The following is a 57052-nucleotide window of genomic DNA, read 5'->3' on the forward strand; positions in this document are numbered from 1 at the left end:
CCGGATGATTTGACCCAGCTCGGCGAGATCGAACCGGAGAGCGAGATCGATGGATAGAGCTGTGCTTCGGCAGCACCGATATCGGCAACGGCCGCCGCCAGCTCGCGTTCAGCCTTGCGGATATCGGGACGGTTGCGGATGAGGTCGGCCGGAATGCCGGCCCGAATGTCGCCGCGGAAAACCGGCTGGCCGGCGCTTTTCTGCAGTTCGCCCATCAGCGAGGCCGCCGGCATCCCGAGCAGCGTGGCAATGTGATGGGCCGATTCGGCAAAACTCTGTTCTAGGCCAGGAATGTCGGACTTTGTCGACTGTACCAGGCCCTCTGCCTGAACGACGTCAAGGCGGGAGGCCCCACCTGCCTTGAGCTGCAGCTGCGTGAGTTCGTAGGTCTGTTGGCGGGATTTCAAATTCGCCCGCGAAAGCGCGATGCGCTGCTGGTAATAGCGAGCGTCGATGTAGCTCTCGACCAGGTCTTTCAGGAAGGTGAGCTTTGCATTGTCGGCCGTTGCATAGGCGGCCTCAAGCGAAGCAATCGCACTCTCCTTGGAGCGGCGGTACTGGCCGAAGAAGTCGAGCAGCCAGGAAAGGCTGGCCTCGCTGCCTGTCGTGTTGGTCGTGCCGATGGTCGTACGCTCAGAACCCTTCTCACCGGACACGGTGTGCGATGCGCCGACATCGAGGCTCGGCAGGCCACCAGCCCCGGCGACCGTTACGTTGGCGGAAGCCGAGTTGATGCTCTCGATAGCCTGCAGCACATCAAGGTTCTCGCTGAGGCCATGAGCCACCAGGCCGTCGAGCTGATTGTCACGATAGGCCGTCCACCAATGCGCCGCCACGACGTCGCCGTTGCTCTTGGTCCCGCCCTCTTGGAATTTGGCAGGAAGCGGTATCTCGGGGGGAACGTGATCCGGGCCGCTGACGCAGCCTGCCAGCAGAAGCGTGACCGCCGATGCGGCGTAGCGGAGCAATGATATTTTCGTGCTGAGCGACGGACTCACTGGCGAGCTTTCTGAACCGGGATCGTGGTTCAGGCTTAACGGCGCCAACGTTAATGGCGGTAAAGACACTGTAAAGTTACGTAAAACCGCGGGGAGCCGGATCAGGCTTGGTCGTCCGCCGAACCATAGGGCTTCGGTTTCCTGGGAAGCTCCAGGGTGATTGCCAGGCCACCCGTATCCGGCAAGGACGCATGCACACGCCCGCCATGGCGTTCGATGGCCTGCCTGGTGATTGCCAGACCCAGGCCATATCCGCCTCTTGGCACAGCCTCGTTCCCGCGTGAGAACGGCTGAAAGATCCGTTCGAGTTCGTCCCGCCTGACACCTGGCCCTTGATCGGTGACACAGATTTTGAGGCGCTCGTCCGTCGCCTCGCAAGATACTGATATGCGCGAATGCTCGGCCGTGTACTTGACGGCGTTGCGGACGACGTTTTCGAGCGCCCTGTAGATCAGTTCGCCTTCGACCTCTGCGCGGAAGACACCCTCGACACTGGTCGTGATCGAGACGTCCCGCGCCTGGGCTTCGAATGCCGCATCGCCGAGAATTTCGTTCAGCAGCTCGATGACATCGAGAGTGTGCGTTTTCAACGGCCGGCTGGGTCCCGCCGTCAACCTGGCAAGCGTCAGAACTTCGCCGACCAGAGCATCCAGCCGTTCGACCTCCCGGTCCATGCGGTCCAGCATAGAGCCGAGTTTGGCCGGGCTCTGCCGCAGCACGCCGACGGCGGCCTGCAGGCGGGACAAGGGCGAACGCAGCTCGTGGGAGACATCATGGAATAACCTCTGCTGCGCATCCTGCAGCTCCTGAAGCCGGGCGGCGCTGGAATCGAAGTCATGTGCAAGCGCGGTGACTTCATCCTTGCGTCCGGCCATCTTGTCACCGATGCGGAAGTCGAAGCGGCCATGGGCGAGCGCGCTCAAGCCATCACGCAGATGCACGACGGGACGAATGAGGTACCGGGCGAGTGCACCTGCCGATATCGTGCTCGAAATCAGGATCGTGAGCCAGGGCAAGAACGGGCCGAAGTTCTCGAAGGTGAACGTCGCCTGGGCCGGCAGGGAAATCTGATAGCAAACCCCGTCCTTCTGGACGGGTCTCGTATCGACGGTCTTTGGAACCGCACAGGCATCGGCTTTCGCAGCTTTGGAAATCGTCAGACCAGACGGTAGCGTCTCTTCGCTTGTGCGCACGAAATACGCGGCGGCATCTTCGCCATTTTTGGCGAGCACGTTTGCGGTCAGGTTCAGGGCGATCGCTCGCCGCTCTTCCTCAAGTTCGCGCGCAAAAGGAACCCCCTGGAGAAAATTGACGAGCAGGAATATCACGCCGACTGTCGCCGCCATCGTCAGCCAGATCGTCGTGAAGAATTTCCAGAAAAGTCGGGGCATGGTCAGTCCACGAGAAGTTGATAGCCCTGGCCGCGAACGGACTGGATCCAGGATTGCCCATCCTCTCTCAGTCCGAGCTTCTGACGAACGCTGCTGATATGGACGTCGATCCGCCGATCGAACGGGGTCAACGGCTTGCCGAAGGCCCGCTTCGAAATATCCTGCTTCGACACGAGCTGGCCTGCGCTGCGAGCAAGCACCTCGAGGAGGCTGAATTCCGTGCCGGTCAGTTCCAAGCTTTCGCCGCGCCATTCGGCGATCCTGCTGCCCGGATGGATCACGAGTTTTCCCGCCCTTATCGTGTCGGTCGAAGTACCGGCCGCCGGCTGACCTGCCCGACGGAGGATGGCGCGCAACCTCGCCGCAAGTTCGCCCGGCGAGCATGGCTTCGGCACATAGTCGTCGGCGCCCAGATTGAGACCGGATATCCTGTCGACGTCATCGCCCCTTGCGGTCAGCATCAGGACCGGGACCTGGCTGAGCTTCCTGATCCTCTGCAGAACCTCGATCCCGTTCATCCGAGGCATCATGATGTCGAGCACGATGATATCGACCGTATTGCCGGCAGCCGCCGCAATCGCGGCGCGACCGTCCGTATCGGTGACGACGTCATATCCTTCTTCGACCAGATATTCCTGCAGAAGCGTCGTCAGCTCGGCATCGTCGTCGATGAGGAGAACCTTGTTCATTCGCATTATCCGATATCAATTCCGGCAAGCCATACAGCACAAATACAGTCGCGTAGCCAAGTTTTACCTAACTTAACACTAACTTGACCGCACTTAACGTTCGCCCCGTTACTGATCCTGCCATGACATAACACGCGTTGAAACCGGATTGCCGCGAGGTGACCTGCAATCCTTCGTAGAGTTGGCGCGGATCGGGAAAAGGCATCGATGCCTTCGACCACAAGGAGTGTATCGTTGAGAAAACCGTCCAGACCAGTCGCCGCCGCTTTCGTTGCGGCTGCGCTTCTCTTGCCTCTGCGCAACGCCTTGGCGGAACAGGCCGCTGCGACCGCTCTCACCGTCTCTATGATGACACCGGCGCAGCGGAATTGGCCTGAGACCGTTCCCGCAAGCGGATGGCTTAAACCATGGCAGGAAGCGGTCATCGCCTCGGAAACGAGCGGTCTGCGCATTACCGATGTTCTGGTCGATGTCGGCTCCGTGGTTACGAAGGGGCAGACGCTCGTCCGGCTTTCTCAGGAAAGTGTGCTGGCCGACCTCCGCAAGCAGGAGGCGGCGATCGAGACCGCCAAGGCAAATCTTTCGAAGGCCAAGGCCAACGCCGACCGCGCACGGCAGCTCCGCCCCTCGGGCGCCCTTTCCGACGAGAAGATCGTCGAATATCTGGCCGACGAGCAGACGGCAACGGCCAGCCTTGCATCCGAGCAGGCGGCGCTCGACGGCGAAAAGATCAAGCTTGCGCAGACGACGATCACGGCCGTCGACGACGGCATCGTAACGTCGCGTTCCGCCGACCTCGGCGCTGTCGTCTCTGCGGGCACCGAGCTGTTCCGCATGGTTCGCCAGCAGCGGATCGAATGGCAGGCCGAAGTTTCGGCGCGCTACCTTTCACGCATTTCGGAAGGTTTGAACGTCAAGATCAACGGCCCGGACGACCACGACATCGAAGGCAAGGTGAGACTTGTCGGGCCGTCGGTCAGCACCGATACCAGCCGGGCCATCGTCTATGTCGCGCTTCCGGCTGACGTCCGCCCACGCAGCGGCCTTTATGTAACCGGCAATATCGAACTGCAGACGTCCCCGGCGCTGACCGTTCCCGAAACGGCGATCGTGTTCAGGGACGGGATCAGCTACGTCTTCACCGCCGGCGAGGGCCAGCGGGTGCAAAGGGTTCGGGTGGAAACGGGCCGCCGCAGCAATGGCGAGGTGGAAATCGTCTCCGGCATAGATCGTTCATCGAAGGTCGTGACCTCGGGCGGTGCGTTCCTGTCGGACAACGACCTCGTGAAGATCGCGGAGACAAACTGATGAACTTCTCAGCATGGTCGATCCGCAACCCCGTGCCGGCAATATTGCTGTTCGTGATGCTTGCCGTCGGCGGGCTCCTGGCCTTCAAGCAGCTTGCGGTCCAGAACTTCCCCGATATGGATCTCCCGACCATCACCGTCACAGCGACGCTCGACGGTGCGGCGCCGACCCAGCTCGAAACCGAGGTTGCCCGCACCATCGAGGATAGTTTCGCGGCGCTGAGCTATCTCGACCATATCACCACAACCATCACCGACGGCACCGTCTCGATCAAGGTCTCCTTCAAGCTGGAAAAAGACAGCGAAGCAGCCCTGAACGAAGTCCGCAATGCGGTCGACAGCGTCAAGAGCGATCTGCCGGCGCAGATGGAGACTCCCACTGTCACCAAGGTCACGGTGCAGAGTTCGGCGCTGGTCACCTATGCCATCCGCTCGACCGCTCTCAACGAGACCGAACTTTCCTGGTTTGTCGACAACGACCTGACCAAGGCGCTGCTATCGGTGCCCGGCGTCGGGCAAGTCAACCGCATAGGCGGGATCGACCGCGAGGTTCATGTGGATCTCGATCCCTCAACGATGGCGTCGCTTGGCGTTACCGCGACAACCGTCTCATCACAGCTGAAGGCGGTACAGGCGGATACGTCAGGCGGGCTTGGCGAAATCGGCGGCACCCGTCAGACCTTGCGCACGCTCGGCGCCCTGCCGTCGGTCGAAGCCTTGAAGGCGCTCCGAATCCCGCTGGCCAACGGCCAGCAGGTTCGCCTCGACGACGTCGCATCCGTCACCGACAGTTTCGCCGAGCGGTCCTCGATGGCCTATCTCGACGGCAAACCGGTGATTGCGGTCGAGATCAATCGGTCGAACGGATTTTCGGACAGCGGTGTCGCTGATGACGTCGACAAGGCGATCAAGCAGTTCGCCTCCAAGCATTCCAACGTGCAGATCGAAGATGCCTACAGCACGATCGGGCCGATCATCGAAAATTACGACGGTTCGATGCACATGCTGTACGAGGGCGCGATCCTGGCGATCGTCGTCGTCTGGCTCTTCCTTCGCGACTGGCGTGCGACGATCCTGTCTGCCGTGGCGCTGCCCTTGTCCGTCATACCGACCTTCCTTGTCATGTACCTCTGCGGCTTCAGCCTGAACATGATCACGCTGTTGGCGCTGTCGCTCGTGGTCGGCATCCTCGTCGACGACGCCATCGTCGAGGTCGAGAACATCGCCCGCCATCTGCAGATGGGCAAGCGGCCGATCGACGCCGCTCTCGAGGCCGCCGACGAGATCGGGCTTGCCGTCATCGCAACCACCTTCACGTTGGTCGCCGTCTTCCTGCCGACTGCTTTCATGAGCGGCATCCCGGGACTTCTGTTCCGTCAGTTCGGGATCACCGCCGCCGTCGCCGTCCTCGTCTCGCTCGTCGTCGCACGTCTGCTGACGCCGATGATGGCCGCCTATTTCATGAAGGCCCATCCGGTGGAGCAAAAGGACGGCCGCATCATGCGCGCCTATATGGCGATCGTGAAAGCCGCCATGAACCGCAGGAAAACCACGGTCGCCGTCACCGCGATCGTCGTGGCACTCTCGCTTTCCACCATCCCCTTTTTGAAATCGGGCTTCCTGCCCGCTTCCGACGACGCGCGAGCCCAGATCACGCTCACCCTGCAGCCGGGCGCCACCATCGAGCAGACGGACGCCGCCACCAGGAAAGCCGCCGAAATCGTCGGCAAGCTCACCGACGTGACGCGTGTCTTTTCCTCGGTCGGTTCAGTATCTTCGGGCGGCGGTCCCGACTCGAGCACGACGAGCGATGTCGGATCCGCCACGATCATCGCCGTATTGTCCCCCATCGGCGAGCGCGATCGCAAGCAGTCGGAAATCGAAAACGACATTCGCCAAGCGCTCTCCTTGCTCCCGGGAATGCGTGTGGAGGTCGGCAGCGGTGGTAATGGCACTAAGCTCGATATTACGCTGGCGAGCGACGATGCGAACGTCCTCGACAGCGCAAGCACGGCGCTTGAGGAGCAACTGCGCACGCTGCAAGGCATCGGAGCGGTGACATCGACCGCATCCAGACAGGCACCCGAGATCCAGATCACGCCCGACTTCGCCCGCGCAGCAGCGCTCGGAGTGACGTCGAGTGCCGTCGCCGAGGCCGTGCGCGTGGCAACCGACGGAGAATATTCCGCCGATCTGCCGAAGCTCAACCTGCCCCAGCGCCAGGTTCCGATCGTCGTGCGCTTCAGCCCGGAGGCCCGCACCAGTCTGGACGACATTAAGAATATGCGGGTGGCAGGAACGAACGGCAATGTCGATCTCGGATCGATCGCCAATATCCAGATCGGCGGCAGCCCGTCAGAGATCGACCGCATCGATCGCATGCGCAATATCACCCTTTCCGTCGAACTCAACGGCCGCATCCTCGGCGACGTCAACCGCGAAGCGCAGGCTCTGCCGGCGCTCCAGCACCTGCCGTCGGGCGTCACTCTCGTCGAACAGGGCGAACTTCAGCGCAGTTCGGAGCTGTTCCAGAGCTTCGGCCTCGCCATGGCGATCGGCGTGTTCTGCATCTATGCCGTTCTCGTCCTGCTCTTCCACGACTTCCTGCAGCCGCTCACCCTTCTGATGGCTCTGCCGCTCTCGCTCGGCGGCGCGCTCGTTCCGCTGGTGGTCACCGGAACCAGCTTCTCGATGGCCGCCGTCATCGGGCTGCTCATGCTGATGGGTGTGGTGACGAAGAATTCCATCCTTCTCATCGAATATGCGATCATGTCGCGCCGCCAGGGCATGTCGCGCTTCGATGCCCTCGTGGACGCCTGCCACAAGCGCGCCCGGCCGATCGTCATGACCACCATTGCCATGGCAGCCGGCATGCTTCCCGTCGCTCTCAGCTTGACGGGTGGCGATTCGAGCTTCCGGCAGCCGATGGCGATCGTGGTGATCGGCGGCGTGATGATGTCGACGCTGCTCAGCCTTGTCGTCATCCCTGTCATCTTCACCTTCGTCGACGACCTCAACGACGCGCTCAAGCGCCTCGTTCACCGGACCGGGCCTGCCCGCGAAGCCGGCGAGGAACCGCATGCCTCGAACGATCACGCAGCAATCGCATTGAAGCCGGAGCTTTCAAAGCGAAGGCGTGTTCAGTGACGAACACTTCCTCCGCAAGCGACTGGCAAAATGACCCAGGTGAAGGCGATGCCTGTTGATTTTCGTGGCAACCGCTTCGGTCGCGTTCCTCCCCCGGGAACGAGGCCGCGGGACGTAGACCCCCGCAGGCGGCCCCGTGCCGCCTGCGCGTCCTGCCTCCTCCTGGGTAGCTGCCCGGTCATGGGCGGCGTGCCTTTGAAGAGGGGGCTCATGTCAGCACGTATCGCTGTTATTCCGATCGCCTTCCTCTTGTGGGCATGCACGCAGATCTGGACAGGGCTTTCAGTGCAGAGGCGGCAGTTAATGTTTCGCTCGCGAGATATGGCGAGATCCGCTCTTATCTCGACGTGCGTTCCGACGAAGCTCAAGAAATTCCCACGACTGGGCGCCCGCCGCAAAGCAGAATAGACGCAATTCTCTGATGATTTCGGGCGGTGAAGCGACCCGCCCATCAGAGATCTCGATGATGCGATCGACTTGGGTGGCGGTCCAAGTCAAGAATCGCCAGTGTGGCGAAGCCTTCGGTTCGAAGCTGCTCGATCGCACGCCGGTTTAGCAATCCGGTCAATTGGTCTGTTTCGGACAGGCGTTCGAGCAGATCGGCTCGTTTTGCGCGGTCTGCTCACGCTTCACGCTTACGAAGCGGTCTGCCATGCCAAGCGTTGTAAAGAAGACTTCAAACATGCAACCGAGATAAAACTGGAGCATGGCGTCGATGGCCGCGCGGGTTAACGCCTATTTAACAACAGCCTTTGCCACCCAAGGCTTTGCGCAGGCGTTGCTTCGTCGTACCCAACACATAGGCGTGGGTTCATCCGCCAAGGGCGCTGAACGTGAGCACGGCGGAGAATGCGGCGAGGGTTGCGGATCCACATCGCCTGACCAATGACGATATGCGTTTTTCACGTCCGAGGATGACCCTGCCGACAAACAGCCAGATCGAGGAGACTGCCAGAAGCACGGATGCGAGAATGGCGATGGCGGATGTCGTGGTCACCTCTTGTGTGGGAGGGACCATCGTCAATCCGATGATAAGCGATTTGGGATTTAAAAGCGTCGTCACGGCCAGCTGCCGGACGCTTACGGCTTCGACCCGGCTCGATCCGATGCCCCAGAGCCGAAGCGCCAGGTACAACACCCAGCTCGCCGAAACAAGTTTGACGCCTTGCGAAACCACAGGGTGGTCGTGGAGAAGCGAACCGGCAAAACCCGACGCCAGAAGAACCACAGCGAGATAGGCGGATATGACCGTGGCGAGCAGCCCGATTGCGCGCCCGACGGTGAGGTCCCGAGATGCCATCGCCAATATGGCGTTGGTCGGCCCAGGCAGGACGAGAAGCGTGAAAACGCCCGCTGCGAAAGGCAGAAGATGCATTGCTAAAAGTCTCCGGTTTCCTTCGCTTCTTGCACCACAATTCCCGCCGGTCTTTGACAAAAATCATTTTGCGGACCGGAACAATCCCGTTGCCCGGCTATTTTTAATGGTTAAGTCAGAGGTGATGTCATGCCTTGCATGATCAGGTTCATGTTGACGCGATTGGCCACGGGGTTCGCAATTGGATGCGCCGCGGGGTTCTTCATTTGGCAGAATGGTTTTGCCGTGGCGGGCGCAATTGACGATTATCTCGCGCAGGGCCTGTTCATCTACCTCTTTGCAAGCACGATCGCCATGGGCTATCTCGCGACGGCTCTCCTCCTGGAAGAATAGCGCTTCATGCTCGCAGTTTCGCCCGATCGGTTTCGGCGGGTGCAGGTCATGCAGACCTATCATTGCGGCCGGTTTTATCCTCGGTGCTTGTTTCAATCTTGTCGAGCGGAGACTTATGTCCTTGACCGGCATGGATGGTCGACATCCTCTCATTTGCTCAGGCCACCATCCGCGCGAGCGCGCAGCGCGACCAGAGCGAATGCAGCGCCTCGACCAGATGGGCGATATCGGCGTCGGAATGCAGCGGCGTCGGCGTGATGCGCAGGCGCTCGGTCTTCTTCGGCACAGTGGGATAGTTGATCGGCTGGACGTAGACGCCGCAATTGTCGAGCAGCAGATCGGAGATCCACTTGCATTTCGCCGCATCGCCGACCAGCACCGGCACGATATGGCTCGGATTGGGCATATGCGGAATGCCGCGCTGATCGAGCAGTGCTCTCAGCTTGCGCACACGGTCCTGATGGCGGGCGCGCTCGAACTGGCTGACCTTCAGGTGCTGGATCGAGGCAACCGCGCCGGCAGCAAGTGCCGGCGGCAGCGCCGTGGTGAAGATGAAGCCGGAGGCAAACGAGCGGATGAAATCGCAAAGCGCCGTCGACGCGGCGATGTAGCCGCCCATCACCCCGAAGGCCTTGCCGAGCGTGCCTTCGATCACGGTCAGCCGGTCCATCAGCCCTTCGCGCTCGGCGATGCCGCCGCCGCGCGGGCCGTACATGCCGACGCCATGCACTTCGTCGAGATAGGTCATCGCGCCATATTTGTCGGCGAGGTCGCAGATCTCCTTGATCGGGGCGATATCGCCGTCCATCGAATAGACGCTCTCGAAGGCGATCAGCTTCGGCGCCTTCGGATCGGCGGCCTTGAGCTTGGCTTCGAGATCGGCCACGTCATTGTGCTTCCAGATCACCTTGTCGCACTTGGCATAACGGATGCCCTCGATCATCGAGGCATGGTTCAGTGCGTCGGAGAAGATGATCAGGCCGGGAATCTTGGCGCCGAGCGTGCCAAGTGCTGCCCAGTTGGAAATATAGCCCGACGTGAAGATCAAGGCTGCTTCCTTGCCGTGCAGATCGGCAAGTTCACGCTCGAGCATGACGTGATGGTGGTTGGTACCAGAAATATTCCGGGTGCCTCCCGCACCCGCGCCACAGTGGTCGATGGCGTTCTTCATCGCCTCGATCACCTTCGGATGCTGGCCCATGCCGAGATAGTCGTTGGAGCACCAGACGGTAACTTCTTTTGCGCCATCGGCCGTATGGCGCGTCGCGCGGGGAAAATTGCCGCGGTGACGCTCGAGATCGGCAAAAACGCGGTAACGGCCCTCGGTATGAAGCCCGTCCAGCTCGTTTTTGAAAAACGCTTCGAAATCCATCATATGCTCCAGTATCGCGCGGATGTTCTTGATGACCGGACGTCCGCGCGTCAACCCTTGCACTTTGCTTTAACATCAACTGCGGCANCGGTCTGTACAGCCAAGCGATACATCGGGGGCGGTCCATCGGTATTTGATCTCGGTCAAGTTCGGCGCAAGTTACTTGCTCCGGATTCTTGATCGGATCACTTGCGGGGACGGTTTCAAGAGCTGGCATCATGACATGCTTCCCCGTCTCAAAAGCGGGATCGCCGACCCGTCGCAACCTGCAAAACTCGTGCATTTCGCCGCGCGATCGATCCCAGCCTGACCAGCTTTACCGTCATCAGTTTGGTCGTCGAACTTTACCGAGCTTCACCCGATGTGGACTTTCAGCAAGGCGCGGGCGTCCGAATATGTATAGGCACGTGCCGTGGCGCGCCTCTTGCTCTTTGCTATACGGTGATGACGGCAAATGCCGTCGGTTCGCTGGTCTGGAGACATCCTTCAATCCTGGCTGTGAACTGCCGATACCAGCAGGCAATCCTTATAGCCGGCAATGCCGCCAAGGCCTTCGACGAGAACCTTGATCGCCCTGCGTTTAAGCTCGGATTCCACCTGACCGTCGAGTGTCACCTGGCCGTTCCGGACCGACACCTGCACTTTTTGCGAGGTGAGACCGAGATCTGATCTGAGCCGCGTTCGCACCGCCAGTCTGATGGCATCGTCTCCTCGCGGCAATATTGTTGTTGGCGCTTCGGCGATGACACGCAAAATATCCCGTCGGCTGACGATCCCGACCAGACGTTCGTCTTCGACAATCGGCAGCCGTTTAATGCGATGCACCTGCAGGCTTTCGGCGATATCGGAGACTTCGCTATCTGGCCGTGCGACGATGACATCCTGGGACATGATGTCTGCGACGCACCATCCGTTGCTGCCGATATAGCGTTCGAGATCGATTTCGGAGATCAGTTCCGGCGCGCGCGCGGGACGGGGCGCAAACCGAACCTCCCGGCGTAAAAGCAGATCGCCTTCCGTGACCATGCCGCAGACACGGCCGTGATCGTCAATGACTGGAAGGCCGCTGACGTGGTTTTGCAACATCATCGCGACCGCATGGCGGACGCTGACCACCGGGCTGGTCGAAACCACTTTTATGGTCATGATATCCCTTGCTTGCATGGTCGCGGCCTCACTGATCATGATTAGTCTCAGGGATAGGCTACAGACCTACCGGTCATACCGCTTTGATCTTCATCAACGTCCATAGCCAGCACCTCGTCGAGATTGACGGCGAAGGCCGGCACGGCCATCAGCATCAGGCAAAAGCCAGGAACGGACGCGGGATCACTGCGCCGCCTCCATGGCAGGCACGGCGCCGCCGATAGCCATGATCAGGGCGCATCCCAGATGCAGAGGATGAGCGGTTTCCACCAGATGCGCACCACAACGCCGTCGTCGCTGATGGCATCGCCAAGTGAGACATCGAGTTTGTTGAGGCTGAAGATCAGGATGCCCCGCCTCCGTCGTCGGCGTCCGCCGGGACGCATAGAGGCGCTTGGCCGACCAATTGTCGGCGACGGCGACAACGGCACGCCGTCGACATGCAGCTGTAACCGCCGGCCTCCGTCACCTGCCCCGGCTTAATCTCGACGTCGTCCTCCGTCTCGAACATCGTGACGGCGACGGTGCCGAGCACGCTGACGCCGAGCCCGGCATGGGTAGGGGCGGTGCCGAACGCCGACCGCGGCAAGCCGGTCAGACGGCGCCAGGCGAGACTGCCCGCGACCTTGCCGATGCCGGCACGATACCAGGATCGGCCACCGCAGCGAGGACGATCAACAGCCCTGCCGCTAGCCCGAGCACCGACAGCATCAGCCAGCCAGCGAGCCGACGCTCGCCACATTTATCATCGCCGGGTCACGGCGCCGATCACCGGCACGATCGAGATGTGAGCGCCAGCGCCAGTGCGTAATGACGATCTCGATGATCATGGCGTCGATTTCGCCTCCTGCCTCTGACCCGGATTTGAACCTGCGCCCGGCTCCTGGCTTTGCCCCCCTTGACCTTCCTGCCATAGCCCTTGCTGCTTCAGCCTGTCGGCCACCTCCTTCGGCAGATAGGTCTCGTCATGCTTGGCAAGCACGGTGTCGGCGACGAAAACATTGCTGCCTGAGGCAAACATGCCTTCGGTGACGACACCTTGGCCCTCACGGAACAGATCGGGCAGGATGCCGGTATACTGGACCTTCACGGCATTGGTGCTGCCGTCGGTGACGGCAAATTCCACCGTCGAGCCTGTGCCGCGCACGACGCTACCCGCACTCACCAAGCCGCCGAGCCGAATGCGGGTTTCCGGCGCCACCGGCGTCTTTGCGAGATCGCCCGGCATGTAGAAATAGGCCACCGACTGGCTGAAGGCGAACATCACCAAAAACACCGCCGCAATGATGAAACTCATTCCGCCAGCGATGACCGAAAGGCGCGTCTGCTTGCGCGTCATCCCGAATCTCCTTCATCTGTGAAATTACGGCGGGCTTTCTGGCTCGTGCACGACGTCAGCACGCCTTCCGCAACAGATCGACACTGTCGACCAGCACGATCTTACCCTTGACTGCGACACCCGCGGGAACGAGCGCAGCGAACGCCCGCGACAGAGCTTCGGGTGCAAGTCCCAGCTTGCCGGCTAGAATTCTCTTCCGGTAAGGCAGGCGAAACGTCACCTGCGAGGCCGAAGCCGGGCATCGACTGACGATGTAGTTCGCAACGCGCTGCGCGGCTGTGTGCAGCCGGTCTCCGGCGATGCAATCCAGCGCGCAGAGCAGATGTCGGGTCGTTATGCGCATAACGTTGCGATGCATGATCGGGTACCGGTCGGCGAGCGCCTGCAAGTCCGAAAGTTGGAAAAACGCCACCTCCGCCCCATCGGCGGACCAAGCGCTATAGGCGTAGGCGCCGCCGCCCGACAGAAGATATTCGCCGAAGGTGTCGCCGGGTTCGCAGATACAGATATCTGCCTCGCGCCCGGCGGACTCGGATTTCGAGAGCCGGATGAAACCGCTCATCACGCAGTAGACGAACGCCGCCGGCTGTCCTTCCGTGATGATCCGCTCATCCGGCGCGAAGGTTTGAAACCGGGCCGTGGCGGCGAGTCGCTCTACCGTCGCCTCGTTGAGGCCGTCGAACAATTCAGACCGCAAGAGTACGGGATTTTTCGCAAGCATCGATCTTCCTTTCGTTTTTGCCCTATATGCTTTCAAGGTTTCTTGCGATCGGTTTCGTCGTCGACGAGAATTCGCCAGGCGGCTCCCTCAAGGTCGTCATACTGGCCGCTCCTCAGTGACCAAAGGAACGCCAGGAGACCCATTCCCCCCATCAACAGCGCAATCGGTATCAGATAGATCAGCATGTTCATGCGGGTTTCACCTCGCCGGTGGCTCGCGTCTCATCCCTTATGCGGGAATGCCTGCCGAAGTCGTTCAACCGCAGCGCGTTCGTCACGACGATGATCGATGACGTCGACATGGCCACTGCCGCTATGAGCGGCGTTGCCAGTCCGGCGATCGCGATCGGGACCGCCAGCACATTATAACCAATTGCCAGAACAAAGTTCTGCCGGATCAGTGTGGCAGATCTTCTCGCGACGGCGATCGCTTCCGGAACTGCATCGAGCCGCTCGTTGAGGAAGACAAGATCGGCCGCCTGTCGTCCAATGTCGGATGCGCTGGCGGGGGCCATCGAAACATGCGCGGCGGCAAGAGCCGGAGCGTCGTTGATCCCGTCGCCAACCATCAGAACGCGGCGGCCCTCGCCGCTCAGCCTCTCGCATTCCTCGACCTTCCGCTTCGGCGCCAGGACGCCCTTAGCCGTGTGGATCCCGAGAAGCTGCGCTGTGGTGTCGACGGCGCTTTGCCTGTCGCCGGATATTATAAGCGTTTCAAGGCCGAATTCAGCGAGCTCGCGGACAGCCTCGCCAGCGCCAGGGCGAAGCGTGTCGTCAAAAAGGAATCGAGCCAGACTGCCGCCGTTCTTGGACAGGATCACTTCCGAAAACGGGTTGTCGATCGCGCTGTGCGCGAGGCCCGCCCCGCAGGCAAAGGCCGGGTTGCCTAGTCGATAGACATCCGTTCCGCTCCTGGCCTCCAGTCCTCCGCCGGGGATTTCCATGACCCTGTCGAAGGAGAATGACGAAACGGGCTCCATGTCCCGCACCAGAGCTTGGGAAAGTGGATGGCGTGAATGGACGGCTAGTGCGCAGGCGATTGAGGGGTTGCCAGCGTCGGTTACCTCGACTCCAACAAGGCGGGGCCGTCCCATCGTCAGCGTGCCGGTTTTGTCGAAGGCGACGATATCCACCTCGGCCAGTCTTTCGAGCGCCGAACCGTCCTTGACCATGATGCCCTTGCCGAAAAGCTCGCCCGCCGCGACCACCTGGACCACGGGCACCGCAAGGCCCAGCGCGCAGGGACATGTAACGATCAGCACTGCCACCGCGACCAGCATGGCCTGTTTCCAGTCGCCGCCGAAGATGCCCCAGGCGAGAAAGGATACCAGCGCCAACATGTGGACGGCTGGGGAATAAAGCGCTGCCGCCCGGTCGGCTATCCGGCGGTAGCGAGCCCTGCCGCCTTCGGCGGCTTCCATGAGGCCGATGATTTCGGATAACAGTGAATCCCTCGCCACTTTCGTTGCCCGCAGGATGAGGGAGCCGGTCAGATTCATCGAACCCGAACTCGCCGTGCTCCCTTTTGCGACGGCGACCGGACTACTTTCACCGGTGACGATGGAGAGATCCACATCGCTCTCGCCGCTGATGATCATGCCGTCGACGGGGATCCTCTCGCCGGCCGCGACGGAGATCTCGTCTCCCACGGCGATCTCTTCCACCGGAACGTAGCGGCGCGATCCGTCGCGCATCAGCAGCAGCGCTCCGCGCGGGGCCAGTCTTGCAAGACCGTTGATCGCCGCGCGCGCCTTTTCCCGCATCACGTGATCGAGGGTCCTGCCGATCAACAGGAAGAACAGCAGCGACACCGAGGCATCGAACCACGCATGTTCGCCATGATGCACGGTCTCCCACAGGGAGACGGCATAGGAGAGCGTCACTGCGAGCGTGATCGGAACGTCCATGTTGGTGCGTCCGCGTTTCAGGGCGTTCCAGGCCGATTTGAAGAAGAAGCGTCCTGCATAGACCAACGCCGGGGCTGCGATCATCGCCGAGACCCAGTGAAACATGTCACGCGTCGCCGCATCGGCGCCCGACCAGACCGACACCGAGAGCAGCATGATGTTGGCGGCTGCAAAACCTGATACGCCGATCGCCAGCAGCAGCTGGTTCCTGATCCTGTCGTTTTCAGGTGCTGCGGGCGTGAAGAGATGCGCGCGATATCCGGCCGAGTTGATCGCTGCGAGAATTTCGGAGGGGTCGGTCGCCCGCGTTTCGATCTCCTCCTGGTAGACGCAGCTAACCCTGCGGGCAGAGAGATTGACCCGGGCTTTCCTGACGAAGGGAACCGCCGACAGTGCTTTTTCGATGGCGGATATGCAGCCGCCGCAGTGCACATCGGGTATGCTGAGGTCGAGCTGGCACAATCCGCCCCCGAGCTGGTGGCTGGCCAGACGCACCTCTTCGGCGCTGACGAATGTCGCGCTGAGGGCGAGCACACTTTCCGCGTCCATGGTACAGCAGGTCATTGGCCTAACCCCCCGGTATCGATGCGCTTGGCCACATGCATGACGACCACGCCGTTCCTTTTCGATATTGCCTCGACGATCCAGTCGCCGCCGGCGACCTCGTGATCGGCTTCGAACCGGCCGTCGCCGATCTTACGGAGCGTCACGTGGAAATCCTCATGATCACCGACTGGCCGTTTGAAGCTCAGCGTGACCTCGTCGATGGTCGCAGGCGTCCCCTCTTTGTCGTGGATGTCGTAGCGGATCTCGCGGCCCTTGACGGAGAGAGCACCCTCGACGCCTGAGGCGGCCATCGCTTTCATCGCTGCGGCCTTTCGGTTGAATTCCTGGCTGGCCACATAGGTGTTTTCCACGACCAGGCCGCTCCAGCTGGATGAGGCATAGAAGGCCATCGTGAAGTTGACGGCGATGACGACGGCGAAGAATGCGGAGGTTGCAAGCACCATGTGCCAGCCGGTAAAACTACGGGTGGAAGCCTTCATTTCACGTCTCCTGGTGCGTTAAACGCCGCGCGATAGGTCGCCCGGTCGGAATGACCCGTATCTTCGGTGACGAAAAGGAATTCACTGATTTCCGCCCGGTCGGGCTTGCGCGTGACAAAGACTTTAAGCGTCGTGGCCGCGTCGGGTTCGGCATGGACGGTGAAGCTGCGACGGTCTTGTTTTCCGAGCTCGGGAATGCGCATGGTCGCGCCTTCCAGTCCGACCAGCGTGATGGTCACGTCTCGCGGCGCCGGCACCATATTCAGGACGCGAAGCGTATAGCCGTTCCTGATTGAACCGTCGCTCTCCAGGACATATTGGGGATTGCGGTCATGAACGACGTTGAGCTCCAGCCGCTCCCGGAAGGCGAGATGAACGGCCATCGCAACGCCGATCAAGGCCAAGACGACGGCGTAGAAGACGATTCTGGGACGGAAGACGATGCGCCAGTCGAAATGCCGGACCGCTGAGACGAAGCTTCCATCCTCGTTTCGGACCTTGGGCGGCTGAATGGATGTTCGTCCGCCGTCCGTCGCAACCGACATATTGCTCGAATATTCGCTGAGCGTTGCGTAGGCGATCAGGCCGCGCGGTTTGCCGAGTTTGTCCATTACGTCGTCGCAGGCGTCGATGCAGAGAGCACATGTGATGCACTCCATCTGCTGTCCGTCGCGTATGTCGATGCCCATCGGACAGACGGCCACGCAGGCGTTGCAATCGACGCAGTCGCCGATCGGCAGGCCTTGGGCCTGGGCCTTCTTCGGGTGCCGCGACCGCTGCTCGCCCCGCCAGTCATTGTAGGTGACGACGAGGGAATTCTCGTCGAGCATGGCGCCCTGAATGCGCGGCCAGGGACACATGTATGTGCAGACCTGTTCGCGCATGAGACCGCCAAGCACATAGGTCGTAGCGGTCAGAATAGCGACCGTGGCGTAAGCGGCGACCGGAGCGGTGCCGGTGAAAAGCGATACGGCCAGGCTCGGCGCGTCGGCGAAATAGAAGATCCAGGCACCGCCCGTTGCGACGCCGATCAGGATCCAGATGGAATGTTTGGCGACGCGCTTTCTCAGCTTGTCGACGCTGAAGGGAGCGGCATCCAACTTCATGCGCGCATTCCTGTCGCCTTCAATCGCGCGCTCAACCACCAGAAAAAGATCGACCCAGACAGTCTGCGGACAGGCGTAACCGCACCATGCGCGGCCCACCGCCGAGGTGACAAGAAACAGACCGAACCCCGCCATGACGAGCAGGCCCGCGACGTAATAGAATTCCTGGGGCCAGATCTCGATGAAGAAAAAGAAGAAGCGTCGCGAAGAGAGGTCGACAAGGATTGCCTGGTCGGACGCATAGGGACCGCGATCCCAGCGAATCCACGGCGCAAGATAGTAGATGCCGAGTGTAATCAGCATCACGATCCACTTAAACCGGCGGAACCGCCCCTCGGCGCGCTTGGGAAAAATCTTCTTCCGGGGGGCATAGAGGGGCTGCCTATTGCGACGTGCATTGACAGGCTCGACGCCGACCCGCTCGATGTCATTGGGATCTGGGGCAGTATAGAGATGCATGGCTCTGTCCGATTTTGACCCCCTCTTCTCCCACCTGCGAGACATCGGTTCCTTGATGCAGATCAAGAAATCTTCAAAGGCAATCTCGGGGGAGTTGATCTTCCCGAAAAGGAAAGGGCCACGCCCTGGAGAGAGGGCGTGGCCTGCAGGAGCTGCGGGGGAGAAACACCGCTGGGACGTCCTCGACGAGCTAAGGACTAACGGCTCGTCTGCTTTTGATCTTTGAGGCAGGTCAAACTTACGATCGAATTACCGATCTTTGCCGGATCGTCCTGCTCGGGTGATGGGGGCATTGTCTTGGCGCGCTCCGATATGCGCGAGCGGATGGCGGCGCGCGGTGTGCCGTAGAGGCCGAGGATTGGATTGTGGTCATGATCTGACATGGCATCCTCCTTAGGTTCCGCCGCCGAGCGAATGGACAAAGATCGTCAGTTCCTTGACCGTCGCGTCGCCCAGGCGTCCTGCCCAGGCCGGCATCACGCCATGCTTGGGAGAGGCCACCTGGCGAAAGATCGCATCTTCGCCGCGCGACTTCAGCCAGATCGCGTCCACGAGATCGGGGGCGCCCATTTCCATTTTCCCCTTGGCGTCCTCGCCGTGACAAGCGGCGCAGTTATCGGCGAAGACCTGTTTTCCCGCCTCGGCGAGAGCTGGATTGGAAGGCTTATTGGTCAATCCCCAGACATAGGCGGCGACCTGCCTCATCTGGATCGGTTCCAGGACATCGGTAAAGGCCGGCATCTCCGAAGCGTGCGTCTCGGAATCGGACTCGAAACGGACCCCATGCGCAATCGTCGTCTGGATTGCATCCAGGTCCCCACCCCAGAGCCAGTCATCGTCGTTGAGGTTGGGAAAGCCGGGGCCGCCGCTCGCTCCCGAGCCATGGCAGGTGGCGCAGTTTACCTTGAACGCAGACGCGCCCCCGGCGATCGCGAATTCACGAAGGGCAGGGTCGGAAGCGATCTCCTGCACCGTCTTTGCTGCGACCAGATCAGTCAGCTTCATCTGCGACGCCTTGGCCTGATTTAGGTCCTGCTGCAGTTCGGCGCGCGTGGAGTAGCCGAAATAGCCTTTCGTGGCGGAGGTGATCATCGGGATGGCGGGATAAGCGATCGCATAACCCACCGCCCAGAGAATGGTGGCATAGAAGGTCCACACCCACCAGCGGGGCATGGGATTGTTGAGTTCGCGGATGCCGTCCCATTCATGTCCTGTCGTTTCGACGCCACTCACTTCATCGATCTGTTTTTCCGACATCTCAATCATCCTTCAACGGAATATCGGCGGCCTCCTGGGCCGTCTGCTTGCTTCCAGGGCGAAGCGTGAACAGAACCGCGCCGACGAAGAAGGCCGCCATCGCCAGCAAGCCCCAGCTGTCGGCGAAATGTCTCATTGCAGTGTAGGTTTCCATGGATCACCTCAGCGGTAGCCGGTCGCATCGTCGTAGGTCGAAAAATCGACCAACGTTCCGAGCATCTGCAGGTAGGACACCAAAGCGTCCATTTCGGTCAGCCGGGCGGGATCGCCGTCGAAATCGCCGACCTTGGCCTTCGGATAGCGCGCGAGCAGGGCCGTCGTGTCGGCATTCGGATCGGCCTGCGCCTTCATGTCTGCCTCGGCATTGGCCAGCATGTCGTCGTCATAGGGGACGCCGACGTTCTCATTGGCCCTGAGGTCCATTCCGACACCCTTGACCGTCACTTCCTGCTCCTCGAGGAAGGTGTAGCTCGGCATGATCGATTCCGGTACGACGGCGCGCGGATTTGCCAGATGCTGGACATGCCATTCGTTCGAATAGCGCCCCCCCACACGGGCCAGATCCGGCCCGGTTCGCTTGGATCCCCACTGGAACGGATGATCGTACATCGATTCCGCGGCCAGCGAGTAATGACCGTAACGCTCCACCTCGTCGCGGAATGGCCTGATCATCTGGCTGTGGCAAACATAGCAGCCTTCGCGGATGTAGATATTGCGCCCCGTCAGCTCGAGGGGTGTGTAAGGCCGCATGCCTTCCACTTTCTCGATCGTGTTCTGCAGATAGAACAGTGGTGCGATTTCGACGATGCCGCCGATGCTGACGACCAGCAGCGAGCCGACCAGAAGAAGCGTTGCATTCTTTTCGAGAATCTTATGTTTATCCAATATCGATGCCATGTCTCACCTCATTCGGCAGGCTGTGCCTGGGGCACGAAAGTGATCGGGATTGCAGCTTCGTCGCGCAGGTGGCCGCGGATCGTCATGAACACGTTCCAGGCCATGACGAGGCCGCCCGCCAGATAAAGAGCTCCACCGATAGCGCGCAGCACGTAGTAGGGGATCATCGCCGCGACCGTCTCGGCGAAGGAATAGACGAGGAAGCCCTGGGAATTGTATTCGCGCCACATCAGCCCCTGCTGTATGCCGGCAACCCAGAGCACGGCCGCGTAAACGACAATACCAAGCGTTGCGAGCCAGAAGTGCCAGTTGACCATCCGTAGGCTGTAGAGACGCTCGCGTCCCCACAGCTTCGGCGTCAGGTAGTAGATCGCCCCGAAGGTGATCATCCCGACCCAGCCGAGTGCGCCGGAATGCACGTGACCGATCGTCCATTCGGTATAGTGGCTGAGCGAATTGACGGTTTTGACAGACATCATCGGGCCTTCGAAGGTCGACATGCCATAAAAGGCAATGGCGACGATCATCATACGGATGATCGGATCGGTGCGGATCTTGTCCCAGGCTCCCGAAAGGGTCATGAGGCCGTTGATCATGCCGCCCCAGGAGGGCATCCAGAGCATGATCGAGAAGACCATGCCGAGCGTCTGGGCCCAGTCGGGCAGTGCCGTGTAGTGCAGATGATGCGGGCCGGCCCAGATGTACATGAAGATCAGCGCCCAGAAGTGGATGATCGAAAGCCGGTATGAATAGACCGGTCGGTTGGCCTGCTTCGGCACGAAATAATACATCATTCCCAGGAAGCCGGCGGTGAGGAAGAAGCCGACGGCGTTGTGGCCGTACCACCATTGGGTCAGCGCGTCCTGGACGCCCGAGAAGGCAGAATAGCTCTTGGAGCCAAGAAATGAGGCCGGAACCGCAAGATTGTTGACCACGTGCAGCATCGCGATGGTGACGATGAAGGCGAGGTAAAACCAGTTTGCCACGTAGATATGCGGCTCTTTGCGCTTCAGGATCGTGCCGAGATAGACGGCGAGATAGCCGACCCAGACGACGGTCAGCCAGAGATCGACATACCACTCGGGTTCGGCATATTCGCGGGCCTGCGTAATACCGAGGACATAGCCGGTCGCAGCCATCACGATGAAGAGCTGGTAGCCCCAGAAGACGAACCAGGCGAGGCTACCGCCGAAGAGGCGAGCGTGACACGTACGCTGGACCACGTAAAAGGACGTCATGATCAGCGCATTGCCGCCGAAGGCGAAGATGACCGCCGATGTGTGGACTGGCCTCAGCCTGCCGAAACTGAGATAGGGCGCAATGTTGAGGTCGGGAAAGGCCAGCTGCAGGGCAACAACGACGCCGACGAGGAAGCCGACAACGCCCCAGAATACCGTGGCGATCAGGCCGTAGCGGATCACCTCGTCGAAATAGCCCGATATATCGACTGTTCGTCGTTGGCCTGCCGGTGCGAAGTCGACCTTCCTGACAAGGAGCAGGGCTCCAGCAACGAGGCAGAAGCTGAGTATGCCCATATGGACCGCAAAGAGATGATCGTGCGCAAATGCGGCTCCGAGCAGCGCGAGAAACGCCGCGACTGCGATCACCATCGTTTCCGTCGTGTAATTCATGATGTCGTCCCCGGTGCGCCGACAACCGCGTCGCGGCCGTCTTTCTCGCGAGGACTGTCATAAAGCCGGGAGCGGCTCCTTGATTTACATCAACAAGCGGAGCGGAAGGCGCAGACGAACCCGCCGCTGTTACACACCGTTACACTCTTTCACCCTTTGGCACCGTCTGCTCATCTCCGTGTGACGCAGCAGCTGTCTACTGCCCCCACTGACATGAGGGGACACGATGATGCTGATGCAGAACAACCACGCATTCGAAACCGTCGAGAAAATTGGTGAAGCCATTGGTGCCGGCCAATCGCTTACCTCGCTTTTCCTGCGCTCGGCGGCGGAAACTGTCGCAGCCGGCAAGGTGATTTGCTGGGAAGGCGACAAGGCGAAACATCTCTTCCAGGTGGAAGAAGGCGTCGTTCGCCTGCATCGCATCATCGGCGAAGGACGCCGCGTGATCACGGCGTTTCATTTCGCCGGCGATCTCATCGGCGCCTCCTTGCAAAATGACTTTATTTTCACCGCGGAGGCCGTCACTGAATGCAAGATCCGGCGCATGTCGCGCAAGAACTTCCACGAAGAAGTCGCTCGGTCAGAAGCGCTCGGGCCGGCCTATATCTCCCTGCTTTGCCAGGAGGCGGCCGCTGCGCATGAACAGATGGTGCTGCTGTCGAAAAAGAATGCCGAGGAGCGTCTCTGCAGCTTCATCGTCAAGCTTGCATCCCGCCGCGCCCCGCTGCCGGGCAAAGGTCTGGTGCGCGTTCCCATGAACCGCCAGGACATTGCAGATCATCTCGGCCTCACCATCGAGACCGTGTCTCGCACGATCACGAAACTGGCATCGCGCAACATCATTATTCCCGAGGGCAGGCACGACCTGCGGATCGTCAACCTCGCCCGGTTGACACAGTTATCCGGCGACGCTGATGATTTTTCTGACGATTCCTGTCATAGGGTCAAGCTGCACTGATAGACAAAGCCTCAGGATGACCGTCATGCCTCACCGTCTCGTCTCACCGAGAACCGCATTGCCGCAGGAGCTGGATGCCATGGTGCACGTGCTCGACGGAGCGGATATCGTGGTCCATCGTTTCGACGGCACGATTACGCATTGGTCCATCGGCTGCGAGAACATGTATGGTTGGGCCAGAGAGGAGGCCGTCGGTGAGAAGATCCACGACCTTCTGGCGACGAAGTTTCCCGAACCGGCAGAAAACATCCGCGATCAGCTGAAATCGCGCGGCTTCTGGCAGGGCGAAATCACTCATCGCCATAAGAGCGGGCACGACATTCATGTCGCATCCCGCTGCGTGCTGGTCAATCTGCCGGACGGCGAGCTTTCCGTCATCCAGACAAACAGCGATGTCACGGCGCTGAGGCGGGCTCAGGAGGCGGTAAAATCGCGTGAGGCGCATCTCAGCTCGATTCTCGATACAGTACCTGATGCGATGGTGGTGATCGACCATAAGGGAACGGTGCTCTCGTTTAGCAAGGCCGCCGAAAAACTGTTCGGAATGCCGGCGGATCAGATTTGCGGCCGTAACATCAGCAACCTGATGCCCAATCCCTACCGCGACGCCCATGACGGCTATATCGACCACTATATCCAAACCGGCGAGAAGCGCATCATCGGCTATGGGCGCGTCGTAACGGGACAGCGGGCCGACGGCTCACAATTCCCCATGGAGCTGCATGTCGGCGAGGCAACGGCCAATGGCGAACGAATTTTCACCGGATTCGTCCGGGACCTGACGAGCCGTTTCAAGATTGAGGAGGATCTTCGCCAGGCGCAAAAGATGGAGGCGATCGGGCAGCTCACCGGAGGCATCGCGCATGACTTCAACAATCTCCTGACCGTCATCAGCGGCAATCTCGAAATGATCGAGGACAAGCTGCCCTCCGGCAGCCTTCGCGACATTCTCAAGGAGGCCCAGGCGGCTGCGCAGGACGGAGCGATTCTGACCGGCCAGTTGCTGGCCTTCGGCCGTCGGCAGCCGTTGAACCCCAAGCATGCCGATCTCGGTCAGCTCGTGAGCGGCTTTTCGGATCTGCTGCGGCGAACGCTCGGCGAAGATATCAAGCTGTCGACCGTCATTGATGGGTCGGGGTTCAATGTCCTCGTCGACGGCTCGCAACTTCAGAATGCCGTTCTGAACGTCGCCCTGAACGCAAGGGACGCCATGCCGAGGGGCGGCAGTCTGACGACGACGATTTCGCGCGTCCACCTCGATGCCGACTATGCAAAGATGTATCCGGAGGTGCGCAGCGGCAACTTTGTCCTCGTTAGCATGACGGATACCGGCATGGGCATGACCGAGGAAGTCAGGAAGCGCGCGATCGAACCTTTTTTCACCACGAAGGAAGTCGGCTCGGGCACAGGGCTTGGGCTCAGCATGGTCTATGGTTTCGTCACGCAGTCGGGCGGGCACCTCCAGCTTTACAGCGAGCCGGGACGCGGTACGACGGTCAGGATATATCTGCCCGTCATCAGCGGGGCGGAAGCCCGCGGGCCTGCGCCGGATCAAGGCAGCGGCGAAAGCCAGGTGCCTCGCGGCGACGAAACGGTACTGGTCGTCGAAGATGACGCCCGCGTCCGCCGCGTGGCCATCGCCAGGCTCGCTTCCATGGGCTACACGGTGCGTGAAGCCGAAAACGGCCGCAGGGCACTCGAACTCTTGCGGGAAAACGCCGATATCGCGCTGCTGTTCACCGACATCGTGATGCCGGGCGGGATCACCGGCGACGAGCTTGCACGAGAGGCGCGCGTTTTGCGTCCCGACATCGCGGTTCTCTTCACCTCAGGTTATTCCGAGCCGGGCCTTGCGGGCAAAGGCATCGTTCCCGGCGCACAGTGGCTGCGCAAGCCCTATACTGCCAAGGAGCTGGCGTCGAAGATCCGCGAGCTTCTCGACGCGAAGTGACCTCCGGTCACTGCCCAATCGATTACCGTCTAAATTGTCGGGTTTTTTCTCGAATTTGACGGGCGTCAAAGGGCATGGCTCTGCCATCTCTTAAGACATGTTCATGAGGCTGACCGAGTCTCACAGAACAGGAGATTGCACATGAGTTTGAAATACCGCCTGATCGCCGCAGCGGCAGCCTTGATTGCCTCGGCAGCGCCGTTAATGGCCGCCGACCACCAGGTCCAGATGCTAAATAAGGGCACCGACGGGGCAATGGTGTTCGAGCCCAGTTTTCTGAAGATCTCTCCCGGCGACACCGTAACTTTCGTTCCAACCGACAAGAGCCACAACGTCGAGACCTTCAAGGGCCTCATTCCGGATGGTGTCGCCGAATTCAAATCCAAGCCAAATGAACAGTACCAGGCGAAATTCAATGTCGCCGGCGCCTATGTCCTGAAATGCACGCCGCATGTCGCCATGGGCATGGTTGCCTTGATTCAGGTCGGCGACGGCCCGGCCAATCTCCAAGCGATCAAGATGGCAAAGGTGCCTAACATGGTACGCAAGCGGCTTGATGCCGATCTTGCGCAAATCACTCAGTGATCAACGCCGGTGCGGGTGGCCGCGCTCGCGCGTCATCCGCGTCGGTGAGAACCTGCCGGGCCTTCGTGGGTGAAGCGTTCGGGACTGCCTGCCCTGCAATGCGCCAGCTTGCATTGGCTTTTGTCTGGCGCGCCTCGTAACAGCGCCTCTCTTCGCCGAGCGCAAAACCGCCTGCCGGGTCCTTGCCGGCGTCCGCCCTGGCGCGGGCTGCCGGCACCTTCACCTCCAGCGCATTGCAGTGTCGTCGCTCTGTGGAGGGGCGGCGAGGATCGCCGTAGTGCGGCAAGCGCTTTCTTGAGGCGTTGGTGGTGAAATACGGCTTTGCTCAGGCTGCTTCGGTCTGATCGGCCGCATCCTCCAAATTTGCAGCTCCCATCGCCCTCCGGACCAAGCCCATCATCTCGCGTGCGAACCTGACATGACTGCGCGTCGAGCAGAAGAACGAACGCAGTTGATATCCGACGGCTTCCCAAGAGAGCCGGCATCGCCCCTCGCCGAGCGTTTCCAGCGTGATGACGACGTCTCGCGCAGCGCCGTGACCGAATAGGCGGCCTGCCCGCAGCCGTTCAACCGCACTGGCTTCTTCCGCGGCGTCCAAGATCAATCGGAGCTCGGACGAGATGAGCCGCTCTTCAAGCCCATGCGTCGTCTGCAGAAGCGGAAGCAGGCCGTCTGAGATACGCTCGCAGAGGCCTTCGTCTATGTGGCAAGGCAGGAAATCGGCGATTGCGTGGAGCACATCGCACCACGACATCAGTTGGTCGTAGCAGCGTTCGAGTTCTATGAAATCGGTGGCGGTCGGCTTCTTCATCATATTACCTTTGCGGGAACAGGCTCGGGCGATGCCTGTCGCCGCGACGATCGCCGAAAACGGTCCGTGAGGGCGCTGCAGCGATCTATCGAAACTTGATCCCTGAAGAACAAGAGCGAACAGCCCTCGGCCCCGACGGGCACCTCCGGCTTGGCTTTAATGGCGGTCAGGCGGCCTTGCTGTGCGTGCGTCCGTGCGAGCCGAAATAGGCGTCAAATGCCGCCGCGACCGCACGAACCATAAAGCGCGCATTCTGGGATACGACGATCCGATCGCCGCTGATCGTCACGACGCCGTCGGTGGCCAGGTCGCCGAGACGGTCGTTGCGCTCGACAAGAAAGCCGGCGTCGAAACCCGACCCGCTGCTCACCCTTGCGAGATCGACCTCGAAATCGCACATCAGCCTTTCGATAACCCTCGCCCGAAGATCGTCCTCCTCGCTGAGCAGATATCCCTTGGCCGTCGGCAGCACGCCGGCGGCAACCCGCTCGGCGTAGAGACCGAGGGGCACGTGATTCTGCATATAACCCTTCGGCAGACGCCCGATCGCCGAAGCGCCGAGGCCGATGAGGCTGTCACAGTCGTCCGTGGTGTAGCCCTGGAAGTTTCGTCTCATCGTGCCGCTGCGCGCGGCGAGCGCCAGTTGATCCTCCGGCAGCGCAAAGTGATCGAGCCCGACACGCTGATATCCGGCCTTTTGCAGCTCCTCGGCTATGGCTTCCGCCTGCTCGTTGCGCTTGCTTGCATCCGGGAGCGACGCTTCGTCGATCAGCCGTTGATGCTTCTTGAATGCGGGTATGTGGGCGTAGCCGAAAACGGCGAAACGTTCGGGCCGCAGCTCCGCAGCCAGGCGAACGGTTTCCACGCAGGATTGGACCGTCTGCTTCGGCAGTCCGTATATGAGGTCGAAGTTGATGCTCGCCACACCTGCCGAGCGCAGCCCGAGGACAGCCGTCTGCGTCTGCTCGAAGGACTGCGGCCGATTGATTGCCGCCTGCACGATCGGATCGAAACTCTGTACGCCGAGGCTCGCGCGGTCGACGCCCGCTTCACAGAACGCATCGATCATGGGAGCGGCCAATGTTCGCGGGTCGATCTCCACCGCGACGCCGGCGTCCGCCGACAAGGCGAAGGCACTGCTGAGCTTTGCCATCAGAGCAGAAAATTGCTTCGGCTTCATGATTGTCGGCGTGCCCCCGCCAAAATGCACATTTTTGACGGGCAGGTCGTTGCCAGCGGCAAAGGAGACGAGCTCGACCTCCTGGCTGATGGCGTCCAGATATTCACCGACCGGGGCGTCCTGCCGGGTGATGGACGTATGGCAGCCGCAGTACCAGCACATCGAGCGGCAGAACGGGACATGGAGATAAACCGAGACGGGGCCGGCCCTTCCGATATCGGCGAGGCCGCTAGCATATTCATCCGGCCCCACGACGGCTGAAAAAGCCGGCGCGGTCGGGTAACTCGTGTAACGCGGAAGCCGTGCATCGCCATATTTGGCGACCAGGTCGTCGGACATTGTCCCATCCTTTTTCAAGAGCACGGATGCTTTATGACGTCCGGCTGCGCAGCCTTCCTTGTCCCAAATCAAATGATGATTTCGTCGCCGGCGATGTCACCCGTTTTTGTCCACTGTCAAAGTTGCCCCCTACGCTGAGTAAGGCCTTCTTCTGACACGGGACGACCACGGTCCCGTCTGTGCGAAGGACGATAAGGTAGCGAGCAAGAATGATCGATCCTCAAACCCTCAGGTCGAAAGGGTCTACTGTCCATTATCTTGAACGCGTCGCCGACGCTCGGCTCTGTCACGAAATCACCAGGCATCGCCGCTTGTGAAAGGCGAACCGCCCGCCTATGCCGATGTTGCTCGCGGGCCTGTCAAACATGGCATTGACGCAGTGATTCATGCTTGAGGCGGACACGACACGAAGTTCGGGCGCCAATTCTTCGCCCTCTTCATTTGAGCGAAGTCAAAGCGTCCTGCGAGCGCCGCCCGTAGCTTGTAGAAATTTTGAAAGCAGCCGCAGCGACGCATCAACGATCCGGAGCGATTGAATGTCATATGAGATAGTCACAGCAAGTCTCGATACGAAAGACAAGTCGGGGCGCCTCGATGTGCGGTTTGGACCCGACATGAAGACCGTCGTCGTCTCGCGGCGGGCATTGCTGTCGGTCGCCTCGCCACCGCGGGCAACCGAATTCCGCCTACTTCAATATGTCGACACCTTCTGCCAAATAGCTGCTCGCCGCCTTGGCAACATGAGCGGCGACACGGTCTTGATCAGGGCGAACGATGTCCGGGGATGGCGCTACGCGTGGCAATCCTCGCCGGCTCCGGTTCCGATGCGGGAGGCCCGCCCTCGGCTGCACGACGCGATGTTCCCGCGATTTTGACCGGTTTTCGGCTTCCGACGAGGACAATGGACAGCATGCGGGTGACACCAGCTTGGCCGGCATGTTAAAGACCGTGCCATTGAATAGGACCTGTAACGAGCGGCGGCTTGGACGATGGCAGCACCTCAGCATGACGCGCATCTTCTCGTCGTCGACGACGACCCGCGCATTCGTCAGATGTTGACGCGCTATTTCGAGGATGAGGGTTACACAGTCTCGTCCGCCGCCGACGGCACCGAAATGCGGGTGCGCCTGCGCCAGCAGAATTTCGACGCCGTCCTGCTCGACCTCGTTCTTCCTGGCGGCGCGGATGGACTTGACCTTGCACGCGAAATTCGCGCCCAGTCCGACGTGCCGATCATGATGCTGACGGGCCGTAACGACATAGTCGATCGAATCGTCGGGCTGGAGGTCGGCGCCGACGATTACATCGCAAAGCCCTTCCATCTCCGGGAGGTCCATGCGCGCCTGAAATCGATCCTACGCCGCCGGCAATCTCCTGCGCGCAACGCCGAAGCGGCCGGCGAGGAAGTCATCGGCTTCGAGGATTGGAAGCTCAACCTCAGCCGCCGCCAGCTTCTGGACCCCGAAGGCACGGAGATCGAACTGACGACCGGCGAATTCGATATGCTGACGACCTTCGTCCGGCATGCCGGACGGGTTCTGACCCGAGAAGTTCTGATGGACCTGACCAGGGGCCGAAGCCTCGAAGCTTTCGACCGGACGATCGATGCGCAGATCGTCCGGCTGCGCCGCAAGATCGAGACCGACCCGAAGAAGCCGCAGTTCATCAAGGCCGTGCGCGGCGTCGGCTACGTCTTTACGGCAAGGCTGGATTGAGGGTTTCAACAGAGGATAGGCATTCCGCTGCCCTTGTCATATCGCTCATGAGGCGCGCAGCAAGGCGTCATCTCGGCGCGAGCGGTGGCACTTCTGAGGGAAGCCCCCACCGGCGCGGGCCGTCGGAGGTGTCCCAAACTCCGGGCGCCAGAGTTACCACCTGATCGATCGAATGAGGATCAGTGTCGGCAGCGAAAACTATTTTGAGAGGCAGCAAGGGGTCGCAACCCGTGGCGCGAACGCGTCGGCAGGCAGCCTATCTGTTTTTTCCTCGTTGATCGTGCCTCGGCGCACCATGCCCCACCCGCCGGCAATCCAGAATATTCGCAAGCGCGATTATCCGTTCAACAGATCGAAGCCCCTATGGCAGACAGAGTACTCCCTATGCCAGATTGACCGAGCGACTTTTGCCAAGCGTAGCGATGTGGAAGCATGCTCGAGGCTGCCGATATCGGTGCGGACTGCATTCAAAGGATGGGAGACGAAAGGACTCGGGGCACTTACCGCGAACCATGCATCGCGATTCTCACATATCTCGGAGTTTTCGTGGCCATCCGCGGCATGTCCGAGACCGGATCCTCCCCCCCGCTACAGTCGTATGAACGCCTGCGTCTCGTCGGGCGTGACCTTGCCGTCCTTGTTTGCGTCTACAGCATCGAATATCCGCTTATGGATCGCCGTCACCTCCTCGAAGGAAAGCGCGCCGTCCCCGTCGGCGTCGGCGATAGCGAACATGATCTTCATCATATGCCCCCGCATGCGCATCATTGGCATATTTTCCATCATGCCCGATTGCATCATATCCCGCCCCATCATCCCGCCAGGCATCATGCCGGCGCCGGGCATCGCTCCCTGGCCCTGTCCGGCCATGCCATCCGTCCCGGGGGGCGAGGCTGCCTGCGACGCGTCGGCGGGATGATGCGGGTCGGAGTCGTTCGTCTGTGCAAGCGCGAAACCTGCTGCGCCGAACGCAAAAAGGGCGGCCAGCAGTGTCATGTGTGGCAGTCTATTCGTATTCATGTCGTCTCTCCTTTGGACTGATTTCTTCGGCTCGCCGCGCATGCCGTATTTAATGCGGGACGGGTATGAAGTGGCCCTAGGCCGGATAGAGCATCTGAGCGCGGCTGCGCCGACCATCTGGCCGTTGAGAAAAATACGGCGTTTCATTGTAGTGATCCCACTCCGGATCGGCACAGCCGACCATTGGTCGTGGTTGTCCGACAGGACATCCGTCGGAAGCGACCGGATGGCGCAAACAACGCGGTCTCGGGCTTCCTCAGACCGGGTGACGAGGAGGACCGAGCGCCGGTGTCATGCCTACAGGCCCGGTCGCCCCATGCGAAATCGACGAAGGAGCCCGCAGTTGCGGGAGCTGCCGTCCCATGCGCGCGAGTGAGGACGATGCAGAATGCGCATTGGCGAGCGCAGCAACCGTTGTGGTCGGACGCATGGGCGTCTTCGCCGGCAGGAAGGAATGGCGGGGCCAAGACTGTTCGTAAGACGGACGCTCGCGGCACTGCATCGCCTGCACTCCCGTCGCGGGCGCAAGCAGAAGTGCGACCGCGACCAGGAAGGGCCAGCGCTGCATTCACCGATGATGACCTGTGGTTGTCTCGGGCCATATCCACGGCTCCACTTCGCTGCTCAGCCGAAGCGGCGGCTGATGAAGTTGAAGATCGCTGCGGTCGATGTTCCTGCATAGCCGCCGAAGACGACGCTTTGAAGGAACCCCAGGGCGACACTTCGAAGATCGTAACCCGTGAGGCCGAGATAGAACTGCAGCCACGGCTTGTGAACACCCCATTCCGGCGCGACGAAGCCGAGCAGCATGCAAAGCAGGAAGGAGATGGAGGCGAAAACGGCGAGCGTTGCGCCGAGCACCGGGACCGAAACATGAGCCGGCGTCACCAAGGATTTCACGGAATGAACATGCAAGATTGTGTTCGCCATCGGAAGTTCCTCCGGCCAGGCTGCATCTGCAGCAATCTGGACAAACCAACAATAGGCCTGCCAGCAGCGTTCATCCTTGATCTAAGTCAAGCAGGCGAAAACGGCGACTGGATCGCGCGCGCCTTACAAGGTCCGGCTGCCTTCATTCCCTAGAAGGGCAATTGCAGGTCATCCCAATACTATAAAGCGGGAAATTGGGCGCCAACTTCACTGATGCGTGACACACATGCCGCTACCACTTCACGCTGAATCCGATCTTGGCGCCGATGGCGTTGCTGTCGCCGAAGTCCTTGAGGCTGGTGCGGGCAAAGGCTTCACCGTGGGCTGAGTAACGCTCGTCAGACCAACTGAGCGAGCCGCCCATGCCAAGGCCTCCCCAGAGCGCCTGGTTCTCACTGACGACGCTGGTCCCCGAGACGTCGACATCCGAGCCGTCGAGGAAGTCGTAATAGAGATTGGCGATGCCGTAGAGCGTCGAGCGGCTGGTCTTTCCGGCGTCGTCCTTCCACTCGCTGTCAAAATCGGCCGAGATGCCGAGGCGGCCGGTCAGGCTGTCGCCGTCATCGAGTGATACATCGGCGCCATAGGCATCGGTGAAACTGTCGAAGCGCACGGAGGAATAGGCGAGCTGTGCCTCCGGCGTCAGCGACCACTGGCTCGTCAGAGCGACCTTCTGTCCGGCTTCGATGCTGAGCCCATAACCGAGGCCGTCATTGCCGTCGGCAAGCGAAGTTTGAAGTGTCGAGGATTTGAGGTCGCTGTCGTACCAGGTGACGGCAGCCTGCGTATCGACGTAGAAGCCGCTCTCGCCGTACCAGGTCAAGGTGCCGTCGAAGCCATAACCTGTGGTGTCGATGTCGCCCTTGCCGAAGCGCGAGGAGATGTCGGCCGAAGCGGTGTTCATATGAAAGTTGATCCCGCCGATCAGGGTGCCCGCCTCGCTTTCGCGCAGCACTCCGTCGAAACCCGCCTGCAGCGTCCAGCTGCTGACGTCATAGTCGGTGCCGGTGGTCGAGCTTTCCGGCTCGAAGTGCGAACGGTTACCGCCGACGCGGGTCCAGATCCCAGTGGCGGCGGTGTTGGCGTCCTGATCGGCGGACCGACCTCCGTCGACCATCCACCCGCCGGTGCGCTGGCGTAGCGTGCCGAACTGGTTGAGGCTCTGCAGCACGCCGGCATAGGCCTCGTAGAGCGGCACGCCCGGCGCATAGATCGGTCCGATCGCGGCGCCCGCGGCATCGAGTTCGGTCGAACGAAGATACCAGTCCCCATCGGCAGGTGTGCTCACGCCGCCCTGGTAGAGGCGATAGGCATAGGCGCCGCCCACCACGGCCTGATCGCCCTCGAACACATAGTCGCCTTGCAGCGAGAAGCTGCCGGCCGAGGTGCCGCCGACATCGACGATCTTGATGCCTTCGACCGTCTGCGCGCCGCCGCCGCCGAGATTGATGACCTTGACGTCCGTTGAGCCCGCGGTATTGCCGGTCACCACCAGACGGTCAGTCGGCGAGGCATCGCCGCCGAGCTCGGCTTCGATCTCGAGCGTCCCGCCAGTGCCCGTATAATTGCCTGCGACCGTCAGCGTGCCGATCGAATTGCCGGGTGCCAGCACGCCGGCATTGCTCACATCGCCGAAGATCGTGCCGGAGCCGCCGAGAATGCCGGTCCCCGATGTCGTGACCGGGCTGGTGATCGAGCCATTGACGGCAAGCCGGCCACCGGTCACGGTCGTCGCGCCGGTATAGGTGTTGACGCCCGACAGCGTCTGACTGCCGCCGGTGACGGTCAGCCCGCCCGTGCCGCCGATGACGCCTGCGAAGGTGTCGTTGCCATTGGCGATCGTCAGGGTTTGGGCTCCGAGCAGCACGCTGCCGCTGCCGGCCAGACTCTGGATGGTCGGGGCCGCGGCCGCCGAAACGTCAAAAGTGCCATCGGCGACGACCCGGCTGGAATTGACGATGGCGCCGGCGCCGGAGAGCGCGAGGCCGCTGCCGAAGTCGATCTGCGTCTCACCGGTATAGATGCTGTTTGCCAGCAGGCTGAAGACACCGCCACCGGTGATGCTCAGGCCGCCGACGCCTGAAAACCCCGACGCCGCGTCGGTTCCCACCGCAAAACCGGCGGTATTGATCGTCAGCCCGCCCGCGAGCAGATTGAGCTCGGTGCCGGAAAATCCGTTGATGAAGGTTGGGTTAGCCGCCGTAGCGCGCAAGATACCATCGTCGAAATTGGCCTGGCTCGCGCCAAAACTGCCCCGGAATGCACGAGTCTGCAGTAAGCCCCCGCTGCTGACGTTGAGCGTGCCGGAGGCCGAGGCGTTAACTCCCAATTGCGTGCCGGATCCGCCGGTGGTGACTTGGCCGCCGTTCTCGATGTTAAGTATGCCAGCGCCACTGAGCCCAATAGCGAACGATCCGCCGGTTATATTCCATTGGGAACCCGACCCGGTGACGGTTACGATCCCTGTGGTGCCGATCCCTTGCCCCATCCGCGCGTTCAAACTCGTCAGACTGCTGCCGTTCTGGATCGTTAAGATTCCTGGTGGTGAGCCGCCGACCCCAACGGACGTAATACCCGCCGAGGTGCTCACAGGCCCCGTGATGCCGAGGACGGCCTCATTTTGCGCCGGCACGGGCGTTGAAGCAATATTGACGGTTTGTCCTATGGGAACGACGCCGCCGCTCCAATTGCCCGCGTTCATCCAATCGGTGCTGGTCGCGCCAATCCAATCAGCAGCTTTAATCGTCCCCGCGGACATTGCCATCAACGCCGCGCCAGAGACGCCCGCCAGCAGCCCGCGCAGATTGAGGGACAGTCTGCGCATCTGGTTGCTGGCTTGCAATGTGCCCATGATCGTCCCCGGAATCGTTAGACAGAACACTACGGTAGGTGAGCCACAGAAGAGAGACAACCTGGGGGTACAGATAAATAGCTGTCGGGTTGAAATTTCTCATCGACCTAAAGGGAGTTGCAAGATTGCAACTTCCCCGGGGAGACGGCATGTGATCGCACAAAAAGTCGTCGAACCCACGTTAGTTCACGGCGCATCGCTCGCCCGCCCCAAGAGCACTGGGCGCCTCAGGAGCTGGGCCCGCAGCGAGGTGCATCTTCTGCTAGCACGCGGTCGCAGAATCCGGCTTCTCTGTCGTCGTGCCGGAGGATGCCGAATTGCCGGGTTGGCCTGCTTGCCTGGATCTCCTTTTTGCTTCACCAGGGCTGGTGAGAGCCGGACTTGTCTCGGAACCTGCCTTGACGGGTTCCAAGACGTCGCTTGGGAGAGATGCAAGTAGATCGTTTGGAGTATTGGACCGGAGCATGACACCCCAACGATTGGCAAGAGCAGAGCGTCTCCCAACCGTGAACGCCGCCGACCGCACTTCTCCATAGCCTGGAGCCCTACATGGTGCTCCTGGAGCACGACGTCATTCTCAGCGTTGTTACGTCGACGACGCCGTTGTTCCCGCTAAGCGAGCTTTGGGCCGCTGATCTTCCTCCTGGCATGGACAAATTAATGGCGGGAACTCACCCTTGAATCTTGTCCCAGCCGTCTGAAAGAGCAGACGTTATGATCCCATGGAATTCGCCACTTTTGCTATCATTAGCCGAGCTGGCGAGACCGCCGGTGTGCGGGTCGAGCTGGCGATGCTGAGGTGGCGCGAAGTAGTCCGTTCGGGGCCGCCGAGCTGGAACGCTTCTATTAGTTGACGAAGCCGCGTTGTTTCCTGCGCTAGGCTCGCGCTGGCGGCATTCGTCTCTTCCACCATAGCGGCATTCTGCTGAGTGACCTGATCCATTTGATTGACCGCGGAATTCACTTCAGACAAGCCGGTCGCCTGCTCTCTAGCCGAGCTAGTGATGGCCTCCATATGCTCGTTCACTGCAATGATGTTCTGTTGGATCGTTCGAAGTGCCTCGCCAGTTTCACTCACGAGCTTCACTCCGGTACTGACTTCGTCGGACGAGTTTCGAATAAGGTCCTTGATTTCCTTTGCCGCCTGAGCAGAGCGCTGAGCAAGCTCGCGGACTTCCTGTGCGACCACAGCAAATCCCTTGCCGGCGTCTCCGGCGCGGGCTGCTTCGACACCGGCATTCAGGGCCAATAGGTTCGTCTGAAATGCGATCTCGTCAATCACGCCGATGATGTTGGAGATCTGTCTGGAGGAGGTTTCGATGCGTGACATGGCACCCATCGCGTCGGCAACGACTTTACCCGAACGCTCCGCGTTATTACTTGCCGTCGATGCGGAATGGCGAGCCTCGTCTGCCCGTTTTGCGGCGTTAGCAACATTTACGGTGATTTGATCGAGTGCGGCAGCGGTCTCCTCAAGTGAGGCTGCCTGTTGCTCTGTTCGCCTCGACAGATCTTCGGCGCTTTGGCTGATCTCGCGTGTTCCGGTATCGATCTGACTGGTCGATTGAGCTACAGCGCCGAGCGTGTTTCTCATCTGGCTCAACGCTTCATTCATCGTGCGCCGCAGCCCTTCGAAATCTTCGGCAAAGGGATCATCGAGGGTGAAGGAGAGGTCACCTTGCGCGAGTCTGGCGAGGGCAGCGCCAATCGCATTTACCGCCTGTACGCGTTCCGTCACGTCGGTTGCGAACTTGACAACCTTCGTAACCTTTCCCTTGGCGTCTAAAATCGGATTGTAGGAGGCATTGATGACGGCGACCTTTCCATTCTTGCCGTATCTGGTGAATTCGGCCGCCTGGAATTCGCCGCGGCGCAACACCGCCCAAAATTCCTTGTATTCTTGTGACTGGGCGTATCCAGGGTCAACCAGCATGCTGTGATTGCGTCCTTTGATCTCGTCCAGTCGATAGCCAAGCGTCTTCAGGAAATTATCATTCGCGGTAACGATCTCGCCCTCCATAGTGAACTCGATAATGCCTTGGACGCGACTAATCGCAGCCATTTGCCCCCGGTAGTCGAGATTCTGAAGGCGTTCCTTGGCGTTCGCCCATTCCACGACGAACCCGCTCGTCTTGTCGCCTTTACCAAGTGGTGTGACGATGAGGTCGAAGGCGCGATGGCCAACCCAGATCGTTGCCCTATGCTGGGTCCTCAGCGCTGCAAGCATATGACGCTGGTGAGACGGGTTTTTGTGAAAGATATCGATATTGCTGCCGACAAGCTTGGCCAAATCGAAACGCGGCAATTCTTTCTTCAAGTCGGCCTCGGCCTCCTTGAGGAGCTCCATGACGGCATCGTTCATGTACCGTATATTGAGGTCGACGTCGGCGATCATGATGTTCGCGGTAATCAGCTTCAACGAATTAGTCTGCATGCGCGAGATTTTGGAACTGCCGAACATCTCAATTGCCCCTTTGCGTCGCCGTTTGAAAGCACTCGCGACGCCGCGGCAGGAATGCGCAGCGAAACGTGAATGTTAGGATACCCTAAAGATAAATGTTTAAATTTCAGTAACTTAGCATTTGTCAATAAAGGTGCGCTAACCCCCCGCAGGGCTTGAATAAGGGAGATAGCGGTTGCCCCTCGGTTGTTGCCAAGTCCGAATTTATCCCCGGAAAAACCGCTATGCCGTCGCTGCGCCCAGCTGGCGCCCATCAGTCAAAGGGAGCCGAATTGCGACTGCCGGCAGGTGTAGCCAGTCTGGCAACGACCGGTGATCGCCTTCTGGTGCCCCTGCTGTGGACGTGGGTTAAGCATTGCGTTGCAACTCAATCGAGACCGCGCCTCGAACATAGGACGATCTACCCTGCACCCACCATGCAACGGTCGTGTTTCGCATGCATGGACAACTCGGCGGGGGCAAGGGACGGACCTTAAAAACGAAGATGCAGAGCTCTCTCTATTCAAGAAAGTGTCCCGAAATAGCTTGGCTCCTACATGCGCTCAGACATCGGATATGAACCGCCAAGGGCACGAGGCACTATGCCTAAACACGCAGTGCGGTGAGAGTTTTTGTAAAGGCAATGGCGTTTCAGGGAAGACGAGTTCTGCACGGAAGCCACCCTCGGCGCGATTTTCCAACGTGAGCGTCAGATCGTACACCGCTGCAATCTCCGAAACAATGGCAAGACCCGTGGCCAGAGAAGCCGGAGCGCCGGCAATTGCGTTACATCAATGCCGAGTCGAGACGAATGGAGATAGATGATTGCAATGGTGGCGGTCCGCGAGAGATGGAGCAGGACATGACGGCACAATATTTTCTCCCGCTGGCAACATATCCCGATTCAAGTTCCGGATTGATCATTTCAAATGCTGTAACGTTTGCTGGCTATTACAGCGCGCATCTTCACGCGTGGGCGCTAACAGTCGCGATTCCGCACATCCCCAACGCATGGTCGTCGTTGCTGCTCGATACTCCGAAGATGATCGAGCATGCAGAGACTCTGAGCCGCGATCGAGCCGCAACGCTGGTTTCATCGGCAACGAACCTCGCAGCGAGCGCCGCGGTCGAATTATCTTGTCGAACGGTGAAAACCACCTTGCCCCTATTGCACGACACGGCTGCCACGGAAGCACGTTTTTTCGATCTGGCTATTCTCGAATGTATCGCGGACGTTCCGGATACTCGCATTATCGCCGAGGCGGTCATATTCGGCTCGGGCCGGCCAGCCATCATCTTTCCCAACAAGACCCTTGCAGGCCCAGTCGACCATCTGGTTATCGCCTGGGACGGAAGCCGAGCCGCCGCTCGGGCTGTCAGCGATGCAAACCCATTCATTCACAAGGCCAAGCGAGTCTCGGTCCTCTCTCTGACAGGCGAAAAGCCGCTGCCGGAGCCAAGTGGAGCGCAGCTTGCTGAGATCCTGGTTTCAAGCGGCGTCAATGCAAGCGCAACGGTCGCTCGCTTTACCTCGTCATCGATCGGTCAGAGCATTCAGCAAACAGCACTGGAACTGAGCGCCGATATGCTGGTCATGGGAGGATTTGGACACTCGAGGTTGCGAGATTTCGTCCTGGGCGGAGCAACCGATGGCGTGTTGCACGAGCCTCTTTTGCCCGTCCTCATGTCACATTGACGAACTGTCCTCGCCGTCGCTTACGACCGGTTCGGCTGCTATCGAGCGGCTGGACCTTTCCGGGTTCGAACGGTGTGGACATTACTGGACGAGATCGCCCTCTGAGTTGCGCGCTGCCCTCGCCACGTCCCTGCAGGACGGGCTGATGTCCGGCGAAGCGGATGAACGCGTGCGACAGGTTCGGGCGGAACTCCCCTTCTCCGGGGAAAGCGGCGGAGGCATGATCGAGGGTGAACTTTATCGTGCCCTCCACCGTCCCAGCGCGAGATAGAGGCTACGATAAAAAGAAGCAATCCGTATGACGCTTGCTGGGTCGCCTCATTGACGATCCGACGCTGGAATTCGAAACCCGCGCCGATAACAAACAGGCAAGGGACAGCCCGGCGTTCAACACCTATGACGCCTTCCCGAACCTGTCGCGCTTCCGGTCTTTTGCGAGAAGCGACCCGGCAGTTCAATCTTGGGGGGCAAAATGTTCATCGCGCTCTCATGGTTCAGAAAGAGAGCGCTCGACGCGCTCGCTTCGAGAGCCGTCGAGTGGCTTCACCAGCAGGACGCCCACGACCGTCCCGACCATGAGGACCAGGATGACGAGGAGAAGCCTTGAGATGACGGCGTCTGCGATGACTCTGACAAACATGACGGAAGCTCCGGGGGCGATTTCATCGCTTGAGGGAGCTCATCATGCGGAGGCCAGGGTGATCTTGTTCGCCACGCCGCCGACGCCGCGGACGCTTTCCGCAGCCACCCTGGCCGCTGCGCGTTCCAGCTCCGTCTCGACCTCTCCTTTCAGGGTGACGATCCCGTTCAAGACGGTCGCTCTGACCATGGGGGCGGCTATTTCGAGCTCGGATTCCAGGCGGCAACGAACAGCGGTCCCGATGGCCTCGTCGCCGGAAGCGGTGCACTGCCGAGGAACATCGAGAAGCGCCCGCATCAAGTCGCGACGGCTGATCATTCCGGCGAGCCTGCCGTTCTCGACGACGGGGAGGTGTTTGATGTCATGGGCCTGCAGCAGTTCGGCGAGTTGGCTGGCGGTGGCTGTCCGGGTGGTGCTGACGACGGGTGTCGACATCACGTCCTTGACGCGCCAGCTTCGGGCCTTCACATAGTCCGCCAGCGCATCTTCGCGGTCGCGCGTATGCGGTACCGCCCGTCTCGCCCAAGACGACGCCACCCGACGCAGCAGGTCTCCCTCGGTGACGATGCCCGTGAGCCGTCCTTCGCCATCGACGACGGGCACCGCGCCGATCTTGCTGGCGTTGACGATCTCGATTGCTTCCCTGACGTTGTGTCCCTCGTCGATCGTCGTCACGGGGGTCGTCATGATGTCTCTGGCAAGCATCGCGCTGTCTCCTTGTTAACCGGACAATTAAGGAGCCAACACACGTCGAGCGCATTGACGTGGATCAAGTCGGACACGAGAGGCCGTCTTCGTGGGCCGCGCGAGGACTCCTTGGGATCGCATCGGCTGCAGAGCGGGAAGGACTCGAAACAGGCTGAAGCTGACGCTGCAAAGCCTGCGGTTGCCGTGGAGGGCACCCCCGGTCGACGACGAGTTTGCCACCTCGCACTCGTCCTCTCTCCTGCTTGCTGGCGTCGCCGCGGCAGTATCGCTGGTGGCAGTTGATACCTAATTCCGGTCCTTGGTCGCCCTAGGAGGAGCGTGCCCAGCGCCAATTCCGGATTTCCGGCATGTCTTCTCCACGCTCCCTCACGAACGCCCGGTGCGCGTCGAGCTTTGCATGCAGGTCTGCGATCACATCTGGGACCTTTTCGGCGAGATCGGGCACCCGCGCGATCGCCTCGAGAGCGAGATGATACCTGTCCACCTCGTTCAAGACGGTCATGTCGAACGGCGTCGTCGTCGTGCCCTCCTCCACGAACCCGCGTACGTGGATGTTGCCGTGATTGGTGCGCCGGTACGTCAACCGGTGGATGAGATAGGGATAGCCGTGGTAGGCGAAGATGACCGGCCTTCCCTTCGTAAAGATACCATCGAACCGCGCATCGTCGAGACCATGGGGGTGCTGCTGGGGGTCTTGCATTGCAAGCAGGTCGACGACGTTCACCGTCCTAATTTTCAAGTCGGGTATCGCCTCGTGCAACAGCATCACAGCCGCGAGCGTCTCCATCGTCGGCACGTCTCCCGCACATGCCATCACGACGTCAGGCCCGATCGAATCCTTCTCGAAGCTTGCCCACTCCCAGACGCCAATGCCCTCCTCACAATGCTTCACGGCCTCGTCGATCGTAAGGTACTGGGACTCCGGCTGCTTGCCCGCCACGATCACATTGATACGGTCGTAAGTCCTCAGGCAGTGATCGCCGACCCACAGGAGCGTGTTGGCGTCTGGCGGTAGATAGATACGGACGACGTCTGCCTTCTTGTTGGCGACCAGATCGACGAAGCCGGGGTCCTGATGCGAGAAGCCGTTGTGGTCCTGTCGCCAGACATGCGACGTCAGGAGGTAGTTCAGCGACGACACAGGCTCCCGCCAATCCAATCCTCGCGAAACCTTGAGCCACTTGGCATGCTGGTTGAACATCGAGTCGATAATGTGGATGAAGGCCTCGTAGCATGAGAAAAGCCCGTGGCGGCCGGTAAGGAGATATCCCTCCAGCCAGCCCTGGCAGAGATGTTCGCTGAGAACCTCCATCACCCGTCCGTCTCTGCCAAGATGGACATCATAGTCTTCAATTTCTTGCATCCAGACGCGGTCCGTCTGCTCAAAGACGGCTCCCAGCCGGTTCGATTCGGTCTCGTCCGGCCCGAAAATCCGGAAGTTTTTGGCCTCGGCATTGAGCCGCATGACGTCCCGCAGATACCGTCCTAAAATCTCTGTCGACTGGACCTGGGAAGCGCCACGAACGTCGACCGAGACCGCGTGGTCGCGAATGTTTGGTAGCTGCAGCTCCCGGCGCATCCGTCCACCGTTTGCATACGGCGTCGCTCCCATACGCTTCTCGCCACTCGGCGCCAGCGCCCGCAGTTCCGGCCGGAGACGGCCGTCGGCGTCAAACAGGTCCTCTGGGCGGTAGCTCCGCATCCACTCCTCCAGAATCTGTCGGTGCGCGTCGTCGCCCCTGCAGTTTGCGACAGGCACCTGGTGGGCGCGCCAGAAACCCTCGACCTTCTTGCCGTCGACCTCCTTCGGCCCGGTCCATCCCTTAGGGCTGCGAAGCACGATCATCGGCCACCGCGGCACGCCGGCCGTCGGCGACCCGTTCCTCGCCGACGCCTGGAGAGATTCGATGGTGTCGAAGGCCCGGTCGAAGGCGGCCGCCATCTGCCGATGCATGTCCGCCGGCTCGTGGCCCTCGACGAAGATCGGCTCATAGCCAAATCCAACGAACAGGCTGCGGAGATCCTCGTCGCTGGTCCTCGACAGGATCGTAGGATTGGCGATCTTGTAGCCGTTGAGATGGAGGATCGGCAGCACCGCACCGTCGCGGGCAGGATTGAGAAACTTCGTCGAATGCCAGGCAGCCGCAAGCGGGCCAGTCTCCGCTTCGCCGTCGCCGACCACGCAGGCTACCACGAGGCCAGGATTGTCGAACGCGGCGCCGAAGGCGTGGACCAGCGCATATCCGAGTTCGCCGCCTTCGTGGATCGAACCGGGGGTCTCCGGGGCGACGTGGCTGGGTATGCCTCCAGGAAAGGAAAACTGCCTGAACAGCTTACGCATGCCGTCGGCATCCTGCGAGATGTCGGGATATACCTCGCTGTATGTCCCCTCCAGATAGGTGTTGGCAACCATTCCCGGCCCGCCGTGGCCAGGCCCGCACACATAAAGGACATCTCCGTCCCGAGCCTTGATGACGCGGTTGAGATGGGCGTAGATGAAGTTGAGGCCGGGCGTCGTTCCCCAATGGCCGAGAAGGCGGGGCTTGATGTGTTCCGGCCGAAGCGGCTCGCGCAGAAGCGGATTGTCCATGAGATAGATCTGGCCGATGGACAGATAGTTAGCGGCCCGCCAGTAGCGGTCGATGAGTTCGAGCTCGCGCTCGGTGGGCGGTGGGCTTCTACGTTCAGACATGTTGGTATCCTTAAAGCCTGTGGCGGCTGATGACTTCGATCGCTTCGTCGGCGATCACCTGTTCCTCGTCGGTCGGAATGACGAGGGCGACGATTTCGCTTTCTCTTGCGCTGATCACGGTCGCGTTCATCTTGTTCGCGGGCTCGCTCAACGAGAGACCCAGCCAAGTCAGATGGTGGGCGACGCCAGTGCGTATCTCTGGCTGATGCTCGCCTATGCCGGCGGTGAAGACGACGGCGTCCACGCCGCCCAGAGAGACGGCGAGCCTTCCTATCTCGCCGGCAATCCTGAAGCAGAAGAGGTCGAGGGCTTCCCTGGATGCCGGATGGAAGTCCTGCAGCAGGACACGGACGTCGCCGCTTTTGCCCGAGACGCCGAGCAGGCCGCAACGGTGATAGAGGAAATCCTCAAGACGATCCGCGTCGTGGAAATTGTTGCGCAGAAGATGGACGACGGCGCCCGGATCGAGCGAGCCTGGCCGGGTCGACATCGGAATTCCGTCCAGCGGGGAGAAGCTCATGCTGGTGTCTATGCTCACGCCGTCGACCATACCGCAGAGGCTCGCGCCGCTTCCAAGATGCGCACAGATGACACGGCCGGCGGCCAGGTCTGGATCGTGTTTCCTAAGCTCGCCGGCGACGTATTTATAGGAAAGACCGTGGAAGCCGTATCTGCGGACCCCGGCGTCGTGCAACTCTCTTGGAATGGCGAGCCGTGCGGCAAGACTGCTCTGCGACGAATGGAATGCGGTATCGAAGGACGCGGTCTGCGGTATGTCCGGATATGCGCTCCGCACTGCGCGGACGATGGCAAGTGCCGGAGGAAGGTGCACCGGCGCAAGATGCGTCAGGTCTTTCATTCTGAGGACGACCTTGGGTTCCAGCAGAACGGGGCCATCGAAGACCTGTCCCCCATGGACGATGCGATGGCCGGCAATCACGGGATCGAATCCTCTGCGGACGATGCAATCGACGACCTGCGAAACCAGCCGCGCGTCGATCGCTGTCCCGGACGGAAGATCGACAGTCTCGTCCCCGTACGAAGATCGAAGGGTGAATCTTGACTGGTCTCCGAGCGTGGCAACACCGCCTCCCAGCCGGAGTGCCCGACCGTCCTTCAGCCTGAAGACGCCGACCTTGAGGCTGGAGGATCCGGCGTTGAAAGTGACGGCAACCCTATCCATGGCCGGGAGCCCTGGAGCGTGCCGTCCCAGCAGACTTCGCAGCCACCTTCGTTGCAGCCTGCCTGGCTGCCTCCTTGCTCGCCTCCTCGAAGAATTCGCATGCGTACTCCAGGGCGGCCTTCTCGTCTTCCGACGACAGACCGAGCGGCGCGCACTGCTCCTTCATGGCCCGCAGGACCTTCTTCTTCAACGCGGCGATCGCAAAGGAATTCTTCGAAGCGAGAACCTCCCGCAGGCAGGTTATAGCGACGACCTCCAGGACGATAAGCTTGCCTTGCACCTCCCCCTGGCTCGGTATCGCGAAGCGTTCTCCGCCGCGCTTGCAGTCACGATCCATGATTAACATTGCCGTTCCTCCTCCCCTCGGCAGCCGGAACATCGTCCGGGTCCAGTGCGCGCCGAAGCTTGCGCAGCACGACCGCGCGGCCCTTCTCGTCGGCGACGGATTTCAGACAATCGGACAGGTCAAGAACGAACCGCTGATAGTCGTTGTTCCAGTCAGGCCTGCCGGGCACGACCGGCCTGATACGTGCGGGCGTCCTGTCTTCGATGAGGCGTGCACCCGCCGGTGCAAGCTCATAGGCGTCGTCCAGCGACGGGCAGACGACCTTTGCGGAAACTTGCTTCTGGAGCCGCGCGGACATCGCTTCACGAGCGTGCTCCTCTCCATGAACGAGGAATATTGCCTTCCGGATCGGTTCCCGACCGGCAACCCACGCATCGAGTTCGCTTGCATCCGCATGTCCGCTGTAGGCGTCGAGCGTGGCCATCCTGGCGCAGACGTGAATCTCCTCGCCCTGGATGCGGACGTCGGTCGCGCCCTCCTGCAGGATGCGGCCGAGCGTCCCCGCCGCCTGAAACCCGACAAACAGCACGGTGCACTCCGGCCGCCAGAGCCAGTTCTTCAGGCGGTGGCGGATCCTCCCCGCCTCGCACATTCCGCTTGCCGCGATGATGATGTGAAAGCCCCGCACGAGATCGAGGGCCTTCGACTGCTCGGCCGTCTCGGTGAAGCGGACGTTCGGCGCGTTGAGCGCGCGAAGGAACGCCTTGCCGCCGTGACCGAGGTCGGCCGCATGCTTCTTGAATGCCTCGGTCGCTCGCGACGCGAGCGGCGAGTCAATCATGATTGGGCACCGCGGCACCTCTCCCTCGTCCATGAGGGCGACAAGATCGGTCAGCACCTCCTGCGTCCTCTCGACGGCAAAGGAGGGAATCAGAAGAACCCCGCCGGGGCTGTTCGAGCTCGCCACCACGTCGCGCAGCCGGTCCCGTCGAACCTTCAGGGCGTACTCTTCCCGTTCCCTGTCTCCGTATGTGCTTTCGCAGATGAGGTAGTCGACCCCGGAAGGCGCCCGAGGGAGAATTTCGAACAGCTTGTTGCTCGCGCCGACGTCACCCGAGAACAAAATTCTTGTCGCCGCGTCGGCGCCGGGCGTCTCGACTTCGATCGATGCGGAACCCATCAGGTGTCCAGCATTCCAGCAACGGAATCTCACGCCGCCAACGGTCTCCCGCCACTCGCCATACTCGACCGCGATGAACTGCGGCAGCATGCTGCGGGCGTCGTCGGCGGTATAGATGGGCTCCACCGTCTCTCGCGCCCTTCGGCGATTCCTTCGGTTGAGCTGTCGGACCTCCGACTCCTGGATATGACCCGAATCCTGCAGCATGATCGTGCAAAGGTCGATCGTTGCCGGCGTTGCAAAGATCGGTCCTCCATATCCCGCCTTCGCAAGTTTCGGAAGCAGCCCCGAGTGGTCGATGTGCGCGTGCGTGAGCAGTACGGCGTCGATCCGCGATGGTTCGAAGGGGAATGACTTGTAGTTGAGCTCCTTCTCCGACTTCGAGCCCTGGAACATTCCGCAGTCGATCAGAATGCGCGTGCCACCGGTCTCTAGAAAGAAGCATGATCCGGTGACCGACCCCGCGGCGCCGTGGAATTGAAGGATCGGATTGGCCATGACAACTCCTGTGTGTTGTGGGGCACTTTATGGCACCTCGGACGACCGCACGTTGACGAAGGTCAAAGACATGTTCGCGGCTCGGCTGATGGTCAAGTTCGGTGAGATGCGGGCGTCGCCAGGTCCAATTGACCAAGCGCAACGCGCGAAATTTCAGGTGGCGCATCATACCCCGCGGGGCCAACAGGCTTCGAAACCCAACAGGAGCACCACCTCGTGCGCCATTGGCACGAGCTCGCCGGCCGGCGCGAAGATGATGGCGGTGTCGAGCTGCACCGGCGGCGTTTCACCGGAGAACCCGGCCCAGACGGCGCCAAGATCAAGCGCGAACTTCCGGCCGGCCTCGTCACCGGGACGCACGAACGCATAGACGCTCTGGCCCCGATGCTTGCACAGCTGCACGAGGATATGGGCGGCCGCGCCGAACCCATAGATGCCGATCGTCCTCCCCTCGCCCGCCACCTTCAGGGATCGCCACCGATGAGGCCCGCGCAGAGAAGAGGCGCGGTCGCCACCGGGTCCGCGTCGTCAGGCAGTTCGAACGCGTAGCCCGCCTCGACGGCCGCATGCGTCGTAAAGCCGCCGTCGATGGTGTACCCCCGTGAAGCCAGGATCGTCGCACAGGTTCTCGCGACCCTCTCGGCAATATGCGCAGTGCCCGCAGGTGTGGCCCAACCAGGGTACCCCGACTTTTCGACCGACAAGGCGACCAGGAACGCCCTCGCCCGTTGCGATCACGGTTCCGACAATCTCGTGTCCTGGAACCAGGGGAAGCTTTGGCTGGGGAAGGTCTCCGTCGCAGACGTGAAGGTCCGTCCGGCAGACGCCGCAGGCCTCCACCTTGACGACGACCTGGCCGTGCAGCGCTGGCTGGTCCGGCTGCTCCACGAGGCGGAGCGGCCGTCCCACCTGTTCGAGCACCATCGCCCTCACGTTTCCCTCCATCGGCATGTACCACCGCGCTAGTCGTATCACCTCCTGTCGGACCGCGGCTTGATTCCGGTCAAACATCCGGATTGATGCTCGTCAAAGACAGAATGCCGTAGGTCCGATAGCCTCCCGGGACACAGCGCCACGACCTCATCCAAAGGAGACGGACATGCGCGAACAAGAAAAGACCCGCAAGACAGAAACCAACGCAGCCACGACCATTCCTCCGGTCGAGCGAACGTCCGCAGACCTTTTTCTCGGACGTCGGGACGAGGATCGCTGGGAGGTGACGGCGGCGACGCCGCGAGGCCAGGCATGGGCGAGAGATCATTTCTGCTGCGCGCTCCGGCAATCCTTCACTGGCACCATGTGTCTCGACATCATGAGCGCCGATCGGCTGCTCAAGGAAGCACATGGCGATGGACTGACCACCGAGTTCGTCAGCCTGTCTGGAAAGGACATATACTGACATGTTCGCCACAGTCGTCTGCGCCATCGGCCGGGGATCCCGGCAACGCATGCTCCAGCTCGTCGAAACGGCCCGCGCGTAGCTCGCGCCCAACGGAAGCCTCCACCTCGTTCACGCGGTGGAGGGCTTGCCCTCGTCCGCTTCGCCGGATGATTGGGCGATCGAGGTGATGGCCGCCGCAGAGACCAGACTTTCGGAAGCTCTGCGGTCGCTCAACACTCATGCTTCGATACATGTCCGTGCGGGCAAGCCGTCCCAGGTCATCCTCGCCATCGCGAAGGAGACCACCGCCGACCTCGTCGTGATCGCCTCTCACCGGGACGACGTGCTCGACCGGGTCTTCGGCTCGGTCGTCGACTACGTCGTGCAGCGCGCACCATGTTCCGTGCTCGTCTTGCGAACCACGCGATGAGCCGCAGGCTTCACACGACCGTCTTCGCTTCAGCCTCGCTGGCCTGACCGACAGCGACGCCGCGACACATTTCTGCGGCGTGCGACAACGATCGTGACCCGGCCTCGCACAGCCGCGCCACCTCTCTAGGATACTCCTCCAGCTCGCCCTCGACATAGTCCGAAAGAACCTCGACCGCATCGCCGTGGTCGATACTGCAGGCAAGGCGAGTCAGAAATCCAAAGCATCGAAGCCCCCGCCGAGCGGCGGACGCCGTCAAATCCGCAGTCACGGTGGCCGACGCGGCGAAGATCTCGTCTTGAATCAGAGCCCCCGCGCGAAATGCGGGTGCGAGGTGGAAATTGAATGTGGCGCTTGGATATAGGCCGCGTAGATCTGGCATGTGGTGCTCCTCTTGTGGGATTTGGGTTCGGCTCGAGCATCGACGGTCATTCCGTTCTGACTGCGCTACGTCCCGACACGGCTGTGACGGCAATTCCGTAGAAGACGTGAGGAGAGCCATCGGGCATGGGAAGCTCCTGGGGCTTCATGGAGCCGATTTCCCACCAGTCCGAATACTTTTGCAGAAGCGACCAAGCATGGAGCCTTTCGCTTCGTCGCGCGTCGCTGTCAGGAAATTCCTCGAACCTGCCTTCGACGACGATGCTCGTCCACCCGCCGGCGCTCGAACGCTGCTCGACGTGAAGACAGACCTTGTCGTTTCCCCGCATCCAGTCGAGCTTCTTGCCGGGCATGGTGAAGCTATAAGCGACACCGCCGGAAAAGGCGAAATAGATCGCCGCCACGTAAGGCTGTCCATCCTTGCAGCAGGCGAGATGACCGAAGCGCTCGCTCTCAAGGATGCGGTAGCACTCACCGGGGTTGATCTCCGTCAGCTTGATCGTCATGGCCGTGTCCTCCAGCTTTAATGAAGGCACGATCATAGGAGCTTCATTGCGCCGCGGCCTTGACAAAGCGCAATGCGAACTCTCTCCGCGGCATGCATCATGACGGCAGTTTAACCTCAGGAGGCCAGCATGAAGCCGCAGTTCCATCTTCCGTTGTCGACCTACCCCGACCCGAGTTCCTTTACCATCATCGACAACGCCATCGACCTCGCTCGGCAAAACGACGCCGATCTCGTCGCCAGCATCCCGCAAGTCCGGATCCCCCAGGTCCATCAGCCCTTCCCCACTTTTATCGATGTCGACACATGGCGGGAACAAGCAGAGGGGTATAGCCGGGACAGCGGGATTTCGCTGCGGGCACACGTCGCCGACGCTGTTTCGGAAACTGGCTTCGAGGTGCGAATCCACGGATTCGAGGTTAGGGAACCGTTCGTCTATGAACGTTTTTCTGAAATTGCCAAGTGCTACGACCTTTCCATCGTCGAAGCCTCGGAGCTCTCCCGTCAACTCTCCGAAACGCTGCTATTCGGAAGCGGCCGTCCACTCGTGCTATTTCCAGCCACCAGCGTCTACTCTCGTGTGGACACGATCGCCGTCGCCTGGGACGGCAGCGCCACCGCAGCACGTGCCCTTTCCTGCGCACGCATCTTCATCGAACGCGCGATCAAGGTGCAGGTCATCTCGATCACCGACGACAAGGAGATCGACGAGGCGAACCGCGCCCTCCTGATCTCCTCTTTGAAGCACGCAGGATTGGACGTGGAAGACGTTGCGATCCAGGCAGGCGGCGAGACCGCGACGGCCGCCATTCAATCGGCCGCGCTGGAACGAAAGGCGGACCTCCTCGTCGCGGGCGGGTTCGGCCATTCCCGGCTTCGTGAGTTCATCCTCGGCGGCGTCACTCGGGAACTGCTCGTCAAGGCAGAGCTGCCGGTGCTTCTCGCCCATTAGAGGGCGCGAAGGGCGTTGAGAATGACCGCCACATCGATGGCCTCCTGAAGCAATGCGCCGCCGACCGGCGGAAGGTATCCCGCTCCCGCGAACCCCATCGCGAGGAGCGAGAGACCTATGCCGGCATAGATGCTTTGAAGCGCGATCTTGCGCGAACGGCGCGCGATGCCGATCGCCGTCGCTATCCTGGTGAGGTCGTCGCGGACGAGCACGATATCCGCAGCCTCCGCGGCCGCGGCAAGGTTCTCGACGCCGACTGCGATTCCGACATCGGCTGCCGCCAGCGCTGGCGCGTCGTTCACGCCGTCGCCGACCATCAGCACTTTCCCGTGGACGCGCTCCTTTTCGACGACTGCGACTTTGTCTGCGGGAGCGAGCCTCGCCGCGACGTCGTCCAAGCCCAGCGAGCGAGCTATGGCTGCCGCGACAGCCAACTCGTCACCAGAAGCCAGGACCACTCGAGAGATTCCCGACGCCCTGAGCTGGGCGACGAGCTGGACAGCGTCTTCGCGTAGCCGGTCTTCGAGCGTGATCGTGCCAGCCGGCGTGCCGTCAAACAGCACCTTTACACGCATTGCACTGCGTGACCCGTTAGCCCCGGACGACGGCGCCTCTCCGAAATACGTGTCTCCTCCGACGCCGACATGCACGCCATCGACGATTCCGGAAATTCCGGATCCCGCGGTCTCGGTCACCTCCGATGGACGGCTCAGTACCAACCCACGTCTATGCGCCTCGTCCACCAGCGCGCGTCCAACCACGTGCCCCGACGCCTGGTCCAGCGAGGCGGCGAGCCGCAGGATCCTGTCGGGATGCTCCGGTCCCTCGATGTGCCCGACTTCCGGCTGTCCCGCAGTGAGCGTCCCCGTCTTGTCGAATACCGCCACGGTGGCCTGGGCGAGCGCCTCGAGAGGTCCCGCACCCTTCACCAGAACGCCCTCCTTGGCGGCTTTTGAAGTACCTGCCGCAAGTGCGACGGGTACCGCCAGGATCAACGGACAGGGGGTGGCGACGACCAGCACGGCCACGATCCTCGACAGGTCTCCGGACATCAACGCCGAGGATCCTGCAATCGCCACCGTGGCGAACAGGAACCAGACCGAGAACCGGTCGGCCAGGCGCATCAGCTTCGCCTTGGAGCGCCTAGATGCTTCCACGAGCCTGACTATACCGGCATAGGTGCTGTCCTCGGCGCGGCTTAAAACGCGGATTTCGATCGCATCGCCCACGTTCGTAGCGCCGCTCGAAATGTTGCCACCCCTGGCGATGCGCACCGGGAGAGGCTCTCCGGTCAGCACCGCCTGGTCGATCGTCGCGGCTTCGCCGACGAGCGCCCCGTCGACCGGTACGACGTCGCCCTTGCGTATGAGGAGCACGTCGCCGACCGCGACCGTCTCGATCGGAATTTCTTCGACGCCGGTTCCGGCAAGCCGCAGGGCCGTCCGCGGAACTTGCGCCAGCAAAGCCGACATGCCCTCATCGGCGCGACGATGCGCGTATGCCTCCAGAAACTGACCGCCGGAATACATGAGACCGACGATCGCGCCGGCAAGATATTCACCGAACCATAAGGAGGCCCCCATGGCCAGGGCCGCAATCAGGTCCAGGCCGTATTCCTCCTTCCGCAGCTTCCTGGCGATCTCAATACAAAGAGACAGCAGGATCAGGCTGGTGCAGCCCACGAGAATTAAACGATACCCAAAGCCAAGACCCGCGAGATAGAAGACGAGTGCGGCCGCAAGGGCAAGGAGCGACGACAGCACCAGAAGGCCCGACCGGGAGCCCGCCGCCCTCAGTCGCGACATGCCGCCCTGAGGCCACGTCCACCTGCCAGCCCTCCAAGCCGCCGCTGTAGCCACCTCTCACCCTCCCATAAATTCAGAAGTCAGCGGAACGATTTTGCGCAATCGATGCAGAACGGCGTGTAGGGAACGGCCGCGAGACGTTCCTTGCCGATCGGATGGTGGCATTTGACGCATCGCCCATATGTGCCGTCGTTCAGCCGGTCGATCGCCGCGTCGATGGCCGCGATCTGGTCTCGGCCCTCGGCCTGCATCTCGCGAAGAACCTCGTCGTTCTCAACCTGGGTCGCGCGCTCCTCGCTGTCCTTCTCGAGCGCGACGCAGAGATCCGCATCGATCGCTTCGAGACGGCGGGCAAGGTCATCCTTCATCGTCTGCAACACCATCTGTACCGAGTTTTCATTCATTTTAGTCGCCTTTCGATCTTGCCGGTCAATCTCAGTCCACAGGCGATGCCGTCGGAACACCGATGCAAACGCACCGCCTTCGAAACGCTGTGGCCGCATATGCGCTGCCTACAAATCGTCTGCAGCTTATCTCAATGCCATCGGAGCTCCTTGATCCCGGTCAATGCCGCCTGCGCTGGGGCACATAGGCTGTCGCGCGAGCTTTCAATGAAATCGTTGCGACGAGCCCGGAGCCCATCATGAATCTCACGGCGCAGACACCCGCCCCCACGACCGCCAAGGCGAACGGACTGACGAGCGTCGAGGCCGAGGAACGGCTTGCCGAGCTCGGGCCAAACACCCTGCCCGAGCCTGAGCCGTCATCGCCGCTGAAGCTCTTCCTCGTTCAATTTCGCAACCCGATCATCTACATCCTTTTGCTCGCGTCGGGGCTCTCGCTTGCGACCGGCAGGATCGAGGACGCCCTGTTCATCTTCGTCGTGCTTCTGATCAATGCCGCCATCGGCACCTACCAGGAGTATTCTGCGGATCGAGCGGCAGCCGCCCTTCGCAACCTTGAGCAGCCGTCGACCAGGGTCATCCGGGACGGCGTGGCTGGCAGGATCGAAGCCAAGCGGCTGGTCGTCGGCGATCTCGTTCTTCTGGAATCCGGCGACCGAATCCCTGCCGATCTGATGCTTGTCGATGCAAGTGATCTCCGGTGCGACGAGTCGCTTCTGACCGGCGAGTCGATGCCTGTCCCCAAGGGGCGCCCCGTCGAAGGCTCGCCGGATGAAACCCGCAATTCCATGCTGCTGCTCGCGGGCTCCCTGGTCACGCGCGGACGAGCCAAAGGCGTCGTGACCGCTACGGGTACCGCGACGATGCTTGGAGGCATCGCCGTCGAACTTGGAACAGCCAGGTCAACGCAGCCCCCGCTTGTCGCCCGTCTGGCGAAGTTCACGAACGCGCTCGCTCTTTTCGTAGGATTGGCAGCATTGGTGCTGGTCGCCGCGGGCTTCATGCGAGGCCTCCCTCTGCAAGATCTGGTCATGATGTCCGTAGGTCTGGCGGTGAGCGCTGTTCCTGAAGGGCTTCCGATCGCCATCTCCATCGCGCTTGCCGTCAGCATGCGGCGGATGGCCGCCCGCAACGTCATCGTCCGAAGCATGCCGGCCGTTGAGGCCCTGGGTTCGACCACGATGATCGCCACGGACAAGACGGGTACCTTGACCAGCAACGTGCAGACGGTGACCGAAATTCGCCTACCGGACGGCACAGACATCGCCCTGGACGCCCATACAGATCTCGACAGGTGCGAGATCAGGGCGAGCGGCCTGGACGGCGACCTGGTCCGCGAGAGGGCTCGCAGGCTGCTACGCGCTGCACTGCTTGCAAACGAAGGGACCCTCGTCCGCCGGGACGATCTCTGGGTCGCCGCCGGAGACACGGTCGACGTGGCGCTTCTTGCAGCAGGACGGAAGGCGGGGCTGGGACAGGAAGAGCTGAACGACCGATACCCACTGGCGGCAAGGATCGCCTACGAGCCCGAGCACAAATACGCGGCGTCTTTCCATCACGGCAGCGATCGGATCCATGTCTTCGTCAAGGGGGCGTCGGAAGTGCTCATCGAAATGGCGGATCGGATGGACGTTGCGGGCAATGCCGTCGAGATCGACCGCGCGTCGCTTTTGGCGCAGAAGGAAGAAATGGCTGCCCGAGGCCTCAGGGTGCTCGCCTTCGCCGAAGGGGAAGTCGGCGCGACGCTGGCCGGAGGCCTCGGACACGGTCACCTCGTCGATCTCGTGTTCTTGGGGCTGGCCGGAATGCAGGACCCGGTCCGGCCTGAAGTGCCGAACGCTATGAAAGACTGCCGCGCGGCCGGCGTGGAGGTCGTGATGGTGACCGGGGACGACCCGCGGACCGCTGCCGCGATTGCAAGAGGTGCCGGCCTGGGCTTTCTTGCCAGCCAGGTCGTTTCGGGCCACGACATTGATGAAGCTGCGCGAGCGGGCGACCAACGGCTGGACGAAATTACGAGAGAAGCCCGCATCTACGCCCGCGTGCAGCCGGCGCAGAAATCGGCGATCGTCGCATCCCTGATCCGCAATGGCCACATCGTCGCCGTCACGGGAGACGGCGTGAACGACGGTCCGGCGTTGAAGAAGGCACATGTCGGCGTCGCAATGGGGCTCAGGGGAACCGAGGTGGCGAAGGAAAGCGCCGATCTCGTCGTCACCGACGACAACTTTGCATCCATCGTGGCGGGGATCGCCGAAGGCCGGGCGGCCTATCGCAACATCCGCAAGGTGGTGCTGATGTCGGTTGCAACGGGCGCCGCCGAGGTCCTGCTCTTCATGCTCGCGCTGCCATTCGGCCTGCCCATGCCGCTCCTCCCCGTTCAGCTTCTATGGCTCAATCTCGTGACAAACGGCATCCAGGACGTTGCCCTTGCAGGCGGAAGGCCGGAAGGAGACGAGCTGGCGGGGCCGCCACGATCTCCGCTCGAGCCCATCCTCGACCGGACGATGATCCGGCGCGTCGTCCAATCGACAATCGTGATCGGCGGAGCAGCGTTCCTCGCCTTCCAGTGGATGATTGCGCATGGATATGGCGTTTCCGAAGCCCGCAACATAACGCTTCTCATCTTCGTGCTGTTCGAGAACGTCCAGACCCTGGCATGCTCCTCCGAAAGACGATCTATATTCTCCGTCGATATCCTTCGGAACCGTTTCCTGCTCCTCAGCGTGCTCGCGGCACAGACGATCCACATCTCGGCGATGTACATACCCTGGCTCAGCAGAACTCTTGGCCTTTCGCCGATCACGCCTCTTGAATGGGGTCTCAGCATGCTGATGGCGAGCTCCCTCATTCTCGTGACCGAGGCCGACAAGTTCGTCTCCCGGCGACGCCGCGATCGTTCATCCCGTGTTGCTTGACGAAGATCAAAGACGTCAGGGCTAGTGCCGTTATCCTTTCGATATTCAACAAGAGAGGTGATCGAAATGTCCATTCGTACGGTATTGAGCATCCTGAGTTCCAAATATTTCGATGAAGACCTGAAGGCCGCCGCGGAGTTTTGCGAAGCCTCAGGAGCGCATCTCAGCGCGGTCGTCATCTGCATGGGAGCGTCGCCAACTGCGGGAGGATACAACTCCCTGTCGACCGTCTGGCTGGAAGAACGCCAGCGCGAAATTGATGAACTCGTCAAGAAAGCCGAAGAAATCAAGGCGTATCTCTCGCGCACCGAACTGTCCTATGACGTGCAGGACGTCTATACGGAATATGCCTTTGCGCGGGAGGACATTGCAGAACGGGCGCTCTATGCCGACGTCGTCCTGGTCGGCCGCCAAGCCTGCAAGGATGAGGAACTCCAGAAACGGGTCATGGATGGCGCTCTGTTTCAGACGCCGACGCCGGTCATCATCAACCGCGGACGGCGGCCGCTCTCTTCCACTTCCAAATCGATCGTGCTGGCATGGGATTCGAGCGACGAGGCGTCGCGTGCCGCAAGGCAGGCCCTAGACCTGCTGAAGACGGCGGACTGCGTCTATGTGACGATGGTCGATCCGGTCTCGCGAGAGCGGGTGAATGGAGAAGAACCGGGCGCCGACATCGCGGGCTTCCTGTCCCGTCATGGGATCAAGGTTCAGGTGGATCGCGTGGCGAGCGGCGGAAACACCGCCGACGAGGTCCTAAGGCGGCATGCGATGGACGTGAACGCCGATCTGATCGTGATGGGCGCATACAATCACCCGCGCTGGCAGCAGACCCTCTTCGGAGGCGTGACGCGCAACATGATCGAGCACAGCAGCATGCCGATATTCATGGCGCATTGAAGGGGAAGGGCACGGCCGCGCTCCATGCGCGGCCGTGTCGGAGCAGCGGCATGTCGCTTTCAGACACGATGGGTACTGACCATCTGGATCTCACCAGCGACGAAGCCGCTGGTCTCTACAAGATGGTCAACGTGTTGGTGTTGCAAGGGTCGCTCGCTCTTCATACTCAAGGGTTCACTTCTGGCCGGAAGTCGCGGCTCGCCTGCTGTCGAGCCCTTCGCTTGGCCTTAGTCCGGCACCCCTGTCCCCCAGTTCCGATACAGGATGTAACCCGCGACCGCGAAGATGAGCGCTGCGAACAGGCGGTTGAGAATGTTCTTGTAGGCGCTGAGCCGGGTGGCGAGCAGCATGCCGAGTACGCCGCCACCGATGCCGCCGCCGATGAATTCGGCGGCAAGCCACCAGTCCACCAGGCCTGAACTGGCATAGTTCAGAGCCGTTGTCAGTCCGAACGCACCGACGGAGAGGAGAGATGTGCCGATCGCGTTGATCATCGGCATGCCCGTCGCCAGCATGAGGCCGGGAACGATCAGGAAGCCTCCGCCGATGCCGAAAAAGCCGGATGCAGCGCCGGCGGCGAGTGCCACGGCGGCGGTGGCAAGGCACATCCTGAGGTCGACCGGACGGCACTCTACCGTCACCGCCTTCCTAGGCTTCAACATCAGGACGCCGATGGCGACCATGAGGATGCCGAATAGGAATATCAGGCTGTCTCCATCCATCGCCTTGCCGAGGCTGGAGCCGCCGAGGGCGCCGATGACGCCGAGCGCGGAGAAGACGGCTGCGCAGCGCCACCAGACGTGCCCCTTGATCGCGTGGCTTGCGAAGTTCGCGAAGGCATTCACCGAGACCGCAAGCGCACCCGTTCCGATCGCGATATGCGGCTGGCTCACGCCAACCACGTAGAGGAGCAGCGGCGTCGCCAGGATGGACCCGCCGCCGCCGAGCAGGCCGAGCATGAAGCCGACGAGCCAGCCGGAGCCAACTGCCGCCAAAATGGAGGTGTTCACGTCCGCCTGCTCCAAACTCGGTCATACAAGGTCATCCCGACCAGCATGGCGATGACGAACAGGAATGTCTGGGGAAGGCCGACCGATAGGGATGCGACTGCCGGACCGGGACAGAAACCACCGATCCCCCAGCCCAGGCCGAACAAGGCCGAACCAACGACCAGCGGACCATCGATCCTGCGGTTCGTCGGCACGTGGAAGCTCTTGTCGAAGGCCGGACGCTTCATCCGTTTCATGATGTGGACGCCGAGAAACGTGACAACGACGGCGCCGCCGAGAACGAAGGCAAGGCTCGGATCCCAGGCCCCGAAGACGTCGAGGAAGCCCCGCACGCGAACAGGGTTCAGCATGCCTGACACTGACAGTCCGAAGCCGAAGACAACGCCCGAGGCGAGCGCCGCCACGAATTGGTAGATGTTCCGGTTCATAACCCGACGCCTCGCAGAATCGCTACGGCGATTGCGCCGGCCGTGAGGAACGTAGCGACCGCGACCATCGATCGCGTAGACAGGCGGGCAAGGCCAAGCACGCCGTGTCCGCTGGTGCAGCCCGATCCCATGCGTGAGCCGAAGCCGACAAG

The 57052-nt window shown here is 61.1% G+C and carries 51 protein-coding genes and 2 pseudogenes (2 of these 53 only partly in view); 14 read left to right on the forward strand and 39 right to left on the reverse strand.

Annotation, left to right across the window (positions count from 1 at the left end; genetic code table 11):
* From BS630_RS03805 to BS630_RS03815, 3 genes are all read right to left on the reverse strand, one after another.
* A protein-coding gene (locus BS630_RS03805; RefSeq protein ID WP_077976346.1) for an efflux transporter outer membrane subunit crosses the window boundary here: on the reverse strand, positions 1–998 show its 5' portion. The gene continues 457 nt to the left of window position 1, outside the view; 998 of the gene's 1455 nt are visible here — the first part of the coding sequence; the start codon lies at positions 996–998; its stop codon lies beyond the left edge, outside the window.
* A 101-nt stretch (positions 999–1099) separates the two neighbouring features.
* Positions 1100–2389: a HAMP domain-containing sensor histidine kinase gene (locus BS630_RS03810; protein WP_077976347.1), complete on the reverse strand. Its 1290-nt coding sequence runs from the start codon at positions 2387–2389 to the stop codon at positions 1100–1102.
* Between the two features lie 2 nt (positions 2390–2391).
* A complete protein-coding gene (locus tag BS630_RS03815) occupies positions 2392–3078 on the reverse strand; it encodes a response regulator (RefSeq protein ID WP_077976348.1) in 687 nt (228 codons plus the stop codon).
* Positions 3079–3285: 207 nt separating this feature from the next.
* On the opposite strand from BS630_RS03815, the gene BS630_RS03820 reads away from it, so the two are divergent.
* Together BS630_RS03820 and BS630_RS03825 are read left to right on the forward strand one after the other, a co-directional pair.
* Positions 3286–4386, forward strand: a complete 1101-nt coding sequence (locus tag BS630_RS03820; protein ID WP_183594620.1) for an efflux RND transporter periplasmic adaptor subunit — start codon at positions 3286–3288, stop codon at positions 4384–4386.
* On the forward strand, positions 4386–7532 hold the full coding sequence (locus BS630_RS03825; protein ID WP_077976350.1) for an efflux RND transporter permease subunit: 3147 nt from the start codon (positions 4386–4388) through the stop codon (positions 7530–7532). Before BS630_RS03820 ends, BS630_RS03825 begins: the two co-directional genes overlap by 1 nt.
* 811 nt (positions 7533–8343) lie before the next feature.
* Here BS630_RS03825 and BS630_RS03835 read toward each other — a convergent pair.
* Positions 8344–8907 (reverse strand): threonine transporter RhtB, encoded by a 564-nt coding sequence (locus tag BS630_RS03835; RefSeq protein ID WP_077976351.1) that lies wholly within the window; start codon positions 8905–8907, stop codon positions 8344–8346.
* Positions 8908–9036: 129 nt separating this feature from the next.
* On the opposite strand from BS630_RS03835, the gene BS630_RS03840 reads away from it, so the two are divergent.
* Complete coding sequence (locus BS630_RS03840; RefSeq protein WP_077976352.1) at positions 9037–9240, forward strand: hypothetical protein; 204 nt, start codon at positions 9037–9039, stop codon at positions 9238–9240.
* Between the two features lie 157 nt (positions 9241–9397).
* Here BS630_RS03840 and hemA read toward each other — a convergent pair whose 3' ends face one another.
* From hemA to ccoN, 14 genes and pseudogenes are all read right to left on the reverse strand, one after another.
* Complete coding sequence (hemA, locus tag BS630_RS03845; RefSeq protein ID WP_077976408.1) at positions 9398–10612, reverse strand: 5-aminolevulinate synthase; 1215 nt, start codon at positions 10610–10612, stop codon at positions 9398–9400.
* 486 nt (positions 10613–11098) lie between these two features.
* Positions 11099–11776: a CBS domain-containing protein gene (locus BS630_RS03850; RefSeq protein WP_077976409.1), complete on the reverse strand. Its 678-nt coding sequence runs from the start codon at positions 11774–11776 to the stop codon at positions 11099–11101.
* A 189-nt stretch (positions 11777–11965) separates the two neighbouring features.
* Positions 11966–12478, reverse strand: a pseudogene (locus tag BS630_RS03855) (cytochrome c-type biogenesis CcmF C-terminal domain-containing protein); the annotation flags it as partial.
* A gap of 106 nt (positions 12479–12584) precedes the next feature.
* Positions 12585–13097, reverse strand: a complete 513-nt coding sequence (gene ccmE, locus BS630_RS03860; RefSeq protein WP_077976353.1) for a cytochrome c maturation protein CcmE — start codon at positions 13095–13097, stop codon at positions 12585–12587.
* A 55-nt stretch (positions 13098–13152) separates the two neighbouring features.
* Positions 13153–13818, reverse strand: coding sequence for a Crp/Fnr family transcriptional regulator (locus BS630_RS03865; protein WP_077976354.1), 666 nt, complete (start codon positions 13816–13818; stop codon positions 13153–13155).
* A gap of 32 nt (positions 13819–13850) precedes the next feature.
* Positions 13851–14009, reverse strand: coding sequence for a cbb3-type cytochrome oxidase assembly protein CcoS (gene ccoS, locus BS630_RS03870; protein WP_077976355.1), 159 nt, complete (start codon positions 14007–14009; stop codon positions 13851–13853).
* Positions 14006–16288 carry a cation-translocating P-type ATPase gene (locus BS630_RS03875; RefSeq protein WP_077976356.1) on the reverse strand — a complete coding sequence of 761 codons (2283 nt, stop codon included), beginning with the start codon at positions 16286–16288 and terminating at the stop codon, positions 14006–14008. The genes ccoS and BS630_RS03875 overlap by 4 nt, the downstream gene beginning before the upstream one ends.
* Positions 16285–16770, reverse strand: coding sequence for a FixH family protein (locus BS630_RS03880; RefSeq protein ID WP_077976357.1), 486 nt, complete (start codon positions 16768–16770; stop codon positions 16285–16287). Before BS630_RS03880 ends, BS630_RS03875 begins: the two co-directional genes overlap by 4 nt.
* Positions 16767–18335 (reverse strand): cytochrome c oxidase accessory protein CcoG, encoded by a 1569-nt coding sequence (gene ccoG / locus BS630_RS03885; protein ID WP_077976358.1) that lies wholly within the window; start codon positions 18333–18335, stop codon positions 16767–16769. Before ccoG ends, BS630_RS03880 begins: the two co-directional genes overlap by 4 nt.
* A 197-nt stretch (positions 18336–18532) precedes the next feature.
* Positions 18533–18718 carry a hypothetical protein gene (locus tag BS630_RS03890; RefSeq protein ID WP_077976359.1) on the reverse strand — a complete coding sequence of 62 codons (186 nt, stop codon included), beginning with the start codon at positions 18716–18718 and terminating at the stop codon, positions 18533–18535.
* Positions 18719–18728: 10 nt separating this feature from the next.
* The gene (gene ccoP, locus BS630_RS03895; protein WP_077976360.1) at positions 18729–19592 is read right to left on the reverse strand and encodes a cytochrome-c oxidase, cbb3-type subunit III; all 864 of its coding nucleotides are present in this window, start codon (positions 19590–19592) and stop codon (positions 18729–18731) included.
* Position 19593: 1 nt separating this feature from the next.
* Positions 19594–19746 (reverse strand): cbb3-type cytochrome c oxidase subunit 3, encoded by a 153-nt coding sequence (locus tag BS630_RS03900; protein WP_077976361.1) that lies wholly within the window; start codon positions 19744–19746, stop codon positions 19594–19596.
* 8 nt (positions 19747–19754) lie between these two features.
* Positions 19755–20489, reverse strand: coding sequence for a cytochrome-c oxidase, cbb3-type subunit II (ccoO, locus tag BS630_RS03905; RefSeq protein ID WP_077976362.1), 735 nt, complete (start codon positions 20487–20489; stop codon positions 19755–19757).
* Between the two features lie 8 nt (positions 20490–20497).
* On the reverse strand, positions 20498–22120 hold the full coding sequence (ccoN, locus tag BS630_RS03910) for a cytochrome-c oxidase, cbb3-type subunit I (RefSeq protein WP_077976363.1): 1623 nt from the start codon (positions 22118–22120) through the stop codon (positions 20498–20500).
* Between the two features lie 229 nt (positions 22121–22349).
* Between ccoN and BS630_RS03915 the strand changes: the two genes are divergently transcribed.
* The 3 genes from BS630_RS03915 (at position 22350) to BS630_RS03925 (ending at position 25617) form a co-directional block, all read left to right on the forward strand.
* Positions 22350–23081 (forward strand): Crp/Fnr family transcriptional regulator, encoded by a 732-nt coding sequence (locus BS630_RS03915; RefSeq protein ID WP_077976410.1) that lies wholly within the window; start codon positions 22350–22352, stop codon positions 23079–23081.
* A gap of 25 nt (positions 23082–23106) precedes the next feature.
* A complete protein-coding gene (locus BS630_RS03920) occupies positions 23107–25032 on the forward strand; it encodes a hybrid sensor histidine kinase/response regulator (RefSeq protein ID WP_077976364.1) in 1926 nt (641 codons plus the stop codon).
* A 141-nt stretch (positions 25033–25173) separates the two neighbouring features.
* On the forward strand, positions 25174–25617 hold the full coding sequence (locus BS630_RS03925; protein WP_077976365.1) for a pseudoazurin: 444 nt from the start codon (positions 25174–25176) through the stop codon (positions 25615–25617).
* On the opposite strand, the gene BS630_RS03930 is transcribed toward BS630_RS03925, so the two are convergent.
* From BS630_RS03930 to hemN, 3 genes are all read right to left on the reverse strand, one after another.
* On the reverse strand, positions 25607–25834 hold the full coding sequence (locus BS630_RS03930) for a hypothetical protein (protein WP_077976366.1): 228 nt from the start codon (positions 25832–25834) through the stop codon (positions 25607–25609). The genes BS630_RS03925 and BS630_RS03930 overlap by 11 nt on opposite strands.
* A gap of 108 nt (positions 25835–25942) precedes the next feature.
* The gene (locus BS630_RS03935; RefSeq protein WP_077976411.1) at positions 25943–26428 is read right to left on the reverse strand and encodes a hypothetical protein; all 486 of its coding nucleotides are present in this window, start codon (positions 26426–26428) and stop codon (positions 25943–25945) included.
* Between the two features lie 166 nt (positions 26429–26594).
* On the reverse strand, positions 26595–27947 hold the full coding sequence (gene hemN / locus BS630_RS03940; RefSeq protein ID WP_077976367.1) for an oxygen-independent coproporphyrinogen III oxidase: 1353 nt from the start codon (positions 27945–27947) through the stop codon (positions 26595–26597).
* A 536-nt stretch (positions 27948–28483) separates the two neighbouring features.
* Here hemN and BS630_RS03945 point away from each other — a divergent pair.
* Both BS630_RS03945 and BS630_RS03950 read left to right on the forward strand, forming a co-directional pair.
* Entirely contained in the window at positions 28484–28822 is a 339-nt protein-coding gene (locus tag BS630_RS03945) for a hypothetical protein (RefSeq protein ID WP_077976368.1), read from the forward strand.
* A gap of 114 nt (positions 28823–28936) precedes the next feature.
* Entirely contained in the window at positions 28937–29662 is a 726-nt protein-coding gene (locus BS630_RS03950; RefSeq protein ID WP_077976369.1) for a response regulator, read from the forward strand.
* A 588-nt stretch (positions 29663–30250) separates the two neighbouring features.
* Here BS630_RS03950 and BS630_RS03955 read toward each other — a convergent pair.
* The 4 genes from BS630_RS03955 to BS630_RS03975 all read right to left on the reverse strand — a co-directional run bounded on the left by BS630_RS03955 (position 30251) and on the right by BS630_RS03975 (position 36924).
* Positions 30251–30682 carry an EF-hand domain-containing protein gene (locus BS630_RS03955; RefSeq protein WP_077976370.1) on the reverse strand — a complete coding sequence of 144 codons (432 nt, stop codon included), beginning with the start codon at positions 30680–30682 and terminating at the stop codon, positions 30251–30253.
* A 624-nt stretch (positions 30683–31306) separates the two neighbouring features.
* Positions 31307–31612, reverse strand: a complete 306-nt coding sequence (locus BS630_RS03965; protein WP_077976371.1) for a hypothetical protein — start codon at positions 31610–31612, stop codon at positions 31307–31309.
* 232 nt (positions 31613–31844) lie between these two features.
* Positions 31845–34463 carry an autotransporter family protein gene (locus BS630_RS03970; RefSeq protein WP_183594622.1) on the reverse strand — a complete coding sequence of 873 codons (2619 nt, stop codon included), beginning with the start codon at positions 34461–34463 and terminating at the stop codon, positions 31845–31847.
* A gap of 712 nt (positions 34464–35175) precedes the next feature.
* Positions 35176–36924 (reverse strand): methyl-accepting chemotaxis protein, encoded by a 1749-nt coding sequence (locus BS630_RS03975; RefSeq protein WP_077976373.1) that lies wholly within the window; start codon positions 36922–36924, stop codon positions 35176–35178.
* 790 nt (positions 36925–37714) lie between these two features.
* Between BS630_RS03975 and BS630_RS03985 the strand changes: the two genes are divergently transcribed.
* Positions 37715–38599, forward strand: coding sequence for a universal stress protein (locus BS630_RS03985; RefSeq protein ID WP_077976374.1), 885 nt, complete (start codon positions 37715–37717; stop codon positions 38597–38599).
* Positions 38600–39086: 487 nt separating this feature from the next.
* Here the strand turns inward: BS630_RS03985 and BS630_RS37250 are convergent, their stop codons facing one another.
* From BS630_RS37250 to BS630_RS04020, 7 genes and pseudogenes are all read right to left on the reverse strand, one after another.
* On the reverse strand, positions 39087–39239 hold the full coding sequence (locus tag BS630_RS37250) for a hypothetical protein (protein ID WP_167383821.1): 153 nt from the start codon (positions 39237–39239) through the stop codon (positions 39087–39089).
* Between the two features lie 42 nt (positions 39240–39281).
* The gene (locus BS630_RS03990) at positions 39282–39944 is read right to left on the reverse strand and encodes a CBS domain-containing protein (protein ID WP_183594624.1); all 663 of its coding nucleotides are present in this window, start codon (positions 39942–39944) and stop codon (positions 39282–39284) included.
* A gap of 310 nt (positions 39945–40254) precedes the next feature.
* Complete coding sequence (locus BS630_RS04000) at positions 40255–42639, reverse strand: phosphoketolase family protein (RefSeq protein WP_077976375.1); 2385 nt, start codon at positions 42637–42639, stop codon at positions 40255–40257.
* 10 nt (positions 42640–42649) lie between these two features.
* Positions 42650–43822: an acetate/propionate family kinase gene (locus BS630_RS04005; protein ID WP_077976376.1), complete on the reverse strand. Its 1173-nt coding sequence runs from the start codon at positions 43820–43822 to the stop codon at positions 42650–42652.
* Entirely contained in the window at positions 43815–44168 is a 354-nt protein-coding gene (locus BS630_RS04010; RefSeq protein WP_077976377.1) for a hypothetical protein, read from the reverse strand. Before BS630_RS04010 ends, BS630_RS04005 begins: the two co-directional genes overlap by 8 nt.
* On the reverse strand, positions 44149–45786 hold the full coding sequence (locus BS630_RS04015; protein WP_077976378.1) for an MBL fold metallo-hydrolase: 1638 nt from the start codon (positions 45784–45786) through the stop codon (positions 44149–44151). The genes BS630_RS04010 and BS630_RS04015 overlap by 20 nt, the downstream gene beginning before the upstream one ends.
* Positions 45787–45969: 183 nt before the next feature.
* A pseudogene (locus BS630_RS04020) lies at positions 45970–46719 on the reverse strand (alcohol dehydrogenase catalytic domain-containing protein); the annotation flags it as partial.
* A gap of 166 nt (positions 46720–46885) precedes the next feature.
* Between BS630_RS04020 and BS630_RS04025 the strand changes: the two are divergent.
* Together BS630_RS04025 and BS630_RS04030 are read left to right on the forward strand one after the other, a co-directional pair.
* Positions 46886–47185: a hypothetical protein gene (locus BS630_RS04025; protein WP_077976379.1), complete on the forward strand. Its 300-nt coding sequence runs from the start codon at positions 46886–46888 to the stop codon at positions 47183–47185.
* Positions 47186–47312: 127 nt separating this feature from the next.
* Positions 47313–47597 carry a universal stress protein gene (locus tag BS630_RS04030; RefSeq protein WP_245310385.1) on the forward strand — a complete coding sequence of 95 codons (285 nt, stop codon included), beginning with the start codon at positions 47313–47315 and terminating at the stop codon, positions 47595–47597.
* Between the two features lie 10 nt (positions 47598–47607).
* On the opposite strand, the gene BS630_RS04035 is transcribed toward BS630_RS04030, so the two are convergent.
* Entirely contained in the window at positions 47608–47979 is a 372-nt protein-coding gene (locus BS630_RS04035) for a hypothetical protein (protein ID WP_077976380.1), read from the reverse strand.
* 46 nt (positions 47980–48025) lie between these two features.
* The gene (locus BS630_RS04040; RefSeq protein WP_183594626.1) at positions 48026–48484 is read right to left on the reverse strand and encodes a pyridoxamine 5'-phosphate oxidase family protein; all 459 of its coding nucleotides are present in this window, start codon (positions 48482–48484) and stop codon (positions 48026–48028) included.
* Between the two features lie 129 nt (positions 48485–48613).
* On the opposite strand from BS630_RS04040, the gene BS630_RS04045 reads away from it, so the two are divergent.
* Positions 48614–49435, forward strand: coding sequence for a universal stress protein (locus tag BS630_RS04045; protein ID WP_077976382.1), 822 nt, complete (start codon positions 48614–48616; stop codon positions 49433–49435).
* On the opposite strand, the gene BS630_RS04050 is transcribed toward BS630_RS04045, so the two are convergent.
* On the reverse strand, positions 49432–51294 hold the full coding sequence (locus BS630_RS04050; protein ID WP_077976383.1) for a heavy metal translocating P-type ATPase: 1863 nt from the start codon (positions 51292–51294) through the stop codon (positions 49432–49434). The two genes, BS630_RS04045 and BS630_RS04050, sit on opposite strands and share 4 nt — an antisense overlap.
* A 26-nt stretch (positions 51295–51320) precedes the next feature.
* Complete coding sequence (locus BS630_RS04055; RefSeq protein ID WP_077976384.1) at positions 51321–51644, reverse strand: TraR/DksA family transcriptional regulator; 324 nt, start codon at positions 51642–51644, stop codon at positions 51321–51323.
* Positions 51645–51880: 236 nt separating this feature from the next.
* On the opposite strand from BS630_RS04055, the gene BS630_RS04060 reads away from it, so the two are divergent.
* Positions 51881–54562: a cation-translocating P-type ATPase gene (locus tag BS630_RS04060; RefSeq protein WP_077976385.1), complete on the forward strand. Its 2682-nt coding sequence runs from the start codon at positions 51881–51883 to the stop codon at positions 54560–54562.
* Between the two features lie 66 nt (positions 54563–54628).
* Positions 54629–55462, forward strand: a complete 834-nt coding sequence (locus BS630_RS04065; RefSeq protein ID WP_077976386.1) for a universal stress protein — start codon at positions 54629–54631, stop codon at positions 55460–55462.
* 227 nt (positions 55463–55689) lie between these two features.
* Here BS630_RS04065 and BS630_RS04070 read toward each other — a convergent pair whose 3' ends face one another.
* The 3 genes in view from BS630_RS04070 to BS630_RS04080 are tightly spaced (each overlapping or abutting the next) and all read right to left on the reverse strand, a layout consistent with a single transcriptional unit that may run on beyond the window.
* On the reverse strand, positions 55690–56487 hold the full coding sequence (locus BS630_RS04070; RefSeq protein WP_077976387.1) for a sulfite exporter TauE/SafE family protein: 798 nt from the start codon (positions 56485–56487) through the stop codon (positions 55690–55692).
* On the reverse strand, positions 56469–56900 hold the full coding sequence (locus BS630_RS04075; RefSeq protein ID WP_077976388.1) for a YeeE/YedE family protein: 432 nt from the start codon (positions 56898–56900) through the stop codon (positions 56469–56471). The genes BS630_RS04070 and BS630_RS04075 overlap by 19 nt, the downstream gene beginning before the upstream one ends.
* Positions 56897–57052, reverse strand: the end of a protein-coding gene (locus tag BS630_RS04080; protein ID WP_077976389.1) for a YeeE/YedE family protein. It continues 255 nt past the right edge of the window; only the last 156 of its 411 coding nucleotides appear in the window; its start codon lies off the right edge, out of view; its stop codon occupies positions 56897–56899. The genes BS630_RS04075 and BS630_RS04080 overlap by 4 nt, the downstream gene beginning before the upstream one ends.

Origin of the sequence: Rhizobium laguerreae (assembly GCF_002008165.1) — a bacterium.
Classification (GTDB): Bacteria; Pseudomonadota; Alphaproteobacteria; order Rhizobiales; family Rhizobiaceae; genus Rhizobium; species Rhizobium laguerreae.

Excerpts from the sequence above, each read along its gene's own strand:
- BS630_RS04045 (WP_077976382.1), top strand. The coding sequence starts at position 48,614 with ATGAAGCCGCAGTTCCATCTTCCGTTGTCGACCTACCCCGACCCGAGT.
- BS630_RS04040 (WP_183594626.1), bottom strand. The coding sequence starts at position 48,484 with ATGACGATCAAGCTGACGGAGATCAACCCCGGTGAGTGCTACCGCATC.
- BS630_RS04025 (WP_077976379.1), top strand. The coding sequence starts at position 46,886 with ATGCGCGAACAAGAAAAGACCCGCAAGACAGAAACCAACGCAGCCACG.
- BS630_RS37250 (WP_167383821.1), bottom strand. The coding sequence starts at position 39,239 with ATGTTTGTCAGAGTCATCGCAGACGCCGTCATCTCAAGGCTTCTCCTC.
- hemN (WP_077976367.1), bottom strand. The coding sequence starts at position 27,947 with ATGTCCGACGACCTGGTCGCCAAATATGGCGATGCACGGCTTCCGCGT.
- BS630_RS03920 (WP_077976364.1), top strand. The coding sequence starts at position 23,107 with ATGCCTCACCGTCTCGTCTCACCGAGAACCGCATTGCCGCAGGAGCTG.
- BS630_RS04055 (WP_077976384.1), bottom strand. The coding sequence starts at position 51,644 with ATGAATGAAAACTCGGTACAGATGGTGTTGCAGACGATGAAGGATGAC.
- BS630_RS03815 (WP_077976348.1), bottom strand. The coding sequence starts at position 3,078 with ATGAACAAGGTTCTCCTCATCGACGACGATGCCGAGCTGACGACGCTT.
- BS630_RS04065 (WP_077976386.1), top strand. The coding sequence starts at position 54,629 with ATGTCCATTCGTACGGTATTGAGCATCCTGAGTTCCAAATATTTCGAT.
- BS630_RS03925 (WP_077976365.1), top strand. The coding sequence starts at position 25,174 with ATGAGTTTGAAATACCGCCTGATCGCCGCAGCGGCAGCCTTGATTGCC.
- BS630_RS04005 (WP_077976376.1), bottom strand. The coding sequence starts at position 43,822 with ATGGATAGGGTTGCCGTCACTTTCAACGCCGGATCCTCCAGCCTCAAG.
- BS630_RS03950 (WP_077976369.1), top strand. The coding sequence starts at position 28,937 with ATGGCAGCACCTCAGCATGACGCGCATCTTCTCGTCGTCGACGACGAC.
- BS630_RS03985 (WP_077976374.1), top strand. The coding sequence starts at position 37,715 with ATGGAGATAGATGATTGCAATGGTGGCGGTCCGCGAGAGATGGAGCAG.
- BS630_RS03810 (WP_077976347.1), bottom strand. The coding sequence starts at position 2,389 with ATGCCCCGACTTTTCTGGAAATTCTTCACGACGATCTGGCTGACGATG.
- BS630_RS03900 (WP_077976361.1), bottom strand. The coding sequence starts at position 19,746 with ATGGAAACCTACACTGCAATGAGACATTTCGCCGACAGCTGGGGCTTG.
- ccoS (WP_077976355.1), bottom strand. The coding sequence starts at position 14,009 with ATGAACATGCTGATCTATCTGATACCGATTGCGCTGTTGATGGGGGGA.
- BS630_RS03820 (WP_183594620.1), top strand. The coding sequence starts at position 3,286 with ATGCCTTCGACCACAAGGAGTGTATCGTTGAGAAAACCGTCCAGACCA.
- BS630_RS03880 (WP_077976357.1), bottom strand. The coding sequence starts at position 16,770 with ATGAAGGCTTCCACCCGTAGTTTTACCGGCTGGCACATGGTGCTTGCA.
- ccoP (WP_077976360.1), bottom strand. The coding sequence starts at position 19,592 with ATGTCGGAAAAACAGATCGATGAAGTGAGTGGCGTCGAAACGACAGGA.
- BS630_RS04000 (WP_077976375.1), bottom strand. The coding sequence starts at position 42,639 with ATGTCTGAACGTAGAAGCCCACCGCCCACCGAGCGCGAGCTCGAACTC.
- BS630_RS03835 (WP_077976351.1), bottom strand. The coding sequence starts at position 8,907 with ATGCATCTTCTGCCTTTCGCAGCGGGCGTTTTCACGCTTCTCGTCCTG.
- BS630_RS04035 (WP_077976380.1), bottom strand. The coding sequence starts at position 47,979 with ATGCCAGATCTACGCGGCCTATATCCAAGCGCCACATTCAATTTCCAC.
- BS630_RS04010 (WP_077976377.1), bottom strand. The coding sequence starts at position 44,168 with ATGTTAATCATGGATCGTGACTGCAAGCGCGGCGGAGAACGCTTCGCG.
- BS630_RS03970 (WP_183594622.1), bottom strand. The coding sequence starts at position 34,463 with ATGGGCACATTGCAAGCCAGCAACCAGATGCGCAGACTGTCCCTCAAT.
- BS630_RS03890 (WP_077976359.1), bottom strand. The coding sequence starts at position 18,718 with ATGTCAGATCATGACCACAATCCAATCCTCGGCCTCTACGGCACACCG.
- ccmE (WP_077976353.1), bottom strand. The coding sequence starts at position 13,097 with ATGACGCGCAAGCAGACGCGCCTTTCGGTCATCGCTGGCGGAATGAGT.
- hemA (WP_077976408.1), bottom strand. The coding sequence starts at position 10,612 with ATGGATTTCGAAGCGTTTTTCAAAAACGAGCTGGACGGGCTTCATACC.
- BS630_RS03915 (WP_077976410.1), top strand. The coding sequence starts at position 22,350 with ATGCTGATGCAGAACAACCACGCATTCGAAACCGTCGAGAAAATTGGT.
- BS630_RS04075 (WP_077976388.1), bottom strand. The coding sequence starts at position 56,900 with ATGAACCGGAACATCTACCAATTCGTGGCGGCGCTCGCCTCGGGCGTT.
- BS630_RS03875 (WP_077976356.1), bottom strand. The coding sequence starts at position 16,288 with ATGACCTGCTGTACCATGGACGCGGAAAGTGTGCTCGCCCTCAGCGCG.
- BS630_RS03865 (WP_077976354.1), bottom strand. The coding sequence starts at position 13,818 with ATGCTTGCGAAAAATCCCGTACTCTTGCGGTCTGAATTGTTCGACGGC.
- BS630_RS03945 (WP_077976368.1), top strand. The coding sequence starts at position 28,484 with ATGTCATATGAGATAGTCACAGCAAGTCTCGATACGAAAGACAAGTCG.
- BS630_RS03990 (WP_183594624.1), bottom strand. The coding sequence starts at position 39,944 with ATGCTTGCCAGAGACATCATGACGACCCCCGTGACGACGATCGACGAG.
- ccoG (WP_077976358.1), bottom strand. The coding sequence starts at position 18,335 with ATGCATCTCTATACTGCCCCAGATCCCAATGACATCGAGCGGGTCGGC.
- ccoN (WP_077976363.1), bottom strand. The coding sequence starts at position 22,120 with ATGAATTACACGACGGAAACGATGGTGATCGCAGTCGCGGCGTTTCTC.
- BS630_RS03975 (WP_077976373.1), bottom strand. The coding sequence starts at position 36,924 with ATGTTCGGCAGTTCCAAAATCTCGCGCATGCAGACTAATTCGTTGAAG.
- BS630_RS03955 (WP_077976370.1), bottom strand. The coding sequence starts at position 30,682 with ATGAATACGAATAGACTGCCACACATGACACTGCTGGCCGCCCTTTTT.
- BS630_RS03965 (WP_077976371.1), bottom strand. The coding sequence starts at position 31,612 with ATGGCGAACACAATCTTGCATGTTCATTCCGTGAAATCCTTGGTGACG.
- BS630_RS03825 (WP_077976350.1), top strand. The coding sequence starts at position 4,386 with ATGAACTTCTCAGCATGGTCGATCCGCAACCCCGTGCCGGCAATATTG.
- ccoO (WP_077976362.1), bottom strand. The coding sequence starts at position 20,489 with ATGGCATCGATATTGGATAAACATAAGATTCTCGAAAAGAATGCAACG.
- BS630_RS04015 (WP_077976378.1), bottom strand. The coding sequence starts at position 45,786 with ATGGCCAATCCGATCCTTCAATTCCACGGCGCCGCGGGGTCGGTCACC.
- BS630_RS03935 (WP_077976411.1), bottom strand. The coding sequence starts at position 26,428 with ATGAAGAAGCCGACCGCCACCGATTTCATAGAACTCGAACGCTGCTAC.
- BS630_RS03850 (WP_077976409.1), bottom strand. The coding sequence starts at position 11,776 with ATGCAAGCAAGGGATATCATGACCATAAAAGTGGTTTCGACCAGCCCG.
- BS630_RS03840 (WP_077976352.1), top strand. The coding sequence starts at position 9,037 with ATGCCTTGCATGATCAGGTTCATGTTGACGCGATTGGCCACGGGGTTC.